At 62.0% G+C, this 54,550-nt stretch carries 58 protein-coding genes and 1 other RNA gene (1 of these 59 running past the window's edge); 6 read left to right on the top strand and 53 right to left on the bottom strand.

The features are described 5' to 3' along the window. The first annotated feature begins 42 nt into the window (after positions 1-42). Positions 43-415, top strand: a transfer-messenger RNA (tmRNA) gene (gene ssrA / locus Q5H92_RS09005). Between the two features lie 69 nt (positions 416-484). Beyond that, positions 485-763, top strand: a complete 279-nt coding sequence (locus Q5H92_RS09000) for a hypothetical protein (RefSeq protein WP_305011183.1) — start codon at positions 485-487, stop codon at positions 761-763. A 47-nt stretch (positions 764-810) separates the two neighbouring features. On the opposite strand, the gene Q5H92_RS08995 is transcribed toward Q5H92_RS09000, so the two are convergent. The 13 genes from Q5H92_RS08995 to Q5H92_RS08935 form a co-directional block, all read right to left on the bottom strand. After that, positions 811-990 carry a SymE family type I addiction module toxin gene (locus tag Q5H92_RS08995; RefSeq protein WP_305011182.1) on the bottom strand — a complete coding sequence of 60 codons (180 nt, stop codon included), beginning with the start codon at positions 988-990 and terminating at the stop codon, positions 811-813. A gap of 174 nt (positions 991-1,164) precedes the next feature. After that, positions 1,165-1,374, bottom strand: a complete 210-nt coding sequence (locus tag Q5H92_RS08990) for a hypothetical protein (protein WP_305011181.1) — start codon at positions 1,372-1,374, stop codon at positions 1,165-1,167. A gap of 2 nt (positions 1,375-1,376) precedes the next feature. Then, positions 1,377-1,928, bottom strand: coding sequence for a TIGR02594 family protein (locus tag Q5H92_RS08985; RefSeq protein ID WP_305011180.1), 552 nt, complete (start codon positions 1,926-1,928; stop codon positions 1,377-1,379). Next, a complete protein-coding gene (locus tag Q5H92_RS08980) occupies positions 1,928-2,338 on the bottom strand; it encodes a hypothetical protein (RefSeq protein ID WP_305011179.1) in 411 nt (136 codons plus the stop codon). The genes Q5H92_RS08985 and Q5H92_RS08980 overlap by 1 nt, the downstream gene beginning before the upstream one ends. Before the next feature lies 1 nt (position 2,339). Next, entirely contained in the window at positions 2,340-2,609 is a 270-nt protein-coding gene (locus Q5H92_RS08975) for a hypothetical protein (RefSeq protein ID WP_305011178.1), read from the bottom strand. 3 nt (positions 2,610-2,612) lie between these two features. Continuing rightward, positions 2,613-3,116, bottom strand: coding sequence for a DUF6712 family protein (locus tag Q5H92_RS08970; protein ID WP_305011177.1), 504 nt, complete (start codon positions 3,114-3,116; stop codon positions 2,613-2,615). Between the two features lie 2 nt (positions 3,117-3,118). Next, entirely contained in the window at positions 3,119-3,634 is a 516-nt protein-coding gene (locus Q5H92_RS08965) for a hypothetical protein (protein WP_305011176.1), read from the bottom strand. A gap of 3 nt (positions 3,635-3,637) precedes the next feature. Then, positions 3,638-5,128, bottom strand: a complete 1,491-nt coding sequence (locus Q5H92_RS08960) for a hypothetical protein (protein WP_305011175.1) — start codon at positions 5,126-5,128, stop codon at positions 3,638-3,640. Further along, a complete protein-coding gene (locus Q5H92_RS08955; protein ID WP_305011174.1) occupies positions 5,129-5,656 on the bottom strand; it encodes a hypothetical protein in 528 nt (175 codons plus the stop codon). It abuts the gene before it with no gap. An 11-nt stretch (positions 5,657-5,667) separates the two neighbouring features. Next, complete coding sequence (locus Q5H92_RS08950) at positions 5,668-6,204, bottom strand: hypothetical protein (protein ID WP_305011173.1); 537 nt, start codon at positions 6,202-6,204, stop codon at positions 5,668-5,670. A gap of 27 nt (positions 6,205-6,231) precedes the next feature. Further along, positions 6,232-6,753 carry a hypothetical protein gene (locus Q5H92_RS08945; RefSeq protein WP_305011172.1) on the bottom strand — a complete coding sequence of 174 codons (522 nt, stop codon included), beginning with the start codon at positions 6,751-6,753 and terminating at the stop codon, positions 6,232-6,234. Positions 6,754-6,774: 21 nt separating this feature from the next. Next, the gene (locus Q5H92_RS08940; protein WP_305011171.1) at positions 6,775-7,764 is read right to left on the bottom strand and encodes a hypothetical protein; all 990 of its coding nucleotides are present in this window, start codon (positions 7,762-7,764) and stop codon (positions 6,775-6,777) included. Positions 7,765-7,820: 56 nt separating this feature from the next. Then, positions 7,821-9,245 carry an XkdF-like putative serine protease domain-containing protein gene (locus Q5H92_RS08935; protein ID WP_305011170.1) on the bottom strand — a complete coding sequence of 475 codons (1,425 nt, stop codon included), beginning with the start codon at positions 9,243-9,245 and terminating at the stop codon, positions 7,821-7,823. Between the two features lie 71 nt (positions 9,246-9,316). On the opposite strand from Q5H92_RS08935, the gene Q5H92_RS08930 reads away from it, so the two are divergent. Next, on the top strand, positions 9,317-9,868 hold the full coding sequence (locus tag Q5H92_RS08930) for a hypothetical protein (RefSeq protein ID WP_305011169.1): 552 nt from the start codon (positions 9,317-9,319) through the stop codon (positions 9,866-9,868). A gap of 1 nt (position 9,869) precedes the next feature. Here Q5H92_RS08930 and Q5H92_RS08925 read toward each other — a convergent pair whose 3' ends face one another. From Q5H92_RS08925 to Q5H92_RS08785, 29 genes are all read right to left on the bottom strand, one after another. Then, on the bottom strand, positions 9,870-12,752 hold the full coding sequence (locus Q5H92_RS08925) for a coiled-coil domain-containing protein (RefSeq protein WP_305011168.1): 2,883 nt from the start codon (positions 12,750-12,752) through the stop codon (positions 9,870-9,872). Between the two features lies 1 nt (position 12,753). Next, positions 12,754-14,949 carry a hypothetical protein gene (locus Q5H92_RS08920; RefSeq protein WP_305011167.1) on the bottom strand — a complete coding sequence of 732 codons (2,196 nt, stop codon included), beginning with the start codon at positions 14,947-14,949 and terminating at the stop codon, positions 12,754-12,756. A 3-nt stretch (positions 14,950-14,952) separates the two neighbouring features. Beyond that, a complete protein-coding gene (locus tag Q5H92_RS08915) occupies positions 14,953-17,067 on the bottom strand; it encodes a hypothetical protein (RefSeq protein WP_305011166.1) in 2,115 nt (704 codons plus the stop codon). Between the two features lie 4 nt (positions 17,068-17,071). Continuing rightward, positions 17,072-17,662, bottom strand: a complete 591-nt coding sequence (locus Q5H92_RS08910) for a hypothetical protein (protein WP_305011165.1) — start codon at positions 17,660-17,662, stop codon at positions 17,072-17,074. A 95-nt stretch (positions 17,663-17,757) separates the two neighbouring features. Next, the gene (locus Q5H92_RS08905; protein WP_305011164.1) at positions 17,758-18,249 is read right to left on the bottom strand and encodes a hypothetical protein; all 492 of its coding nucleotides are present in this window, start codon (positions 18,247-18,249) and stop codon (positions 17,758-17,760) included. A gap of 3 nt (positions 18,250-18,252) precedes the next feature. Beyond that, entirely contained in the window at positions 18,253-20,517 is a 2,265-nt protein-coding gene (locus Q5H92_RS08900) for a hypothetical protein (RefSeq protein WP_305011163.1), read from the bottom strand. After that, the gene (locus tag Q5H92_RS08895) at positions 20,518-20,979 is read right to left on the bottom strand and encodes a hypothetical protein (RefSeq protein ID WP_305011162.1); all 462 of its coding nucleotides are present in this window, start codon (positions 20,977-20,979) and stop codon (positions 20,518-20,520) included. An 84-nt stretch (positions 20,980-21,063) separates the two neighbouring features. Continuing rightward, complete coding sequence (locus Q5H92_RS08890; RefSeq protein ID WP_305011161.1) at positions 21,064-21,768, bottom strand: hypothetical protein; 705 nt, start codon at positions 21,766-21,768, stop codon at positions 21,064-21,066. Between the two features lie 28 nt (positions 21,769-21,796). Continuing rightward, positions 21,797-23,281, bottom strand: a complete 1,485-nt coding sequence (locus Q5H92_RS08885) for a hypothetical protein (protein ID WP_305011160.1) — start codon at positions 23,279-23,281, stop codon at positions 21,797-21,799. Next, positions 23,265-23,738, bottom strand: a complete 474-nt coding sequence (locus tag Q5H92_RS08880; RefSeq protein WP_305011159.1) for a transposase — start codon at positions 23,736-23,738, stop codon at positions 23,265-23,267. Before Q5H92_RS08880 ends, Q5H92_RS08885 begins: the two co-directional genes overlap by 17 nt. Then, positions 23,735-24,133, bottom strand: coding sequence for an S-adenosylmethionine decarboxylase family protein (locus tag Q5H92_RS08875; protein ID WP_305011158.1), 399 nt, complete (start codon positions 24,131-24,133; stop codon positions 23,735-23,737). The genes Q5H92_RS08880 and Q5H92_RS08875 overlap by 4 nt, the downstream gene beginning before the upstream one ends. Beyond that, a complete protein-coding gene (locus Q5H92_RS08870) occupies positions 24,078-25,604 on the bottom strand; it encodes a ParB N-terminal domain-containing protein (protein WP_305011157.1) in 1,527 nt (508 codons plus the stop codon). Before Q5H92_RS08870 ends, Q5H92_RS08875 begins: the two co-directional genes overlap by 56 nt. After that, entirely contained in the window at positions 25,604-26,158 is a 555-nt protein-coding gene (locus tag Q5H92_RS08865; RefSeq protein WP_305011156.1) for an RNA polymerase sigma factor, read from the bottom strand. Before Q5H92_RS08865 ends, Q5H92_RS08870 begins: the two co-directional genes overlap by 1 nt. 34 nt (positions 26,159-26,192) lie before the next feature. After that, positions 26,193-26,372 carry a hypothetical protein gene (locus tag Q5H92_RS08860; protein ID WP_305011155.1) on the bottom strand — a complete coding sequence of 60 codons (180 nt, stop codon included), beginning with the start codon at positions 26,370-26,372 and terminating at the stop codon, positions 26,193-26,195. Between the two features lie 49 nt (positions 26,373-26,421). Beyond that, entirely contained in the window at positions 26,422-26,871 is a 450-nt protein-coding gene (locus tag Q5H92_RS08855) for a VRR-NUC domain-containing protein (protein ID WP_305011154.1), read from the bottom strand. Beyond that, positions 26,872-27,267, bottom strand: coding sequence for a hypothetical protein (locus Q5H92_RS08850; protein WP_305011153.1), 396 nt, complete (start codon positions 27,265-27,267; stop codon positions 26,872-26,874). Between the two features lie 2 nt (positions 27,268-27,269). After that, positions 27,270-27,554 (bottom strand): hypothetical protein, encoded by a 285-nt coding sequence (locus tag Q5H92_RS08845; RefSeq protein ID WP_305011152.1) that lies wholly within the window; start codon positions 27,552-27,554, stop codon positions 27,270-27,272. Positions 27,555-27,669: 115 nt separating this feature from the next. Then, positions 27,670-29,169: a replicative DNA helicase gene (gene dnaB / locus Q5H92_RS08840; protein WP_305011151.1), complete on the bottom strand. Its 1,500-nt coding sequence runs from the start codon at positions 29,167-29,169 to the stop codon at positions 27,670-27,672. Beyond that, positions 29,169-30,092: a hypothetical protein gene (locus tag Q5H92_RS08835; RefSeq protein WP_305011150.1), complete on the bottom strand. Its 924-nt coding sequence runs from the start codon at positions 30,090-30,092 to the stop codon at positions 29,169-29,171. Before Q5H92_RS08835 ends, dnaB begins: the two co-directional genes overlap by 1 nt. Before the next feature lie 65 nt (positions 30,093-30,157). Continuing rightward, entirely contained in the window at positions 30,158-31,225 is a 1,068-nt protein-coding gene (locus tag Q5H92_RS08830) for a 3'-5' exonuclease (protein ID WP_305011149.1), read from the bottom strand. Then, positions 31,218-31,457 carry a hypothetical protein gene (locus Q5H92_RS08825; protein WP_305011148.1) on the bottom strand — a complete coding sequence of 80 codons (240 nt, stop codon included), beginning with the start codon at positions 31,455-31,457 and terminating at the stop codon, positions 31,218-31,220. The genes Q5H92_RS08830 and Q5H92_RS08825 overlap by 8 nt, the downstream gene beginning before the upstream one ends. After that, positions 31,450-32,493: a hypothetical protein gene (locus tag Q5H92_RS08820; protein ID WP_305011147.1), complete on the bottom strand. Its 1,044-nt coding sequence runs from the start codon at positions 32,491-32,493 to the stop codon at positions 31,450-31,452. Before Q5H92_RS08820 ends, Q5H92_RS08825 begins: the two co-directional genes overlap by 8 nt. A gap of 69 nt (positions 32,494-32,562) precedes the next feature. Next, complete coding sequence (locus Q5H92_RS08815; RefSeq protein ID WP_305011146.1) at positions 32,563-32,982, bottom strand: hypothetical protein; 420 nt, start codon at positions 32,980-32,982, stop codon at positions 32,563-32,565. Between the two features lie 5 nt (positions 32,983-32,987). After that, complete coding sequence (locus Q5H92_RS08810) at positions 32,988-34,121, bottom strand: hypothetical protein (RefSeq protein WP_305011145.1); 1,134 nt, start codon at positions 34,119-34,121, stop codon at positions 32,988-32,990. Positions 34,122-34,197: 76 nt separating this feature from the next. Next, positions 34,198-34,536, bottom strand: a complete 339-nt coding sequence (locus Q5H92_RS08805) for a hypothetical protein (protein WP_305011144.1) — start codon at positions 34,534-34,536, stop codon at positions 34,198-34,200. Next, complete coding sequence (locus tag Q5H92_RS08800) at positions 34,529-34,933, bottom strand: hypothetical protein (RefSeq protein WP_305011143.1); 405 nt, start codon at positions 34,931-34,933, stop codon at positions 34,529-34,531. Before Q5H92_RS08800 ends, Q5H92_RS08805 begins: the two co-directional genes overlap by 8 nt. Positions 34,934-34,965: 32 nt before the next feature. Continuing rightward, positions 34,966-35,262, bottom strand: coding sequence for an endonuclease (locus Q5H92_RS08795; protein ID WP_305011142.1), 297 nt, complete (start codon positions 35,260-35,262; stop codon positions 34,966-34,968). A gap of 4 nt (positions 35,263-35,266) precedes the next feature. After that, positions 35,267-35,623, bottom strand: a complete 357-nt coding sequence (locus Q5H92_RS08790) for a hypothetical protein (protein ID WP_305011141.1) — start codon at positions 35,621-35,623, stop codon at positions 35,267-35,269. Between the two features lie 75 nt (positions 35,624-35,698). After that, the gene (locus Q5H92_RS08785; RefSeq protein WP_305011140.1) at positions 35,699-35,896 is read right to left on the bottom strand and encodes a hypothetical protein; all 198 of its coding nucleotides are present in this window, start codon (positions 35,894-35,896) and stop codon (positions 35,699-35,701) included. A 167-nt stretch (positions 35,897-36,063) separates the two neighbouring features. Between Q5H92_RS08785 and Q5H92_RS08780 the strand changes: the two genes are divergently transcribed. Both Q5H92_RS08780 and Q5H92_RS08775 read left to right on the top strand, forming a co-directional pair. After that, entirely contained in the window at positions 36,064-36,810 is a 747-nt protein-coding gene (locus Q5H92_RS08780; protein ID WP_305011139.1) for a LexA family transcriptional regulator, read from the top strand. Positions 36,811-36,820: 10 nt separating this feature from the next. Further along, on the top strand, positions 36,821-38,182 hold the full coding sequence (locus Q5H92_RS08775; protein WP_305011138.1) for a phage integrase SAM-like domain-containing protein: 1,362 nt from the start codon (positions 36,821-36,823) through the stop codon (positions 38,180-38,182). Between the two features lie 180 nt (positions 38,183-38,362). Here the strand turns inward: Q5H92_RS08775 and Q5H92_RS08770 are convergent, their stop codons facing one another. The 7 genes from Q5H92_RS08770 to Q5H92_RS08740 all read right to left on the bottom strand — a co-directional run bounded on the left by Q5H92_RS08770 (position 38,363) and on the right by Q5H92_RS08740 (position 46,819). Further along, on the bottom strand, positions 38,363-39,343 hold the full coding sequence (locus Q5H92_RS08770; protein WP_305011137.1) for an aldo/keto reductase: 981 nt from the start codon (positions 39,341-39,343) through the stop codon (positions 38,363-38,365). A gap of 84 nt (positions 39,344-39,427) precedes the next feature. Continuing rightward, positions 39,428-41,770, bottom strand: coding sequence for a xanthine dehydrogenase family protein molybdopterin-binding subunit (locus Q5H92_RS08765; RefSeq protein WP_305011136.1), 2,343 nt, complete (start codon positions 41,768-41,770; stop codon positions 39,428-39,430). A gap of 113 nt (positions 41,771-41,883) precedes the next feature. Continuing rightward, positions 41,884-42,867, bottom strand: a complete 984-nt coding sequence (locus Q5H92_RS08760) for an FAD binding domain-containing protein (protein ID WP_305011135.1) — start codon at positions 42,865-42,867, stop codon at positions 41,884-41,886. A gap of 4 nt (positions 42,868-42,871) precedes the next feature. Continuing rightward, positions 42,872-43,504, bottom strand: a complete 633-nt coding sequence (locus Q5H92_RS08755; protein WP_305011134.1) for a (2Fe-2S)-binding protein — start codon at positions 43,502-43,504, stop codon at positions 42,872-42,874. 293 nt (positions 43,505-43,797) lie between these two features. Then, the gene (locus Q5H92_RS08750) at positions 43,798-44,724 is read right to left on the bottom strand and encodes a helix-turn-helix domain-containing protein (RefSeq protein WP_305011133.1); all 927 of its coding nucleotides are present in this window, start codon (positions 44,722-44,724) and stop codon (positions 43,798-43,800) included. An 18-nt stretch (positions 44,725-44,742) separates the two neighbouring features. Beyond that, a complete protein-coding gene (locus Q5H92_RS08745; RefSeq protein WP_305011132.1) occupies positions 44,743-45,594 on the bottom strand; it encodes an aldo/keto reductase in 852 nt (283 codons plus the stop codon). Positions 45,595-46,153: 559 nt separating this feature from the next. Further along, positions 46,154-46,819, bottom strand: a complete 666-nt coding sequence (locus Q5H92_RS08740) for a response regulator (protein WP_305011131.1) — start codon at positions 46,817-46,819, stop codon at positions 46,154-46,156. 173 nt (positions 46,820-46,992) lie between these two features. Here Q5H92_RS08740 and Q5H92_RS08735 point away from each other — a divergent pair, with 173 nt between their 5' ends. Continuing rightward, entirely contained in the window at positions 46,993-49,743 is a 2,751-nt protein-coding gene (locus Q5H92_RS08735) for an alpha-L-rhamnosidase-related protein (RefSeq protein WP_305011130.1), read from the top strand. Between the two features lie 129 nt (positions 49,744-49,872). On the opposite strand, the gene Q5H92_RS08730 is transcribed toward Q5H92_RS08735, so the two are convergent. The 4 genes from Q5H92_RS08730 to Q5H92_RS08715 all read right to left on the bottom strand — a co-directional run. After that, on the bottom strand, positions 49,873-50,256 hold the full coding sequence (locus Q5H92_RS08730; RefSeq protein WP_305011129.1) for a DUF3037 domain-containing protein: 384 nt from the start codon (positions 50,254-50,256) through the stop codon (positions 49,873-49,875). After that, positions 50,234-51,028: a HipA family kinase gene (locus Q5H92_RS08725; RefSeq protein ID WP_305011128.1), complete on the bottom strand. Its 795-nt coding sequence runs from the start codon at positions 51,026-51,028 to the stop codon at positions 50,234-50,236. Before Q5H92_RS08725 ends, Q5H92_RS08730 begins: the two co-directional genes overlap by 23 nt. 146 nt (positions 51,029-51,174) lie before the next feature. Further along, a complete protein-coding gene (locus tag Q5H92_RS08720) occupies positions 51,175-53,706 on the bottom strand; it encodes a DUF5916 domain-containing protein (RefSeq protein ID WP_305011127.1) in 2,532 nt (843 codons plus the stop codon). Between the two features lie 321 nt (positions 53,707-54,027). Further along, positions 54,028-54,550 carry the 3' portion of a DUF4097 family beta strand repeat-containing protein gene (locus Q5H92_RS08715; RefSeq protein WP_305011126.1) on the bottom strand. The gene runs 203 nt beyond the window's last position, so 523 of the gene's 726 nt are visible here — the last part of the coding sequence; its start codon lies off the right edge, out of view; its stop codon occupies positions 54,028-54,030.

Here is a 54,550-nt window from a genome sequence, read left to right as displayed (position 1 = left end):
TTAGCCTTTTGAGGCGACCGCGGGACTCGTTCTTTACCATTTGGGGATGACCGGAATTGACAGCTTGCGCAAATTGCGGGTAAGCGTGCCAGGAGTTGATGGAAGCTCTCCTGTCAAAAAATCTATCAACAATCAACTGGCGACTATTCGTACGCCATGGCTGCCTAGTTCAGAATTAGGTAATTGCCATCGTGCCGCCCGGGTAAGTTTCTACACCTGGGAGTTCGGCGCGTCGTAAGTAGAAAATAGCCTTCGGGGAGCTGTGACTCGGGGGCGAAACCCAACTGCAGCTAGGGGCGGTGCAAAGGCCTGATGTGCGCCTGTACCGCCATGAAAATCCAAGCATAGATACGCACGTAGAAAGCACGTTAATTTCCTTGTCTGGACCAGGGTTCGAATCCCTGCATCTCCACCGAAATGCCCTTGGCGCTATCGCCAAGGGCATTTTCAATTTAATGCACCCACTTTTGCACCCACCAGCGGCATGTTTTACTACTATACCGACGCCCCTTTTGAGAACCGAGTTATCCGATTGATTCGCGCCGATGATGGGCAGCCCGGCCTCAGTGATGGCCTGCTGGCAGTGCTACGGCAGACGCACGAGAAGCACGCCAACGTCGTGGCCTTCATCAAGGACTACAACAATGTTTACCATGCCTTCCGAAATAATGAGGAGCGGGCGCTGTGGGAATCGTATTTGAAGCAGTATCCGTTGCTGCAGGATGATTATTATCAGTGGACGCGGGCGAATACTGAAGAATAAAAAAAGCCCCGGCCAATTGGTCGGGGCTTTTTATTTCGGCTGAGCACTTACGCCGCTGCCTTCGTGATGATGAGCCGGCCCTGCCCTACTTCAACGGAAGCAAAATCACCGGGCGCAAATCCCGCCGCTTTGAGCCAGTCGCCAGATAGGCGCAGCTTCGAAGTAACTTTCAGCTCAGGGCTAAGACGAGTGTAGAGGGGGGCGACTTTCAGGCGGCGGGGCTTCATAACTGCTTGCTTTACTTGTTGTTAAGAGTAAGGCAAGCTTAGGCAAGCATTCCGCGCAAGGCAAGCAAAAATTTGACTGTGAGAATGTTATCCGCGCCTTGGGGGTTTCTGGCGCGAATTCAATCGAAAATAAAAAGCCCCAACCGTAAGGCCGGGGCTTTTTACTTGAAATATTCACCGGGGATAAGCCCGATAATATCGCTTGTTGCGCTGGCGTGGCTCGTTGTTGTATTCCACCCATCGGCGGGCCTGCTCCAGCGTAGGGTGCCGGCGGGCTCGGGGCCGGTTGGGCAGCAGCACTGCACAGCCAAACAACGCCACGCCCCCAACAATTAGAGCGAGCAGCACGGCCAGCAGTTTCAGGAAGGTGCGCGGGAAGTCCATGGTTAGGCTTCGCTGTGGCTGACGGCTACGCTGGCAAGCTGGCGGCCGGGGAAACGCTTGCCCACGTTGTCGGGTTGGGCCACTTTCCAAGGGCAGCGGCGCACATGGGTTATCCGCAATTTTGGGAAGGCAGCAATGCACACGCAGTCGCCTTGATTGCCACCCAGGCCGTAGAAGTTGGTGTCATCCTCGCCCACGTACATCGTGACGTGGTTGCCGCCGGGCCGTTCCATTACGAGAATATCACCGAGGGCGGCATCCTCCAAATCTACATGGGTGCCGAAGGTTGCCCAGCTTTTGGCCGCAAGGGGGTCACGAGGCGGAACAAAGCCGGCGGTGAGCACCCAGCTCGTCATGGCCAGCGCGCACCACGGCGTGGCGTCACTCTTATAATAAGAGGTGGCGTGCGCCTGAAAGGCCATTTCCATGATGCGCTGGCTATTGGCAGTGCCGGCCACTTCGCGCAGGCCGAAGTCAGCCAAGGCGGCCAGCAGCACTTTCGGGCCGGGCTCGCCGCCGAGGTAAACGAAATTTTTAGGGAGAGGGCGTAACATTATAATTCAGTTTTAGAAGTGGAAATGTTGGCGTCACCGGCCACGGCCACGTCGGCTTTTTTGGCTTGGATGGTGGGCGCGGGGTCGGGCGGGCGCTTGGCAAAGCGGGAGCCGAGCACCTTCACGGTGCCGTAGAGGAGCAGCAGCTCCGTGATGGCGTTCAGCTTCACGGCCTCATCGACGGTGAGGCGGCCGGCGGCCAGCATACACATGATGAAGCCAGACCACACGGCCGCCAGGATGAGGCGGATGCTGAGCACGCTCTCGCTCTCGAAAATGGTGAGGAAGCGTTTCGGGGTCAGCTCCCCTTTGAGCCAAAGCCAAACCAGGGCGCCCAGGCTTATCCAGAGCAGCACGCGCACCACATCGACGGCGGCGGTGGGCGAGAGATAATCGGAGAAATTTGTCATGTCAGACGGAGTTAGGGTCAGGGGGCGGCAGGATGCCTTTGCTGATGAGGTAGCGCGTTACAGCGTCGTGCGAGCGGCGCAGGCTCGCGTTTTCTTTGTCGAGCCGTTCCACCAAGCCGGAAAGCTTTTGGGTTTCGGCGGCGTTGGTTTGCAGCGCCGTAGTGAGGGTCTTCACCTGGCCCACCAAGTCCTTCGCCAGGTAGAGCAGCAGGCCGAAGCCGAGCGAGAAAACAGCCCCAACTAGGAGCTTAAGTACTTCTTCAATAGTCATAAATCAGAGCAGCAGGCCGCCCAGCGCCATTTCAGTGGAAGGTGGCCCGCCGGGTGCTTCCCAGCTGGGGTATTCGGATTTGTGCTCGGTGAGCCAGCGCACCAGTTCGGCGCTTTGCAGAATGGCCGTGCGGCGCAGGGCTGCCTCCTGCCGGTCGGTGAGTTCCACGTCGGCCCGGGTGGTGCCTTCTGACTTGCCTACTTTGGTCACGAAGCCGGCGGCCTCAATATGCCCGAGCAGCGAGGGCCAGGCCTCCACCACGGCCCAGGTGCTGAGCATATCCTTCACCTGCTCAGCCAGTGCCGACAGCGGGTCGGCATCGTCGGGCGTAGCCGTCTGAATAAAGCTGAGCAGCTCCGAATAAAGGGCTTGCCCCAGCACCGGGCGCAGGTGCTGCTGCTCGGCCAGAGGAATGGCGACGGTGAATTTGTGGGCTTCACTGCCCAAGGCCACCACCGTGCGGGCGGTGATTTCGGGGAAGGTGACGAGGCGTTTAAGAGTAGCCATATTTAGCGGCGCAGGGCGCGTTTGGTGCTGGTTTGTTCGCGGCGGGTTTTGGTGGCGGTGCGGCCGGCGGTGCGTGCGGCGCGGGCGGGGTCGAGCTTGGGCTCTGTCATCGGCACGATGCCGAATGGCTTTTGGCCCTGCAGGCCGGCGGCTTCGGGGGTATCGACGTACTCGTTGCCGAACACCGACCAAAAGGCCGTCACGCTGACCACGTTGCCAGCCCGCCAACTGCGCCAGTCCTGCCGGCCCAGGTCGTAGTAGCGGGTGCTGTTGCTCTTGGTCTTGGCCTGCTTCTCGGCAGGGATGAAAGCGGGATTGCGCACGCCCTGCCGAAAACCTGAGTTGCGGCCCACGCGCCCGCTGCGGCGGTTGGCCTCGTTATCGGCCCGGCGGTAAGCGAAAATGCAGGGCACGAGGTCGAGGTACGTCCGCAGCTCGGCCTCCGAGTAGGCCCCGAGCTTCGCCAGCCGGGCCGTTTGCCCGGCGGCTTCGAGTTTGTTGGCCAGTTGCAGTAGCATGGCCTACAGAGTGCCTGGCGGCACGGTGTTGGTTTGCGTATCAGGCAGCGGCACGATGGATTCGGCTTGGTCTTTCGTGAGGCCGAAAAAGGTGACGAGGCGGGCGATGCAGCTTTCGCGGGTGGTGAGCTTCTGCGCCAGCAGATTGAGCATGGCATCAATAGAGCTTTGCCCACCCACCGAGCCGCTGAGGCTCTTTTGTGCCTCGGTTTGGGCAGGCGTATCGCCGTCGCCATCCTCCGGCTTCTTGCGGGCGGCGTAGCCCTCGGCCTGCCGGATTTCGTCATCATCGAGCACCTGGGCCAGCGTGTCGTTGTCGAAGTGGTTGCGCACCGGCAGCGTGTTCACGATGCTCAGCGGGTCGGTGTCGCCTTCGACTTCGGCCACCTCACGGCCGCCGGCCCGGTATAGCTCCAGCAGGCTGGCCACGACACGACGACGCCACGGCAGGCACACCGTATTGTCGTACATCTCATAGGCTTCGCGCAGCTCTTGCCCGCCCCCGCCTAAGCCCGCCTGCGTGGGCAGGCCCACCACAGCCGGCGAGGTGACGCCCCCGGCGCTGAGGATGGCCTGAATGGCTTGGTCGCTGATTTTCTCGTAGGTTTCAGGGCTCGCCGTGCTGAGGTTTTTCACCTCCACCATGTTTTTAGCAAACTCGTCGGTGCCGTCGCCGAACACGAAGAAGATGCTATCCGCCTCAGGGCCTTGAAATTGCGCCTTGACCGCATTTCTAAAGGCTTGCTGCTGGGTTTTTGCCGAGGTTACAATTTCCTTCGTCGGGTCGTTGGGGTCTTTTTCGCGCTTCTCCTCGGGCCCCTTCCGCACGGAAACAATGGTGTTGCCCCCGAATCGGGTATCGACGGAATTTTTGCGGTACTTACCGAGCGACGCCTCGGTGCTCATGTCGTTGAGGCCGGGCGTAATAGATAAATCCTGATAATACCGCTGGCCGGTGCTGTACTTGGCGAAAACGTAGAGCTGCGTGCCGCCGGGCTTCTTCGGATTGAAGGCCGGCATGGGCACCACCGGAAAATCGGCCGAGTCGGCTTTGTCCCAGTTGTCGCAAAGGAAGTATTGCTCTACCTCGCCCTGGGCGTTGCGCTTACCCCACACCACCGTTTCAATGCCTTGGTGGTGAATTTCGAGGATGGTGGGGTTTTTGCCTTTCGACCAAACGACCTGCCAAGCGTAGGATTCTAAATTAGCAGCATCTACACCCGTTGGCTCCAGCAGTTGCGCCGCCTTCACTTCTTCCAGCCATGCGGCCAAGTCCTTCTGCTCGGTGGCGTTGATGCTGAACCCCTCCCCTGCGATAAATTCAGCCTTGCGCTTCAGCATGGCCGAGGCGGTCGGAGAATTACGAATCAAACCCAGCACGGTGGCAGGGAAGCTGTGCTTCTCGCCCCACGGCACATAGCCCTTGCTTTTGTTCAGCTCGGGCGTGGGCACCGTGATAGAGGCCAGTTTCAGCGTGACTTTCTGGAGCTGCATTTAAGCCGGGAAGTGGAAGGTGGTCGAGGAATTGAAAAGCAGATTGATGCGGCTCACGGCCACGGTGCGGGCGGCTTCGCGCTGGGTGCCGGTGAGCGGCAGGGCCTGGCTGCCGTCGCCGCCATAAGTGCCGCTTTGGGCGTTGGCCGTGAGCAGGCGCAGGCCGGCGGTTTGGCCGTAGAGCCACCATTGGCCGTTGTAGTCTTGCAGCAGCGCCACCACCGGGCCCGCGTCGACCAAACCTTCGACGGCGGTTCGGCCGGCATCGGAGAGCTGGGCCAGCGACAGGCTCACCAGTTGGGTGTAGAGCTTGCCGTTCTTGGTGCGGTTGAGCTGCTCGCCGAACTGCGCCGCGCCGGGCACGTCGAGCGGAATCTGCTCCCAGCCGGTGATGCCGCTGAAATTGGTGATGCGCGAGCAGGCGGCCGAGGCGTAGTTATAAGAAGCTGCCCCCGACCACGGGGCCAGCAGCAGGGTTTTGAGGCCAGCCAGCCGGTAGCCCGCCGTCGAGGGCAGCGAATACAACACAGAAATAAAGCTTAGTCTTGAACGGTGGCGGCAATCGTATCGAACACCGAGGCGGGCATGATGGAGGCGTGCACGGTTTCGCCGCTGCTCAGCACGAGGTCATGGCCGGCGAGGTCGTCATTGGTGGCGCCCGCGCCGCTGTCCTGCTTCTCAGCCGTGAGGCCGTTGTTTTCGCCCAACAGCACCGCTTTGCCGTTCTTGGTTTTGAGCAGCAGCGTATGATGGCCCAACGACAGATTCATCATCTGCGCAGAGGTGGCGTTCGAGATTTCGCCGTATTTGAATGCGGCTTGGTGCTGGCGGTACTTGTTGGTGCCCGTTTTCAGGTTGTCGGCCCACGAGCAAGAAGCCTCCTCGGGGTCGATGGAGTGAAATTTGTTGGTGCCCTGCGGGGTGATGCCCGTTACCTCATTGGTGGTTTGGTCGCGCTGGACGGTAAAGCCGGGCGTCTTATCGTCCTGAAACGTGGCAATGGCTAGGATGCCCACCACGCCACCCATGCGGTATTGCGGGGCGGTGCGCAGCGATTTGGAAAGTCCTAAAGACATAGTTGCTGGGAATGCTCATCGAAGCCCCTAGGCTTCGATGACGGTGAGAGAATCAGCGTTGTCGCCGGCAGCTTTGCGGGCCGCTTTTTCATCAAAATGCACCACGCCGTCAGCATCGCGCCAGGCCCGTTTCAGGTTGAAGCGGCCGAGCAGCTCGCGCGTTTCAGCGTGCTCATCCACCGGAGCCGCTTCGGCCACGGTGTCAGCCGCCACCTCGGGCGTTTCCGGCTTTGACTCCAGCTCGTGCGGCTTATCGATGGTGAGAAGGTCGCGGCGGTAGCCCTCGCCGTACATTGCCTCAAGAGCCAACATAAAATCTTCGTCGCTCAGGCTTTCAATGGCCTCAGTGAAGCGGTCGAGCTGAAACACCCGCTCGGCGGGCTCTGCTTCCTCTTCCTCGGCTGGGCGCTCGGGTTCGGCCGGCTGCTCAGCAGGGGGCGCCACGATGGGCAGGCCAGCCTCGCCGGCGGTGGCTGCGGTCTGATTGACCACAGGGGCCGGGGCAGCGGCTACGGCTGCCCCGGCGGTTTTGCTATTTCTTCCTGACATGGGGAGGTGCTCCTTTCCAGATTAGAGGTAGAGAACTTTTTGCTGGGGCAGCAGCACCTCGGCGTCGAGCGTGGCCACGGCCTTGCCGAACATGGCATCGCCGAGGTTATTCACTTTGTCGATGGTGAACTCGTTTTCATCACCGGCCTTATCGGTGGCCAGCACGAAATCACCCGAGGAGCCGGCGCGGCCGGCGAAGCGGCCGGGCTGCGGCACGAATTCCAGCTCTAGACCCGAAAAAGTCACCGTGGCATTTTCCAGGCCGTTGCCCTGCACGGTGAAAATGTCGCGGTATTGCTGGTTGCGGTTGGCCTGCAGCACCAGCGAGAAGTCCGACTCCGGCACGAACATTCGCGTGTCCGGATTGCCGGCCACTACGCCGGGCAGGGCCGCGTAAATCTTCTCATACTCAGCCACGATGTTAGTGGCCGTCACGCTCGTACCAGCTACGGCAATCACGTTGCCGTTGGCAATCATGTTGGCGAGGATGCCGTCTACCAGTCCATCGGGCTGGGCAGCGGCCCAAGCCTTTTGCGCGGCGGTGGCGCTGCTGGCAGCGATGGCCGCTTTGGTGGTAGCCGTGACGCTGTTGTAAAACAGCCGCTCGAACGATTTGCCCAGGATGGGAATCAGGTAAGCCAACACAGCCTGCCGGAACTCGTTGCTGTCGATGTTGGCCGCGCCCTGCTTGATGTCGGCCGCAAAGCGCGTGTTGCGCAGTTGGTCCATCAAGAATTTATCCATCGCCATGATTTTCACCGGGCGCACGGTGGCGTCCGAGAATTTCAGCGTGGAATCTTGTGCAAACGTGGCGAGGTTCGCCTCGGAGATTTCCTCCTGATAGGGGCGCCACGGCACATCGCCGCTGATGGTGGTGATGTACATTTCATTCTTGACGTTATCAAGAATGCGCACCAGGTTCTTTTTGCTGGTGCGGTTGGCCGCAATCAGCAGCGAGATAATCGCTGCTGCGTGCTTGCCGAGCCACTGTTTGGGGGAATAAGTGAACATTAAGGGGTGCCCAACAGGGCGGGTTTGGGGTGAAAAAACAGAATGAAAAAGCGGGCCTATTCGGTGGGCTCGGTGGTGAGCTCCTTCGCGCGGGCCAGGGCCAGCGTCACCCAGTTGGCTGGGGCGTCGGGCGTGGGCGGGGTATTGGCTCCCGCGCCGCTCAGATGCACGCGACCACCGTCAGGCGTTTTGCTCAGCTCCAGCTGGGCGGCGGCGAGCTGGACTTCGACAGCCGAGAGCTTTTGCGCCTTGGCGTAGGTGGCCGCGTCGATTTGGTAGGTGTACTGGCTGGTGGACACTTCGAAGTAGCTGCCATCGGCGCAGGCATACACCCCGGTCATTACCATCGTGCCGTCCTCTTTGGTCAGCATCCGAGTGATGGGGTTGTAATTGAAATTGCCCAGGTCGCCAGCCATCGGCACGGCTTCGAGAAATAACTCCACTGCGGCAGCCTTCACTTCCTCGGGCGTCTTTTCAGCGGCCGGCTTCACCCCCAGCGCTTCGAGGGCCTTCTCAATGATGGACTTGGCATCGGCGGCCGACGTGTCGGCCGTGATACCTTTGAGCACCTCCTGAGCGGCGGCCACTGCTTCGTCGGCCAGCTTCGGGTCTTCTTTCGGGGCGTCCACTTTCTTGCCGTCCTTCACGGTCAGCGTGGTGCCATCTTCCAGCTCATAGGCGCCGTCCTTCGCGGGGCCGCTCACGTTGCCGTCAGCATCGAGGTCGGAAACGCTGCCGTCTTCGGCCACGTCCACTACGGTGCCATCCTTGAGGGGCGTTTTCGTGAACTTGACGCCAGCCAGCTTGGCCACGGCCGCCATCAAAGAAAAATTCCAGGGTTTTTTCATCTTGCTTGGGGTTGGGGCGGGCACGGCCGCCAAGGTGACTTCTTCGAGGTCGAACAGGCCCTCAATCGAGAAGCCGGTGACGTTGCCGGTGAGCACTTCCTTAGTCCAGAAGTCGGAATCGGCGATATAGCCCGATAGCATCCAGGTGCCGGCGGGCACATCAAGGCCCAGCACGGCGGCCGGGTCGCGCTCCGAATCGCGCACAATCCAGCTTTCTTCGAACACCACGCCGTCGAGCGGGGTGGCGTGCTCGTGATTGCTCAGTTTTTGGTAGCCGTTGAGGGCGTAGCGCCGCTTAATCAGGCTGATTTGCTCGGCTGAAAAGCTGATGTAGTAGGGGTTCCCCTCGGCATCCAGTCGCAAAATCTCCTCATCGGGCACCAGCGCCGGACCGGTGAGCACCTGCTGGGTCGGTTCGCTGCTGAAATGGAACCGTTTTGGGGCCATTTTCACGGCCGAAAGTGCCACAAAACCGCGCCCAATGGCCGGGTTTTGCACGATACTAACCAGATTTACACCCTGTTCCGGCTCATTTTCGCCCATTTTCATGCGATACCGGGGCGCGGCGGCCAAATCGGCGGCCGTGAGCGAGGCAAGAGCAAGAGAAAGAGGGGCAAGGAAAGCCTTCGACATATCCCTAAAAGCGGGATAGTCTGAAATTTGGCTAATTTGGTGGCGCTTTCCGCAACGTTTTTTCTGCCGACATGAAAAATGCCCTGTATGCCGTGGCCCTGGGACTGCTTATTTCCGCCACCAGCTACGCCCAGGCGGTGAAAGGCTACGCCTCGCTGCCCAAAGATTCACTCACGCAGAAGGTGAGCTACTCGGGCGTTGTTTCGGTGCCCGGCGCCACCCAAACGGCACTGTTCGGCCGGGCTTCTGAGTGGATTGCCCGCCAAACTGACCGGGCCCCCGGCGAGCCCACGGCCGACGCCGGCTCGGGTATGCAGTTGGTGCGCCTGCGCTACAAACAGGCCCCGCAGGGCTTCACCGACACACACGCCAACCTGTACTATTTCGCGGTTGCCATCTACACCAAGGAAGGCCGCTTCCGCTATCAGGTTGATGACGTGACTTACCAAAACGAAAACCCGGCCCTCACGTCCGAAGACGTGAAAAACCGGGTTCCGCTGGAAAAATACGCCACGGCGAAGCCGAGCAAAAACACTGTGGCCGCGATGGCTGACCTTGACAAGCACCTGCGCGAAGTGGTGGCCAGCCTCACGCAGTCCATGGGTGGCGCGAAGGCTTGGTGAGTTAGAGCATTGCCATTGCGCGGGATTGGTCCACCTCCTCGGCCATCTTGCGCAGCTCTACCGCGCCCTCCCTACCAATCGGCGGCTTGGCGAGCTGGGCGGCGGCCAAGTTCACCAGCTGCCGGTTGAGCATAATAAGCTCCTGGGTGCTGGCCACCATCGCCGCGAAGTCGTTGTTGGGCACTGCCCCGCCGGCCGCGCCGCCCATCTCGCCACCATCGGCAAACGAGCCCGAACTACGGGCCGGCGGCAGCACCCGCACGCTCGCCTCCTGGGCCATGAAGTCGGCAGCCGTGAGGGCGCGGGTTTTGCCCTCGCGGTTGATGAAGTGCAGCCAGCCCCGGTTGTTTTCGGTGGAGCGCACGTTGGTAATCATCTCCTTCCCCTCCACGCGGTAGCGGCCACCGAGTACGGGAATGTCGTTGCCGCTGGCGTGGGAGCCGCCAACAATCTCGCCGCCGTCGCCCAGCTCGCCGCCGTCGCCCAGCGATTTGGCGAGTTGCTTCGCCTGCAGCACCGCCGCCGTCACCACGGCCAGGCCTGTAACCACGGCGGCCAGGTTCGCCGGGAAGGGCAGCTTGCTGGCGCCCGAAATGACGTTCACAGCAGCCTCTACCGATTTGGCCCCGGTGGCTACCGTGCTGGCCAGCGCCGCAGCGGCCGACGCGGTGGCCGCCTCTTTGTCGAGCTGCGCTTTCACCTTCGCGGCCTGCTGCTCCTCCTTCAACGATTTAGCCTTCTCGGCCCGCAGCTTGTCTTCGGCCGCACGTTGCTTTTCGAGCTTCTGCGTGAGGTATTCGCGCCGCGCGCCGTCAGCCGATGCCAACTGCGAGGCCGTGGCGTCGGCGGCGCTTTGGGCGTCGTTCAGGGCCTGCGTTACAAACGTAAGCCGCTCCTGAGCAGCCGACAGCACGGCGTCGGCTTCCTGCTGCTCAATGCCCAGTGCCAGCTGTACCACGCTGCTCAGGGCCAGGGCAGCCTCGGCCAGCTTGGTTTTGGTGGCTTCGAGCTGAATAGGGTGTAGACCAAACAACCGAATCAATACGCTGTCGCCGAAGTCCAGCTTCGGAATGGCGGCGAGGCGCACTTTCTCGGCAGTGTCGGCCGCCACCTGCGTGGCCACGCGCTGGGCGGCGGCGTTCACCTGCGCCCTGCGGGTGGCTTCCTGTTGGTCGCGTTTGGCCTTGGCCGCCACGTCACGCTGATAGGCAAATTCGTGCAGCTCAAAAACAGCTTCGAGGTGGGCCTGCTCCTGCCGTTTTTCTTCGGCCCGGTGAATATCGGCCCGCTCCGTCTGAATGCGGAACAGCTCAGCCTGGGCCGCCACCACGGCCGCAGCGTCCACTTGAGCAGCGGCGCGCAGGGCGTTGAGGTGCTGCTGGGCGGCCTTCTCCTGCAAAGCATTTTGAGCGAGTGCGAGCTGGTATTCATCGCCGCCCTGGGCCGTGCGCCGCACCAGCTCGGCCTGTATGGTGGCGGATTCCAATGCCAGCCGCTTATCGGCCCGCTTCTTCGCTTCACCCAAAATAAGGCTGCTGATGGCGTTTTCCTGTGCCGCAATGGCCGCGAGCTGGGGGTCGGCGGCAGCTTTGAGGGCGGCGAGCTTCTGCTGCTCCAGCGCAAGCTGGGCCCTGTACGAATCACGGCCGGCGGCCTGCTCCAGCGCCAGCACCCCGCCCAGCCGGGCCTGGGTCAGTGCCTCGGCGTCGGCCCGCTCCTTCACGCCGTGGGTGGTGCGCAGTACGTCCAAGTCCTTTTGCAGGTCTAGATAATGTTTCTTCTCATCCTCAGTGCCCCGCTTCTGCTGCTTCAGCTTCGCCACGAGGTTGGCCTCCTCCAGCTGGTAGGTTTGCACGCCGCGAGCTTTCAGCACTTCAATAAGCCTGTCCTGTGCCTCAATCTGGCCCTGAATCACTTTGCGGTTGGATTCAGCTATTGATTCCTGATAGCCTTTCGAGTACGCCTCCCCTACCTTCTTGCCGCCCTCCCTGGCATCAATCACCAGTTTGCCAATGTTGCCGGTAAACAGGTCGCCCAGCAGCGTGGCGCCCAGTTTTACCTGTGCAATAAAAGCATCAAAAAGCCCGCTGGTGACTGCTTTTACTTTGGTAAAGAACGCCTCCGAGCCCTTCACGCTGGCCGTGAGCCGGTCCCAGTTAGCAATCAGCAGGCCCACCAGCACCACCAGGGCGCCCACGCCGGTAGAAATCAAAGCGGCCCGCGTCACCTTCGCCCCGGTGCTGGCGGATTCGCCGGCCGTGAGCCATGCTTTGCCGCTGGCCAGGGCTGATTTTACCACCGACAGGGTTTCCGAGTTCAGGGCCCGCGACACCTGCTCCATGCCGTCGAGCACCGCGATGCAGGAAAGGAGCCGCTGCTCGTATTCCTGCACGGTGTCGCTGCTGACGCCGAACGCAGTGGCCGCCGTAGAAGCCACGGCGTAGGCGCCAACTACCCCGTTGGCAAAATCCACGAACGCCGCCGCTTTCATTTTGGGGTCAAGAGCATCAATGGCATCCTCCACCGACTTAAGCTCGCCCTTAGCATTGCCCAGCGCCAGCAGCGCCTCATCAAATTCCTGGGTGCCGCGAACGGTTTTGTTCAGCGCCTCCTCCAGCTCCTCCACCTGGGCCCGCAGTGCCGGCAGCGTGCCCGGCTTCAATCCGTCGAGGCGGGCGTTCAGGCCGGCCAGCTCTGCCTCGGCAGCTTCGGCCTCCCTCGCCAGCTTCGACATTTCGGCCACAATGGCTTTGGCCGCGTCGGAGTTGCGGTCGAGTCCTTCTAGCTTCTTATCCAGCTCGCCCAGGCGTTTACTGGTTTCGGCCACCGCGTCTTTTGCCGCGTCGGCCTGAATTTCAATGATATAAACTTTTTTCGTGCTCATGCTACAGGTCGCGCAATAATTCGAGGGGAGCGGTGGCGGCGTCGTCGGCCAGGTCGTAACTGCTTATTTTTTCCAGGGTGTAGAGGGCGCCGCTGATGGTCACCTGCCGGCCAATGCTGAGGGCGCGGTATAGCGCCGGGGTGAGGCTGGCCGGCACCTTGCCGACGTGGCCGCGCGTCAGGCGCTGCACCGTGCGGGCGTAGTAGGTAGCCACGGCCCCGGTGGGCCCGGCCCAGCGCAGCGGCCCGTCCCACGCCGCACCCGCCAACGGCACGCGCCGCTGTTGGAATGGCACCGTAAGGGTGGCATCCGGGCCGGTGTAGCGCACGAGGCGTGGGGCTTGGCTGCTGGCGTCCCAATCGGTTTCATCCAGATTTTGCGCCAGCGCGTCCTCGGTGGCGAAGGTGGGCAGGTCTATCCGCTGGCCGTAGTTGCCCGGCTGGGGTGTTTGGTATGAGCGGAAGGCAACGGGCGCGAACAGGCTGCCCACGGCCTGCTCGTTTACGCCAGGGCCCGTTACCACCCGCACCACGTCGGCCGCCACCGGCAGCGGCTCGTCGGGGTTTTCTGCTGCCGAGAAAACCACGGCGCCCACGGTTGCGCCAGCCGCTGGCAAATACTCCATCGCTTCGGGGTCGAGCAGGCCGGTTAGGTCGAGCACCTCGCCGGCGGTGGCGCTGAGTTCGTCGCGGGTGAGCAGCCGCACCGTGCGCCGGTTGGCATCGGCCACCGGCACCGTGTCGGTTCTGAGCAGGAAATCCCGCACCACGTCGCGTTGCAGCAGAGGGGGCAGGAAGTTGGCCGGCTGCAACATCGTCGGGCCATCAAAGGCCGTGCACGCGAAAGAGGACGCCGAGAAGTTGATGACAAACTCGGCGCGGGTCAGGAAGGTGGCTTGGGTGGGTAAGTCGGTGAGGCGGCGGCGGGTGATGAGGCAGAGCTGCACGACGTCGCCAACTTCGAGGTACACCGATGCCGTGCCTACTTTGGTGCCCGGCACCACCTCGCCCCGGTTGTCGAAAGTCAGGGCATTATACGCCGGCAGCACCTGCGGGTCGATGGGCGAACCGTTCACCGGGGAGCCGTCGAAACCGCCCCCGCCCCTGCGCACGAGCAGCCCCAGCAGCACCGGGGCAAAGGCTGTATGAAAGGCCCCAGCTACGGGCACATCAACACGAATGGTCTGGTGCCCGTTCTGAATGCCCACGCTGTACGCAAACGTGTGGGTGCCCGCCTGCTGGGCCAAGTAAACCGAGTTTTCGCCGTCGAGGGCGCGCGTGCCGCCGGTTTGCACCCGCACCGGCACCGGCAGGAACATTACCTCTCCGCCCATGTCGTAGCCTAGAATATTGCCCGCAGGGGCGTTTTCATCCAGGCCGATGATGGTGTTTTCGTAGCCATTGCCGGGGCCGGCATCAACGTAACTGTACTGCCCGCCCCCGGTGCTGGCGCCGCTGGCCGGCAGCAGCGCACCCCAGGGCCATGCTTTCGACAGGTCGGCGCCGGCGCTGGTGAGCACCGTTTCGCGCCACCGCGCCTCATCCAGCACCCGGCCGGTGAGGTTCCAGCCGATATCCTTGAATATTTGGCGCAGCACGTTGGGGTAATACACGCCAGGCGCGTAGTCATCAACGGCCATCGGCCACGAAAAGAGGGCCTGCGCAGGCAGGGAAACCTCCTTCTTGCTGCCGTCCGGCTGGGTTTCTTCGGCCGGCGGGTGGAAGAAATTGCCAAACGAGCAGAGCGGAAACTGCACATCGGTAGCGTCGCAGCTCTGCCCCAAGATTGTTTCGAGCTGGGTGCCGTTGTAGCTGATGGCGTCGAACTGCAGGTCGGTAAGTTTTTTGTCGACCAACAACTGCGCCCACGAGTAGCCGGCCACCAGCAGCGTGCCGGTGTAGGCTGCGGCGCTGATGGCCGTGAGCCGGAAGGTGCCGAGCAGCACCTCCCCATCACAGCGCAGTTCGAAGGGATAATCGACCGTCCGGAACTTATCAATAGCCAGGACGTGGTTGGCATTCACGCCGAAAATGCGGAGGTTGCCGCGCGTGGCCGGCAAGCTGATGGGCAGCGAGTACTCGCCCAGGCGCACGGCCAAATCGCCGAGTGAACCTTCCTTATTGAGCCGAAATAGCCCTTTCAGGTTCGGGGGCAGGTCGGCCCGGCGGCCGTTCAGATACAGCAGAATATCGCGCATGGCTTAGTTGGTTACGCCCAGGGCGGGCTGTTCCTGAGGTTGGCAATCCACGGTGAGGAAGTACTCGGCCTTCACTTCGTCAGGGTCGGGGCTGAAGGCGGTGATGTTCACGGCCTGCGGGCCGCTGGGCTTTTCATACCACACGGCCGAGGTGTTGCCCAGCTCTTGCCGCAGCCACAAATACTCCTCGCGGGTGAGCGGGCCGCTGTTGAGGCGGAAGGCCTGCGGCGTGGTGGCCGAGCGCGTGGCCGTGCCGGTGCCGGTGCTGAAGGTGGAGGGGGTGTACTTCGTCAGCTCCTCCCGCTCGCCTTCGAAGGGCACCGAATCGCACCCACCTTGTCCGTTGGCGAAGGTGAGCACATGGGCCGGGCCATGCACCACCTGGGCCAGCGGGGTGGTGATGCCGCCGCCGAGGCCGTCCACAATGCCCACGTAGGTTTTCAGGTAATCGGGCCCGAGCGCGTTGGCTAAGTAGTCAATGCGAAGCACCACCCCATCAAGCGGCGTAGGCAGCGAAAACTCCTGCGTTTGGCCGTCATAGCGCACACGGCCCGCGATGGCGAGCAGTTGGGCATCTTTGGGCACTAGCACGGTAGGCCCTCGCCCGGTGGTGCGCCAGGGGGCCGGCCGCGAGCTAAGCAAGCGAATACCGAGCGACTGCGCAGCTGGCACCTCTACCGCGTCCAGCGTCCACGAAACGCCAGAAATGTAGGCGTTTCGCTGCCGGCGGATGCTGTCGGCCGTTGCGTACACCTCGCCGAATTTGAGAAAAAAAGAACACAGTCGGTCGGGGCAGGAGCCATCCGGTTGCGGGTAGGCGTGCCCGGTGAACTTTTGCAGCGCAGCCGAAATATCGAAGCGGTAGGCGTTATCGGCTCTATATGGCAATTCGAGCCGCTGGGCCAGCACCGGCCGCACCGCGCCGCCGGGGGGCGTGACAATTTCGCCGTAGGTGTCGCGGTACACGTCGCTGTATAAGTCGGCAAACGTGCTCGGGGTCGATTGCGGGGAGCCCGTCCATACTTCGAGGTAGCAGCCCCACTGCTCACGCCGCTGGGAGTGGAAGCGGTTCACGCCGTCCACGGCCACTACCGAAACCTTGGCGGCGTCGCTGGTGGTCAAATCGAGGTTGAAGCGGGTGCCCTCGGCCCAAGCCGTGAGGCGCACCTCGTCGTCTTGGTTCTGGTGAATGTCGTAGGCAGCCGCCAGCGGGCCGATGGCGTTCAGCGCCTCCACGAGCGAGGGCGCGTCGATGAAGTTTGTAGCCAGCAGCACCGGCCCACTTTCGAGGCGGTAGCCGTTCACCTCCAGCACCACGCCAGCCGTGCCGGCCAAAAACTCCAAGTTGATGAAGGCATCGGCTTTGGCGGGCGTGGCGTTGGCAATCTCGGGGCTGCTGAGCGAAACCCATACCGGCCGGCCGTTGGGTACGAGAGCGGGCAATGTCGTGTCGAGCACGAGGCGCGGGGCAATCACGCAGCTGCCGTCGTTGTAGGTGGCGGCCGGGTTGTAGTTGTCGGATTCGGGGTCGGTGCAGCCGCCTACCAGGGCCAGAATCTCGAAAGGCACTTCCAGCGTGTTGCTGAGATTGGAGCCATCGGTAATGGTAGCTACATGCCGGCCCACGGCGATGCCGGCCCGGTCGTAGATGTAGCTGACGGCTACCGAGGACATGGCCACGGTGCCGGCCGTTACGCCTGGAATGTTGATGTAGAGCTGGGTGAGGGCCGGGCTGCCGCCCTGGGCTTCAATGACCACGCGGCCAGTGGGCACGCTAGGCGTGGGCTGCGTGATGTTGCGGGCCACCAGCGTAATCGGGGCTACGGAACACGCAATCGTGAAGCCTGCCGTATCGGTGGCCTCGCCGTTGTCGGCCGTCAGGGTATAGTCGCCGTTAGCCGTGCCGGTGATGGTGAACGACTTTGAATTAAGAACGGTGGTCATGCCACCAGTCCAGACAATATCGCCTGCGGCGTTGGTGAGCACCACGGCGCAAGGCACGCCCGCAATGCCTTTGTTCACGGTGAACGTGACAAGGCTTGCGCCGCCGGCTGCGTCGCAGGTGTTAGCTAAATTGTTAATGCTGGGCGGCGAGCCGCTCCCGGGTGCTGCTGGCATGGTGCTATTTGCTGCTGGTGAAAATCAAGTCGAGCTGCTGCTCCAGGTCGTAGGTCAGACCATCCAAAAACTGGCTGTCGAGGTACAGCTCCACGAGGTGGGCGCCGAGGTCGAAGGCCGGGCCGATGACAGGCCGCGCCCGAATGCCCCGGCGGTAAATGGCGTTTTGAATCATAAAAGCCAGCCGGTTTACCGACTGCGCCGGGCTGCCGTCGCGGCCCTTGAGCCGCACCCGCGAGCGGGCAAAGCGGCCGGTGGTCTTGTCGCGGTATTGCAGGCCACGGTCTTTTATGAATTTCAGAATGGCCGACAGAGGCACTTTCTTGCCGCCGGGCCGCCGCCCGCTGTCCACCCATTGCAGATAGTCGAGGGCGTACAGTTCAATGCTGGCGTTGGCCGTGAAGCCTTCGAAGCGGCCCGAGCTGCCCCGGCCCTGCTTCACCTTCACGGCCTCGCCGCTCAGCAGTTGGCGTTTCAGCGTTGAATTGGCCCGCAACGGGTAGCGGCCCGTTTCATCCAGCAGCCGCACCATCTCGCGGCAGATGGCCAGGCCAATGGCTTCGAGAATGTCACGAATGGGCGAAGGGGCGGGCATGGGCAACTAGCGACGGAAGCGGCGGTTGAGCCAGTTGAGGGCGGGCACGGCCAGCATGAGGGCCGGCAGGACGAAAAGCCAGGCTGCGGAAATCATCAGGCGGCGGGCTCCTCGTCACGGCCGAACCGATACCAGGGCGGGCCGTCGGCTGCATCCATTGCGGCCTCAATCTGGGCAGCCTGGGTTATCTCGGGCTTCTGCTGCATCTGCCAGCCAAAGGCGTTGCCGCGCTCAGCCAGGGGGCGCGGGTCGGCCGCCAGCAGTGCCGCCCATGTTTCGTCGTTCTCCTTGTCGCGGGTGTAGAGAATCGCGCCGGAGCTGAGGTCGATGATTTCTTTGTTGTTGGCCTCGTAAGTGATTTGATAGTTGGCCACGGTTTCGCTGGCGTCGGCCCCTGGGCTACCGTCTGGGTTGGTGAAAAAGTGCATCACCCACGCACTCAGAAACAGCACCACATTGCCCGTTATAGGGTCTTGCTTCGGGTAGTGGGTGAGGTAGCGTTGCACACGCTGGTAAGTAATCGGGCCCTTGACCAAAGGGCGCACCGGGCGGTCGATGAAGGGCGGGGCGGTGAGTTCGAGGGGCATGGTTTACCAGCGTTGAATTTCGGTGAGGGAAAAAAATGGGTGAATGGCGCCTTGGTTGTAGATGACCAACCCGGCATCGGAATACACCCGCACGTTCACGTAATCGTCTTTCTCCAAGTCGTAGGGGTTTTCGGAGGCGCGCAGCTGCGCCCAGTACTGGCCGTTGCCGGATGCGGCGATGTTCGAGGCGGTGTTCACCGATTTGATGTGCCCATAATCGCCGTTCACTGACACAATGGATTCAACCGGGCGGGCCAAGCCGCCGGCCTCGCAGTAGGCCGTCAGAGCCGCCGCGTACAGTCCTTTGCGCAGCGCACGAATGCCGTTAGCGGCGGCGTAGAACGCGCGGGCTGGCGCGTTCCCGCTCACCCGCTGGGTAAAGTTCAGGGTGGTGATTTGGTAGCCGCTCAAGGTCTGCCCGCCGCTCATGCCCAGCGTGATGGTGAGGGGGATAAAGCGCCCGCCCTGCTTGTGCCACGAGCTGCCGTCGCTGGTGAGGAATGCCACCTCGCCGGCCCACATCAGCCGCTCGGGCTCGCCGTCAATATCGGCCGCCGTGAAGGCCCACATACCACTCGCACCGTTCGCCACGCGCACGCTGATTTGTTTGCCAGCGGCGGCGGCGGGGTCGGGCAGTTGCACCGTCCACAGGTCTTGCCCGGTGCCGGTGAAAACGTGGTGCCTGCCGCAGTCGCCCACAGCCAGCGCCACGCCCGCGCTGTGCAGTACGGGCGTGGCGTAGTCGATGCCGCCGGTGCTCGTGCCGCTGGCGTTGAGCTTGGTGCGCACCGCCGGGGCCAGCATCGCCTCAGTTACGCTGTTAGCCGCCGGGGTGCCGGTGCCGGCGCCCGCCAGTACGCGGGCCATGCCGGGGCGCAGTTCCCAGGACAAGCCGTTGCTGAAGAGTCGGTCGCCAATGTAGAAGCTGGTAAAGCCGGCGAAAGTGGGCGTAAAGGTCAGGGCCGTGCCAGCGGTCACGCTCACGTTCTTCGAGAGTTGAAACTCCACGTATGGGCTGCCGCCGGAGTAACTGCCCCCTACCACGACGGTGCCGGCCGGGATGCCGGTGCCGGTAACGGTGCTGCCGTTGGGTATGGTGCCGAACCCATCGGCAGAGGGCACGCGAATAAAACCAGGGTCGTTGCTGAGCGTGTCAGCATAGGCCACCGTGTTCACCGGCAAACAGTTCTTCGACACCACGTAGTATTTGCCCTTGGGCGTGGCCGGGCCTGGGCTGATGGCGTAGGGCAGCGGATTCAGCGTCGGATTGTTAGCCACCGGGTCCCAGCCGCCATACGCTTCCGTATCGGCCCCGGTGGTCGCGTTGTTCTCTAAAATCTGAACGCGGGTGGTGAGGTTCGACACCAGCACCTGCACGTCCTGCGTGGGCAGGAAGCGAAAATCGGCCACCCGGTAGTAGTAGGCCGGGCTCACGCTGCCGCTGTTGAGGTAGTCGGCTTTGGGCTGATAGAGGCCGGTGCCGATGCCGCCCAGCAGCAGGTACACGCGGGCGGCGTACACCGGGCCCGGCTGCCACAGTTCGATTTTGCCGTTTTGCAGCAGTTCCACCGCGTCCTCCGTACTGGCCACGCGGCTTTGCAGCGCGTAGAACTGAGCGGTGGTGACGCCCACCGGGGGCATGTCCGTCAGGCTGGCCAGCACCCAAATGCCGGCGTCGGCGGCGGTGCCGGTGGGGGCCGGGGCCACGGCATCGTCGGGGCCCACGTAGCGGAAGAACTGCTCGCTGCTTTGGGCGGCGATGTAGGCGCTGGCGAACTGGCCCACGCGCCAACGGTAGGTGCTGCCGTTGATGGTGGCGTAAGCCACGAAGTCGCGGGCGTCGGCCAGCGGTATCAGCTTCGCGGGCAGCAGCTCACCATCTACCATGTCGGCCGTGCGGTACACGCGCAGGCCTGGGAAGGCGGCACCGGTGCGGGGCACGCCGTCGTACTCCACTCGGTAGAAGTTCCAGCGCGTGCCGCTGCCGTCGAACTCTACCAGGATAGAGCAGCCCAGGTAGAACAGCGGCGCGCGCTCACGCAGCAGGGTTTCGGCCGTGATGCCGTCGCTGGCGTTGGGGCCGCGCAGGGCATCGGTGAGGAAGCGGGCCTGAAACGGGCCGCCGGGCTGCTGATTGGGGGCCGTCAGCAGGTTATTGATGTACTCGGTGAGTTCCTGAATCTGGCGGTGGCCGGCATTGACGTTATCCGTCAGCCCACGGCTGCCAATGACTTTGCCCACCGGGGCGGTGTATGCGGTAACTTTCATTTATTCAGCGGGGGCGAATAGGTCAGCGTTGGCGCGACGGTCGATGTTTTGGGCCACCTGCAGGCGGAACTCCACCCGCCAGCCGGTGGCTAGGTCGGTGCCGTGCTGCGTCAGGGCCGCGCGGTTGTAGGTGCCTTTAGCGAGGTCGCCGGGGTTTTCGTGGCGCAGCATCTCAATGAGTTCGTCGCACCACTGCCCGGTCTGAGCCAGCAGGGCGGGCTCCTGGGCGGGGTCGCGGCGCTGATATACCCCGTTTTCGTCGGCCTCGCGGTTGAGCACGAGGAAGGCAAAATCGTAGTTCATCAGCCCCGGCGAGCTTTCGCCGCAGAAAGGGTCGGGCTCCACCACTAACACCGGGTATTGGCCGCTGCCCTCGTAGCCCAGGGCCGCGCGGCTGATGGCGGTGCGCCGCCGGCCGAGGCCTTGTAGGTAGTTGAGCACTTCATCAAAAGACTTCTGCATATACCCAAAAGCGGAAACCTTCAGAATTTGGCTAGGGCTTCGTCTTTTGGGCTGCCTGCATGGCCCGGTAGTATTCCTCCTCCTCTAAAATTTCGAGAGCGTTTTCTTTGCGTTTCTGAGCCACAGTCGTACTAGCCCGCCGCGCGCACGCTGCCATAATGTGGTAGAAGCCGTAGTCGGGGGCATTGCTGCCTCCAAGGTTTCCAGAATCGTCCGAAGTTCTTTTTCGAGTGCCAAGGCTGTGCGGATGCTCCAGGCGGCACGACCTGAGCTCCGCAAAAAAACCGCTAGGGCGGGCCACGCCTGCGCCATGTCGAGGGTTTCAAAGGCGCGGGCAGCGGCGGCCACCACGTCGGCCGTCTGCTTCGTCTTGGCCGGGCAGTAGAGCACGGCCAGCAGCGCCGGAGACGAGGCCAGCGGGTTGGCCTCGTGGTCGCGCAGGAAGTTCAGCAGCGCCTCCATCTGCTCGCCGTTTATCCGGTCTAGATGCCCTACGTGGTTGTAGCGTTTGCCCTCGTGGTAAATGGTGGGCACTAGCTCGGTGGCATCGGGCAGCGTGCCATCGAACAGCCAGGGGGCCGCGCGCTGGATGGGCACGAGGTGCGACACGTCCGAGAGAAACACCTCCTCGGGCACGCCCAGCATTTGGGCAACGGCCACGCACCGCTCGGGCATCGTCTTGGCCGTGGCGAGGGCTAGGAACGGCGCCAGCGGCGTGCTGCCCCAGCTGGTGGGGAGGGTGCCGAACAACTCAGCACCCTCAGAATCCTTGATTTTGATACGAACCATTTGCAATAAGTCGGTGAGGAAATGAATGTTACCAGTCGTAGCCCGAGCCGGCAGGCTTCAGCTCGAACCAAAAGCGCATCATCAGCATATCGCTGGTGTCGGGTGAGCGGCCGAGGGCCTGTTTCACCACGTCTTTGGGCACAATGCGGAGCTTGCCGTCCTTATCGGCATCCTTGCGCTTCACCTGCTCCAGCTCCTCGGTGATGAACTGCTGCTCCTCCTCGGTGGCGTCCATAATCCAGACCTCGGCGGCGTTCACCTTCCCGGCCAGGCCATAGGTGCATTGCGCCTTGAGGTGCTCGAAGTTTTCGGCCCGCTTGCGCTCCTCGAAGGTTTTGGCATGGGGGTTGGGCAGTGGGCGGCTGCCGTTGAGGAAGCCTTTGGCGCCGGGCAGTTGGTCGAGCACGCCGCCGCCCACGCCGTCCTCGTCCACCAGCACCTGGCTCATGGGCACGCGGTACTCAGTGGCCAGGGCCCGAATGTCGGCGGCGGTTTGGGTGGTGCTCTGCTTCGCCTTCTTCACCCGCTTGACGCAGCGCCAACCGTCCCACACCCCCAGCCGGATGGTATCGCCGCCGAAGCGGGACACGTCGGCCGTGATATATCGTTTGCCGGTGGCGGGAACGTGCTGGTTTTGGAATAGGTCGTTGATGGCATCGAAGTGCATCAGCGCGTCGGGGTCGTCGTCGTACTCCCAATTACCCAGCAGCAGGCGCTGCAAGCTGGCTTTGTCGAGGTCGAGCAGCGACTGGCGATAGTGGGCCGAAACGTGCGGGTTGTCGCTGAGCAGCGAAGGCACGAATGCTTTGTGAGCTGGGAGCGTGCCCTCTTTGTTGGGTTTGTAGAAGTAGCGATAAACCCACGTCTTCGACGGGTTGCAGCTGCCGAGCAGCTTCGGGCGCAGGCCGGACGTAATCGTACCACACTGGCGGCAACGCCAAAGCACCGGCTTGCCGGTGTCGTCATGCCGCAGCACCTCGTTGCCGGGGTGGTCGGGCTGGCCCCTCTTGCCTTTGGCTGGGTGGTTGAGCCGACCGCAGCGGTGGCACCAGTGGTCGAGCTTGTAGCGGATGCGGCTTTTCACCACCTGCCAAGCCTTCTGCACAATGCGCGGAATCTCATCAATGAAGCCGCCAGTTACTTCCAGCGAGCCCAAGCTGTCGAAGTCCTTATCGCTGGGCTCGTACTTCAATTCACGCAGCAGGATGGCCGAGCCATTCTTAAAATCAATCCGCTTCTTCTGCTCATAGTAGCGGTAGGCAGTGGCTGGGACGTTCTGCATCCGGAGAATATCCCACAGCGTGACGAGGGTTGTTTCCTTCAAGTTTTGCAGCTCCTCACGGCCCATCAGCCAGCGGGAACCGGGGTACTTGATGGCGTTTTTCACCAGATGATAGCAGCCCAAGCCACTCTTGCCCCCGCCGGCCCCGCCGCCGAACAGCACCTCCGTAACCTCGCTCTCGTGGTCTTCGAGCAGGTCGAGGGCAGTGGTTTGCTTAAGCGTGAGAATCATCAGCGGGCGCGGCGTAGGTCTTGGTTTCGTTCCAGGTCACGCCCATCTCGCCGCTGTGCTCCACCTCGTGCTTATCCTTGAAATTGTCAGCGTCGAGGTTTTTGAGGGCGAAGATTACGGCGGTGGCGTTGGGCATAACCACACGCTTCGTCACCTTTTGGAGCTTGACAGTTCGCTTGGCCTTGTCCTTCTTGTCGGGAATAAACTCAATGGTCGTTTCCTCTACCTCCTGCTTGCCGAGCAGCAGGGCCAGCCCACTGCGTGCCATCTCGCCCAGGGCTTGGCGCCGAAGCTCCTCAGCCTTTTTAAGCAACTCCGAAAACTCCGGATTATCTGCCTTCCAAGCGTAGAAAGTGGATTCCGAGATTTCAAACTGCTTGCACACGTCAGCCACTTTGTGCTCGGCCGTGGCGAAGGCATCGGCTATCGCGCGGGCTTTCTTGAGAGAGTACTTCATGCCGTAACGGAGAGGGGTAAATCGGGCTGGGTGTAGGGCCGTGAATAGGAGGCCATCGACTCCGGAGCGGGCAGCGTCACGCAAGGCAGTAAGGGCTCGGCCGGCGGCTGAGCACTCACCCACTGCTCCAAAGCCGTGACGAAGTGAACGTACTTATCCAGCATACACGACGACAGCTCCACGTAGGCCGTGCCGTAGTCGGGGAAGGTGTGAATGGCGAGGTGGCTCTCGCCCAGCAGCCACAGGGCCGTCCATCCGTAGGGGCGGAAGTGGTATTCTGTAAAGTTGAGCACCGAGAAGGTGGCCCCAGCGAGCAGGGCATCGAACAGCGGGCGGAGCTTACTCGGACTCGCCTGGGGTATCCACAGCGAATGATTCCAAATCTTCGGCGTCATATTCTATCTCGGGAAAGTGGGTTTTGATGGCGCGCGGGTCGCCTTTGTAGAAAACGAGGACTTGCTGGTGGGTCTTGACCGGCTTGCGGTGCTTCATCTGCTGGCCGGCCCGAATTGCGGCGTTGCCGGCCATCTCCACTAGGATAAGCTCGTTGTAGTAGTGCAGGCCCGCCGCCCGCATGATGGCAGTGATGTCGGCGGGAAAGCCGTAGTAGCCGCTGCTTTTCTTCTCTCTCACGTCGCCCACCGTGATAACAGCGAAGCGGTTTTCTTTCAGGCAGCCCACCGACGAAGTGAGGGCGTCGCGCAGGATTGCCAAAAATTCGGCGTAGGTGCCCTGATTGCTCGCGTCGTTGGCTTTGTCGCTGTAAACCTCCAGGTCGAAGTAGGGCGGGCAACTGAACAGCAAATCCTGGCTTTCGAGGGCCAGGTGCTCGCCCACGTTGCGGCCGTCGTCGCAGATATAGCGGGCGGGCAGCTCCTCGCTGTCGGTGCGGCTTTGGTTGAGGTCGGCCTGCTCTTGGCGCAGCTCTATGCCGGTGAAGCTCATGCCCGAGGCAGCGGCCACGAAACCGAACACACTATCACCCGCGAAGCAGTCAAAGGCCGCGCCGCCTTCCAAACCGAACCAACGCACCACCAGCTCGGCCAGCACCGGGTCGAGCAGCGAAACGCCCTGCGCCAGCTTGGTGGTACGCTTGTAGTGGTCGGCTTCGAACTCCTCCTTCGTCAGCTCACGGCCCAACTGCTTTTCGGCCTTTGATTTTTGCCGGTAATAACTCGGGTCGTCGCCACTGGCCGAGCGGCGCAGCGTGCCGTTGCGGCTTTCGCCGTTGTCGCCGATGCGTTCTTTCCAGACGTTCTTGCGCTCTTGCCAGTAGCCCTGGCGCGTGTCGAGCACCGAGAAAGGCGGCACGATGAAGCGTTCAGCGAGCGAGCCAGCGGGGCTATCCGAGGGCGCCGCGTCGTCATCGCCCCAGCCCGGCGGTATGTCCATCCCCCACCCTTCCAAGATGGCGGCGTTGGGCCAGTCACCGTTGGCCAGCATATCGAAATCCCACTCGCCGAAGGAGGTATTGTCCTTGATGATGAACTGCTGCTTCAGCTCGGGCGTGAGGCCGAGGGCCCGCACCACCGGCACCTCCTCGCCAAACAGCAGCAGCCGCAGCTCGTTGGTGTAGTCCTGAGCGGCGGCCGAGTCTCCCTCGGGAATGTTGCGGGCCGCGACGGCGCGTTCGATGCGGTGCTCTTTCTCCCCTTCGGGCAGGCTGAGCAAGTGCTGCTTGGCCCGGGTGCGCATATTGCCCCCGAGCACCACGCCATCCTCATCGACCACAGTCGGGCGCAGGCGCATCATCTCGGGGAAGTCGATAAGCGACTGCACCAACTGAGTAAAGCGCTTCTCTTTGAGAATGCGCGGGTTTGCATCGTTCAGCCGCAGGGCCGAAATGTTCAGGGCTTCGTAGCTCATCAGGCTTCCAGGTTGGCCCACGCCCGCCCGAAGGCCGCGCGCAGGTGGTTTTTCATTTTATTGACGCGGCGGCGTATCCAGCTCTGGTCGCCGCCGGTTGTCATCTCGCTAATCTGCTGGAAGGAGTAGCCCTCGGCGTGTAGCCGCAGCGCCACCCGGTCAGCCATGCCGAAGCGGGCCTGCGCCTCGGCGCTTACCTGCTCGGCGAGGTGCGCGACTGCATCCGTGGCCGGCGCCTCGGTGGCGGGCGTGCTCAGCTCCAGCGTTGGCGAAAGGGGGACGGTGCGCAGCTGGGCTTTCTGCTGCGAGGGGAAGGCCAGGTTCCGAATCGTTTTGAGGAGGTAAAACTCAAAATGGTCGCCGTGAAAACCCTTCGACTGTATCATGTCGTGGCAGCGCAGCACGGCCTCTTGATACAGCTCCATCCCGCCCTCGGGCGTGCCGGCGAGCCGTTCGGCCACGGAGAGCAGGCGCTCCTGGTGAGCCTCCGCCGCAGCGAGGCACGCAGTAGCTTGTAATTCGTAAGCGGCGGCGGGGTCTTGGTTGTCGAGCACAGATTAAAATTCCGAACCCAACGGAAGCCTTTGGCTAATTTTTCCCCTTTGTTTTTAGGATTCTTTCCCGTTCAGCCAACTTGTAAAGCTTTTTGGTAGAGATGCCCAACTCAACCGATAACTCCTTCATCGGACGCCCCAGGCGCATATAGTTGGTTTTAAGAAAAGTGATGGTGGTTGTGGAGTGGTGAATGTAGGCGCGCGGAGCGGGCATAGGGATAGCAGAAAAACGTTTCGGGTTGAAGTATCGTAGGGCCGCCACCCTACGAGCGCAGGGCCTGGGCCCAGGCGTTGAATTCCGCGCGTATTTGGTCGAGGCTGCGCCCCTCGCAGGCGAAGCCGCCGGCCCGGCGCACCTCGTCTAAAAAGCTGGTTTGTTCAGGGCTGAGCTTATCCGAGCCCGTTTTTATTTCGACGGCGACGAACCGGCCCGTTGCCCGATGGTAGCCGAGCACATCCGAGATGCCGGGCGTGGCCGAGCCCGCGCGAAACACCTCGCGGGTGGGGTCGTACACCGCGCCATTGTTTTGGCGCCATGCTTTGCAGCCGCCCAGCGTGAGCATCTTCACCACGGCCTTGGTGAGCTCATTGGTCGGGCTGGCCTTCTTCTTGGTTGGGGCGCGTGCCTTGGCCACGCCCACCGAGGCGGCGGGCGTGGCGTAACGGGCGCGGAATTGCTCCGAGGTGAGCTGCTCAGGCTTGCGAGGGGGCATTTACAGATAGGGCAGTTTCAGCGCGGCCTGGCACAAGGCCAGCGGCAAATCATTCACGGTGCCGAGCCAGCGGGCCGAAACACCATCTACACCCCCACGGCCACGGTCACGGAATTGCAGCCGCACCTCGCCGGCGTTGCTGCTGATATCCACGACAATTTTCTTGGCCAGCAGCAGCCCCAGCAGCTCCAGCATGGCCGGGCCATCTACTGAGTAGCGGGGCAGCCAAGCCCAGCCGCCGGAGCCCTTGCGCTGGTAGCCGGGCACGTTAATGCCTGAATTAGTTGGCCGGTAGGGTTGCAGGCGAAACAGGTGCCGGCCTACTAGCATATCCGTATCGGGGCCCGGCGTGAGGGCGTCGATTTGCTCGGTAGTGAGGTGGGTGTTGATTTCCATTTTTACAGCACTGAGCAAGGTTCGTGAGCAGCGCAGGCGCCGCACTGCCCGCAGGGGATATAATTGTTTTGCCGGGCCGCAGCACCGGGAAGCATGGCGTTGGGAACAATGGAGTAGCCGGCGGTGCCCAGCATCATAAACAGGGCCGCCGCCTGCTCCTCAGTTACCATGCGGGAGGAAATGCCTTCTTCCAAAAGCCAATCGCTGACCACCTCGGCAACGATAGCCAGCGGATTTTCGAGGGGCTCGGCTCCGGCCGCCAGCTGGGGGGTTTTTGTATTACACATTGGGTTGGGTGACCACTCGGGCCGTTAAGGGTTGGAGCCAGGGAAGGCAAATGCAGCGGTTGCGCGGCTGCCCGCAGTCGGGGCAGGCCGGCGGAAAAAACAGGGATTTCATAGGCTAGAAAGGCAGGTCGTTATCGTCATCATCTTCGCGCGTGTGCTCGGTCGAATTGGGCAGCCCGCCGAGCTTCACCACGGCCGCGCCCACCTGCAGGTCGGCAAAGGCCCCCTCCTGTTTCAAGTCGAAGAAGCGGCCCTCGCTGATATGGCAGCCGGTGATGATTTCGCCCAGCGCCCCGTTGCGGTGCTTGGCCAGGTCGAATAGCAGCGTGTCCTTCGTGGCCGTGCCGTCCTGGTATTCTTCGATTTCGTAGTATTCGCCGCGCCACAGAAACACGATGGCGTCGGCGTCCTGCTCGATGCTGCCCGACTCGCGCAGGTCGCTGAGCTGGGGCCGCCGTTCGCCGCCGCGCTTCTCCACGTCGCGGCTGAGCTGCGAGAGGGCAATCACTGGCACGTTCAACTCCTTGGCCAGCTCTTTAAGCCCGCGCGTGATGCTGCCGATTTCCTGCTCACGGTTGCCCTTCTGGCTGCCCTTCATCAACTGGATATAATCCACGAGCACGAGCTTAATGTCGTGCTCGGCTTTCAGGCGCACGGCCTTGGCCCGTAGCTGCTGGATGCTGAGGCCGCTGGTGTCATCAATGCGCAGCTTGGGGGTTTTGAGCCGAGCAGCCGCTTTATAAATCCGGTTGAACTCTTCCTCGCTGGCCACACGGCCGGCCCGCAAGTCGGAATTAGCATAGCCCTCCAACTCGCTGGCAATCATGCGTTGCATGAGTTGCAGCTTGGGCATCTCCAGCGAGAAGATGGCGCAGGCCTCGCCCAGGTCGAGGGCACAGGTGCGGGCGAAATGCAGCATTGCAGCGGTCTTGCCCATCCCCGGCCGCGCCGCCAGCACAATCAAATCCGAGGGTTGCCAGCCGTTGGTGGCGCGGTTCAGCTCCCGAATACCGGTATCTACACCCGTCATGCCTTCCTGCTGCATGGCCTGGGCCAGCGCGCGGAAAGCAGCATCATACACCTCCTCGCCCCCGGCCACCTGCTTGGTTTCCATCGTACCATGCAGGTTGATGAGCCGGGTTTGGGCCTCGGTCACCAAGTCGAGCGGGTCGGCGCCGTCGTCGTAGCCATGCTGGGCCATGCGGGTGCCGGCTTCGATGATTTCGCGGCGGGCGTAAAACTCCTGCACGAGGCGGCAGTGCGTTTCCAGGTGGGCCGAGGAATTGACTTTGGTTGTCAGGTCAGCCACGGCGAAAGGCCCGCCGGCCCGTTCCAATACCCCGAGCTTGCGAAGCTGGGTTACCACCGTGATTTGGTCAACGCCCTCGCCCGCCTCAAAAAGCGCGCGGATAGCTTTGAAAATGAATTGGTGGGCAATGCCATAGAAAACGGCCTCGGTGGTGATGATGCCGAGCACCGTGGCCAGGGCCGGGGCTTCGAGCATCATCGCGCCGAGGATAGCCCGCTCAGTGGCCAGGTCGTGCGGGGGGAGGTAGCCAAGCTCCGGCTTGGGGCTGGCTACCGTCGAAATGGGTTTAGTGGGTGCGGCAGTCATTAGCGCCAGGATGGTTTAGGTTTGGATGGGGAGGCTGAGGAGCGCTCGGCTTTCTCGGGCGGGCCTTGGGGTTGGACAGGCTTGCGGTCGGCTGCTTTGGCGGGCCAGTCGCACTCGCACCAAGTGCCCAGCGAGTAAGGCGGGGCCTGGCCTTCGTGCCCGGTGAACTTGTCGAGGTTGTGGGGCGTGAGGCTGGCCCCGGTGAAGAAGTCGCGGAAGCCGGCGAATTGCTCCCGCAGCTCCGCGAGCTTGCCCTGCGCCGCCAGGGCCAGGGCAAAGCGGGTGAGCTTGGCCCAGCTCTGGAAGTTCTTGGCCTCGCTCACTTTCCAGAGTGGCGCCATCTGCTTCACGAAGGCGCGGGCCTCGTCGGCATCGTCGGCCGCCGGGGCGGGGGGCGCCGCAACGGGGGTGGGGGCAGTAATTAAGCTTTCAGCAGGGGAAGAAGAATTTTGAGAAAAATCCGCGCCCGCACCTGTTTTGCTTTGGTTTGTTTTTCCCTCCCTATTTAACTTACTATTTAAGGTTGCAGATTCTGCAATAGCCTCTTGCGAATCCTGCAATAGACCTGTTGCAGATTCTGCAAGAGGTTCTTGCGGATTCTGCAATAGGTCGGGCCTCTTACCTGTTGCAGATTCTGCAACAGGTAGGCCGTCGAGCGAGGGCGTGAGGATGCGCTTATGCCGGCGGTTCTGCTTCGTGTCACGATGCAGCAGCCGGGCGTCGGCCAGCTCCTTAATGGCCTGGCCTACGATGCGCTTCGAGAGGTCGAGGCGGTCAACGAAATAATCATCTTCCGCCCACACCTGCCCCTTCACCTTATACAGGTTCAGCACTTCGGAAAGCACCAGCCGAGCCGCCCAGGTTATTTTCTGGGTCAAGACCCATTCTGGAATGGTGAGGCCGTGGGCAATCGAAATAGACATACGAGGAGGCGAGGATGGGGCAGCACCGCCAGCGGCGGCGTTCATCAGGACGGCTTGGGCGGCACTCATGCGGCTTCGACAAAAAGGCCGGGGCCGGCCGGTACAGTGTTTTTCTTGCCCTTGCTGGGCTTGGGTGCGCCGAATAGCTCGCCGCGCGTGATGGGCTGCAGCTCGTGGAGTTTGCGCAGCACCTGAAAAGTCATGAGCACGTCGGCCTTTGCCCGGTGCTCACCACGGCGCCGGATGCTGAAATGCTGGCACAGGTCGGCCAAGCCCACCCCTTGGCCTTTGGGCAGCCGTTTGCGGGCCAGCGCCATTGTGCAGAGCCAGGGGTTGGGCAGTTCGTCGGTGGCGCCGAGGCGGGCCCGGGTGGCGTCGATGATGCGCTTATCGGCCGGCACGTTGTGGCAGACAATGAGCGAGTCGCCCACGTACTGGCGCAGCAGGCCCAGCACCTTTTTCTCGGAGGGGGCGCCGTGCAGGTGTAGCGCGGTGATGCCCGTTAGCTCAGTCACGAAGCGGGGCAGGAAACCGCCGTAGGCTACGAAGGACACGAAGGCTTCGCGGGGCTCCAGGTTGATGTAGCGAATGGCGGCCACTTCCAGCAGGTGAGCACCCTCGGGCACAAACTCGGTATCGATTACCGTGAAGTCATCGAGTAGCTGCGGCCCGGTAGCCAGCGGCAGAGCTGCCACGGCTGCCGGCGCCGGTTGTTCGATTACTGCCTCCGGTTCAGCGGCCACGGGCTGCGGTAGAGATGCTTCGCTGCGCACTGGCGCGGGCTTTGAAAGCGAGCCCAGGGCCGCGCGCATCTCGGCCAGCTTCTTTTTAGCAGCCCTGTCGGTGTCGGCCTGAGCTTTCTTTTTGGCCGCCACTACTTCATAACGAGCCAGGGCAGCCGCATACACCTTGGCGGTGCTGGGCTGGGCCCGCTGCGGCACAGGGAACGGCATGGGCTTGGAAAACCACATCGTTTTATCCTCGCACTCATTCACCGAGCAGAGCAGCCACGCGCCTTCCTTATCGGTGTAGTATTTGAAATACTCGGTGTGCCAAGTGCATTTCTTCTTTTCGGCGCTCTCCTGGCCACGGCCTACGGAGGTGGTGCGCTGGAAGTATTGAGCCTCACTCATTGGGCACCTCCCCCAGCTTTCGCTGCTCGGCCACAATGATGTTCAGATGCTGGCGCAGGGACTCGCCCAGCGTGCCGCGCGGGTGCTCCTCTACCACGGCCAACCCCTTCGCCACGTTGCTGTGGGCCGTGGCCCGCTGCTCAGGTGAGCAGCGGGCGTAATATTCGGCCAGCACTTGGTCGGGGTTGTCGCTGTCGAGCAGCGCCCTAATGGAGAGCTGCGGGCTATTCATCGTCCTCGTCCTCGTTATTGCGGCCGGCCTGGAAATCGGTGATGATGTCGTAGAGCCCGATTTCTTTCAGTCGCTCGTTATACTCATCCTTCCGTGCCTGCATTTTTTCCTCGAAACGCTGCTCGGCACCTTCGCCCAGGTACTTCTCAATGGCTTGGCGTACCATCGCCCGAGCTACGCGCGGCAGCGTTACAATGGCGTTGGCCTCGCACTTGCGCTCCCCGATGGTGCGGAGGTATTCCTGCACGTAGGGCAAACTATGGTTGGGGTGCCTCGGGCTGGCGAGGTTGCCGCCCGAGCCCGTAATGAGGTTGTCAATCCAGGTAAAGCCGTTGGCCTTGATGAAATCGTAATTCAGGCCGAAGCGGTCAATAATGAGGTCGGCGGGGTCGTAGCCGTCCGTCCCATCGCCCCAGGTTACCTCACTCACCTGTTCCAGATTGTTGCGCAGCGTTTCGCTGATGCGCTTCCCGTCGGGGTCGTGGTCGCCGCAGTAGAGCAGCACACACTTCAGCCCTTTATCCTCGGCCTCTTTGAAGCGGCGGGCATACTCGGCCCGCTGGAGAATAGATGACCAACCTTTGCTGTTAGCAATCGGAATTTTGAACTTCTCGCAAACAGGTGCAAAGAGGGTCACGAGGTCGATTTTTTCGACTACGCACTGGATATAATATTCTTCATCCTCCCACCAGTCGGGGGTGAAGTACTTGCCGCCGTTGAGCACGTCGCGCGTCATCCATCCGATGACGTCATCAACGTCGCCATCGTATTCCTCCTCTACACCCTGAAACTGGCGGGCCGATTCCTCAGCTACAAAATCCACCGGAATCATGCCCTGGCGGCGCAGGTCGTTGATGGCGTCGGCCACCCGGTCGAATTGGTCCTTATTAATAAGGCCCTTCTGCTCCATGATGTAGCACCAGCCGCGCGAGCTGACCTTGAAGCCAATTTGGCGCGAGATGCTTTTGAGCAGTTGGGCGAATTCAAGCTTCCGCTTGGGGGTGAAACGTTTGGAAAAATCAAAAGTGGATTCCATTATCTTTGTCTAAGAAGTAGTTAAAGAATGGGAGGGGCCGCGTTCGAGCGCGGCCCCTCCTTCGTTTTTCTAGCTGAGCACCGGCTCAGCGCGGGCCGCGAGCACGGCCTCCACTCGGTCGGCCAGCCAGCGCAGCTCATAGGGCGCCAGGTGGTAGGCGCGGGCGAAGCTGCGCACTTGGTCACGCTCGCTTTTGTCCTCAATGCGGTGCATCACGTCGCGGAATTCGTCCCAGCTCAGCGAGGGCAGGCCCTCAGGTTTGGGGTTCCTGTAGAGCCAGCAGTGGAATTGCATTTGCCGCAGCGCCCAGGTCTTGGCCAGCTTGTCGGCATTGTCCGTCAGCGTCGCGGCCAGGGCCTCGGTAGCGGCCATTTTCTTCGCGTAGAAGTGGCGCAGCAACGGGTTCCGGAGCCAGAAATCCAGCGCCTCCGAGGCGTCGAACGGGGCCCAGGCGCGCGGAATAAATTCGGATTGAGCAGTTACCAGCATGGCGACTAGGCAGCTTTAGGGCCGCCGTTCTCGCGGTCATCGATTGCCCTTTGCAGCTTGGCAATGGCTTGGTTGGCCCGCTCCTCGTCCAGTCGGTTGATGTTGAGCAGCATCTTCGTCTTCTCGGGGCGGGTAATCACCGGATGATTCAGCATCCGAATGATTTGCTCCTTTTGGGCGGCCGTAGCGTACTGCACAGGCTTGGAGGGCTCGTGCGCTTCGTCGGTGCCTACTACCCGCATCTCGGGCGCCTGAATGTTGCGCTGGGCCGTGTCTACAATAGTGCTGGCCGTTACCCAGGGCAGGCCCGCATCTACCAGCAGTTGCAGGGCGTCGGCGCGGTAGCCGTCGTTTTTGCTGGAGGCAAGCAGCTTGTGCGCCAAGTCGCGCTGTGCCTTGCTGGCCACGGCATTCTCAGCCGAGGGGCTGTTATGTTCGGGGGCGTCCCAGCGCACTTTCGTAGCGTTGCAAGCCAAATCAAAAAGCTCGTGGCCCTTGTGCTCTTTCAGGTTGGGCCAGAGGGTGCGTAGGTCGGCGCTGGTGTTCACAGCCAGCACAGCTTTCACGGCTTCGTCAGCGGTGTACCCTACCTCTGTAGGTACAACGGGGGCGGCGAGCACCGTGGCGCTGGTGTTATAGTCCATCTCCTCGGCGGGCGTGGGCTCGTAGCCGGCGGCGCGGATAATCCAGGCCAAGCAGTTGCGGTAAGCCTTGCCGATGGCCCTCGTTTGGCTCATCGACATAATGGCAAATTCCTGATAGAATTTTTTGCCGGCTTCCTTATTCGAGCACACGGCGAAGCCGGCCCCTACGGTGGCGTTGTGGCGCAGGTCAAAGAGCGTCACTTTGGCCTGATATTTCAGCTCGTGCTCATTGCTCACGTTGATGACGTGCTCAATGATGGGCACGATGCCCAGGCGGGAGCCGGCGTATTGCCAGCCCTCCACGTTCACGAACTCTTTGCCCTGCACGTTCGTAGTGAGCTTGTTTTCCAAGATGAACTTGGCGAGGTCTTTCGCCAAGTCGAGGGTTTCATCGGAGCGGGAAATGTCGAAGCTCTCGGCTTTGACTTTCTTGGTGCCGCTGGCTTTGGTGCTCAGGGCCTTGCTGGCGCTGGTGTTATTATCGGCGGTTGCCATATATTTGCAGGAAATGAGGGGTTTGACTTCGGTTGAATCCTGCCCGCCCAGGTGCTACTGGGCGGGCTTTTTTATGCTATTCTTCGAGGGTATCGACTTCGTGCCAGCCGCGCACATTCACCGGGGCGGCGTGCTCGGCCGTGGTGGCGTGGGCCTCGGCCGGCGCCGTGGCCCGAGTCGTCGAGCATTGGGTGAGGCCGGCCAGCACCAGCACCAGCAGCAGCAGGGCCGGGATGGAATCGGCGCGGCGGCTGGCCGTGGCCGCCGCCTCGGTGAGGGTGCGCTGGTGGGCTTTGTCGAGGGCGCTTTCGGTGGCCTTCTTGGCTGCCTCGCGCAGTTGGCCGGCGCAGCAGCGGCCGGAAACCATGCGCGTGGTGGTGCCCGGCGAGGGGGGCAGGATTTGAAGGCTAAGCACTGGCGAGGCTCCCTTCCATCTTTTGCACAGCCGGCAGCAGCTTAGTGTCGCGGGCCCAGGCGCCCAGCTTTTTGGAGAAAACGGCCAGCACTTCTTCGGGCGAGTTGGCGGCGAATGCGCTCACGGCGATGGTGAGGAAAACAGGCTCGTAAGCAAAGAGCTGATAATCGGCATGGTCGTCGCGGCCGAGGCTCTGGTGAACCGCTACCTCCATCTTGGGCAGGCCGGCGTCGGCGATGATGCCCAGGGCCTGCGCCTTGATTTCGGCCAAGCTCATCTGTTCAATCTGCGGCACGTAGGTAGCGCCGGCCGCGAGGGATTGGGAAATGTCCGGCAGGTCGCACTCGCTGACGTGGTGCCGGCTTGGGGTTGTGGGGATTGTTGAGGGGTTTGCCATCGTGCTAAATGGTTTGGGGTGAATGGATTGGATTAGGCCCGCCAGCGGCGGTATTTAAATTTTTTGAGGTCGGGGCGGCAGAGGGGGCAGAAGCAGCGGCAGCCGTTGCGGTTCTTGAGCTGGCGCTCGAAGGCGCGGGAGGCGTTGCGCCAGATGCGGGCCACTCGGTAGGTGATTCCTTCGATGTTGAGCACCTGCGTAAGCCGGGCGCCCTGGCCGGCCCGATGCACTTTCAGGCGCCGCAGCGGGCTTTCGCGCTTGGTAAATCCGACGTAGTGCTGCGCGTGAGCCAGTGGCTTATCGAAGTGCAGGAGATAGACCGTGCCCATTGCGCTACTGCTTTTTGGGGTCGGCTTCGGGCGTCATGTCGCCCATGAATTCGCGGCAGGCTATTTCGCTCACCACGTACTTGTTGCCGTTGCGGCGGTGGCGCAGGCCGCCATCCTTCACCGGCAGGCTCAGGTAGCGGTAGAGCGTATCGGCGCTCATTTTGAGCCGCACGGTTAATCGGTCGTCGTAGTCGCAGCCTTGCGTAATGTTGGCGCCCATGTGGTAGGCACGGCTGAGCTCCTGCTGCTTGGCTTTTTCGCTGGCGAACTGGCCGGCGGCCTGAGCCATTACCTCGGCCTGGGCAGGGTCCGAAAGCATCACGGCCAGGTTCTGGCCGGGAGCAATTTGAAGCGTGAGCATTGGAGTTATCATTTGGCTACAATTAACGGCAAGCAGATACAAAAAACGTTAAGAGCGGGGCAAAAAAAGGGGGTGCTACTCGGCAGGCTGAGTAAGTGCTTTTTTACCTGCCTCCAAAACTGTAATGAGCGTATCCTCAAAGTTTTGGCGCTTTCCACTATCGACAAAAGCCTGAGCTTGCAGCTTTTGAAGGGCAGTGTGCAGCGGCTCGGGTATTTGGGCTCGAATCCAGACGAGCGCGGTTTCCGGAGGGGGCGTGAGGGTATCTGGCATGGGTTTATGTGGTTGGTTGGAAGACAAATATAGGGAGTATTTGTAGCAAAACGATAATTCACGCTAAATAGTTTTCCTCTGCGCTACTTGTCGCTACAATTCCCTACACGTTGTAGCAAGTTGTAGGAATAGGAGTTAAAATTGCACCTCCATCCTTCGACACCGCCATGACACCGAACCCCAACCAAGCCACACGACTAGCTGAACTGCGCCGAAAAAGCGGCCTTACCCTCAAGGAAGTAGAAGAAGCCTTGCGGAAAGCCGACCCCAAAGCGGCCCGAAGTTTTGCGGCGCTGGGTCGTTACGAAAAGGATGGAACAATTCGCATCAGCATTGAAACCCTGCACTGCTTGGCTAAACTCTACAAAACCACACCAGAATATATAGAGCACGGCATCGGCGGCGTTAATGCCGGCGATGCAACAACAAAGCAAAAAGATACTATTTCCAATGCTCGGATTCGGCCTGCGCGCCCCACCGATGACGAGCCGTTATATCTGCCCCGCGTCCCCGTGCGGGCCCGCGCCTCCTTCGCCGAATCGTTCGCGTCGGATGCCGGATTCGAGGACTATGAGCTTTCACTTATCCAAAATCCTACCCCTGAAATGCGAAAAAACGGCAGTATCGAGATGGAAATCGACGGGGACAGCATGGAGCCCACGCTGCTAAGCGGCTGGTTCGTGGCCTGCACGTTGGTAGATAAATCAAATTTCAAGTATATGACCTCAGGAGTTTACGCCATTGTGTTCGGTAACCACTTCGTGGTAAAGCGCATCAAGGACAACGACCTGAGCCGCAACGGCACCCTCACGCTGCATTCGGATAACGAGCGCGCGGGCAGCCTGACGATTAACGAGGAGGACATCGTGAGCATCTGGAAGGTGCAACGGGTGACGGAAGGAAAAATTATGTAACTCCCCTACTATGCCAGGCTTTACTTTTCGACAGCTCACCAGCCGGCCGCTGGCGGATGGGCGGTGCCGGGTGGTGCTTGATGTTGCTTGGAGCGAGCAGAAGAAGAAGCTGCGGGCCAAGCTGCCCACCGGCGTCCGGACGTTACCTGTTCACTTCAACGCAGCCGCCAAGCCGGGAAGAATCATTTCCACCCGCGACCCCAATAGCTCGGCCCTGAACGAACGCCTTACCTCCCTCCTCTCCGACGTACAGAAAACCTTCACCCTGGCCGAAACGCTGGGCCAGCCGGTCACGCCCGAGCAGCTGCACGCCCTGGGCAACAAAAAGGAGGAAGCGGCCACCTCAGCGGCGGAAGTGGCACCCTCGGCCGAGCCGACCTTTGCCCAGCTCTACCAGCAGTGGAAAGATGAACACCCGCACTCGACGCCCGACGCCCTGCGCCGGTATCAGCAGGTAGTCGACCATTTGGAACGGTACCACCACGGCATTAAGCTGGCCCAGGTGACGCGCGCCGTGTTCATCAAGTACACCGGCCACCTGCAGGGCTTGGGCCTCAGCGATACAACCGTGGTTCAGCACGTTCGATTTTTGCGAAACTGCTTTCGCATCAGCGAGCTGCATATACCTAGCTGGCTGACTATGCGGGTGCGCTTCGGGCGTGCCGTCACGCTGCAACAGGACGAGCTGGGCGCCCTGCGCCGGGTAGAGCTCGACCCCGTAAGGCAGGGCTACCTTATCCGCGAGCGGGAGCGGCTGCTGTTTCAAACGCAAATGCTGGTGCGCGATTCCGACCTGCGGCGCATCCAACCGCACCACGTCACGGCTGAGCAGTGGCCGGGCCGGGGCACGGTGCTGGTGCTTTCGTTTCACCAAAAGAAAACGGGCGACCAAGTGCGCTTCCCCATGCCGCCACTGGCCGCCAGCATCTGGCAGCGGTGGGAGGGCAAGGTGCCACTCATCAGCCAGCAGAAGCGCAACGAGTACATGAAGGAGCTGGCGCAGCTCGCGGGGCTGGAGCGTGTTTTCGTGCGGGTGCGCTTCAAAAAGGGCGTGCCGGTGGAGGAGCCGCTGCCGTTGTGGCGCGTCATCTCTACCCACACCCCGCGCCACACCGGGGCCGACATGGTGCTGTGGGGCTCCTACGGCGACCAAAACCTAAAGGAGGTGGCGCTGGGCCACTTGGCCGGGGCCAGCGTGTACGGCTACGACACCCTGACGCGATACGGGCCGCTGCTGCTCGACGCCTGGGCCCGGGTGGGTGCAACGGCTGAAAATGCACCCACCGCCGCGCCGGTTCTACCGGGTGTAGTCGGCAACTGCGTGGTGCCACCAATGGCCGTGCGGCCAGTGCTTACCCGATTCGTCGGGTAGGGCTGGCATAGTTCGGCATCCTGCATCTCCACTTTAAACCCCGTTTGCGACAAGCAGGCGGGTTTTTCGGTTTTACCGGCTCAGTAGAAGAGACGGTGCGAGTAGCCCCAAACAGACACGCCCCCGGCTAACGTAGCAGCCAGGGGGCGTGTCTGTTTGGGGCTGAGTGGCGATGCCTGGCTAGCGGTTGATAGCTTGCTGCGACTTCTCGTTGTAGCGGGCGCCCTGGATTTCCACATGGGCCAGGGCCTGCTCAATTCGCTGCAAATCTGCGGGCGTCAGGTGCACCTGGGCCGCGCCGAGGTTTTCTTCGAGGCGGTGCAGCTTGGTGGTGCCGGGAATAGGGGCAATCCAGGGCTTTTGGGCCAGCAGCCAAGCTAGGGCGATTTGCGCGGGCGTGGCCTGCTTGTCGGTGGCAATGGTGCCCAATAGATTCACCAGCGCCTGGTTGGCCTGGCGGGCTTCGGGCGAGAAGCGGGGCACGGTGTTGCGGAAGTCGTTCTTATCGAACTCGGTGTTCTCGTCAATCTTGCCCGTTAAAAAGCCCTTGCCCAGCGGGCTGAAGGGCACGAAGCCGATGCCCAGCTCTTCGAGCGTGGGCAGCACGCTCTGTTCCGGCTCGCGCCACCACAGGGAATACTCGCTCTGCAAGGCCGACAGGGGCTGCACCGCGTGCGCCTGGCGAATGGCGGCCGCGCCCGCTTCCGAGAGCCCGAAGTACTTCACCTTGCCTTCCTGAATGAGGTCTTTCACGGCACCGGCCACGTCGGCCATGGGCACGTTGGGGTCGACGCGGTGCTGGTACAGCAGGTCGATGTAGTCGGTCTTCATACGCCGGAGCGACTGCTCTACGACCTGCCGGATGCGTTCCGGCCGGCTGTCCATGCCTTCGGGCGGGGCGCCGTTTTTGAAGCCGAACTTGGTGGCAATCACCACCTGGCCGCGCACCGATGCCAAGGCCTGGCCCACCATCGTCTCATTGAGCTCGCCATAGGCTTCGGCCGTGTCGAAGAAAGTCACGCCCTGGTCAAAGGCCGCACGGATGAGCTTGATTCCCTCGTCGGGGGCTACCCCGGGGCCCAGGCCGAAGCTCAGGCCCATACAACCCAGGCCAAGGGCCGATACTTCCAGGCCACTAGTGCCTAATTTTCGCTTTTCCATGGTGTGTAATAAAAATGGCTATTGCCTAATCGGCAGAAATAAGACGGCCAGGGCCGTTGTTTAAAAGGAAATTATTGCAGGAAATCAGGCGGGTTGGCGCATGGCGGCCAGCACCTTGTCGGGCGTCATGGGCAGGGAGCGCAGGCGCCGGCCGGTGGCATGGAACACGGCGTTGGCCACGGCGGCCGTCACGCCCACGATGGAGATTTCGCCGATGCCTTTCACGCCCATGGCGTTGACGTGGGGGTCGTGCTCGTCGATGAAATCCACCCGCATGTCCGGGATGTCGGCGTTGACGGGCACGTGGTAGCTGGCCAGGTCGGCGTTGGTGTAGCGGGCCAGGTTGGGGTCGCGCACCGTCTGTTCCATCAGGGCCGCGCCGATACCGAAGATGCTGCCCCCGATGACCTGCGAACGGGCCGTTTTGGGATTCAGAATGCGGCCGGCGCTCATCACACTCACCCAGCGCGCCACGCGCACGGTGCCCAGCTCGGGGTCGACGTGTACTTCGCAGAAGTGCGCGCCGAAGGCGTGCATGGAGTAGCCGGCGGCGGCGTCTTTTTCCTCCTTGTTCATGTTGGCATCGGCGGCCGCGCCGGGCTCTTTGTAGATGCTGCCGTAGCGCCCTTGAGCGGTGCCTTCCACGTCGCTCAGGCTGGCGCGCTTCATCACCTCACCGAAGGCCTCGCCCTTCCCCGGGTCGGCTTTCAGCTGCAGGCGGCCTTTCTCCATCACCACGTCGGCAGCCTTGGCTCCATACAGCGGCGACTTCCGGTCGATAACAGCCATTTTGATGAGTTTCTGCCATACTTCCTGGGCCGCCAGGTACACCGACGAGGAAACGCGCCCCGCTGCCGTGGAGCCACCCGACCACTGCGTGGTGGGCAGGATGGTATCGCCCAGTTCGAAGCGAATGTTCTGGGGCGGCACGCCCAGCGCATCGGCCGCTACCTGGGTGATGATGGTGTAGGTGCCGGTGCCCAGGTCGGTGGCGCCGGCCTGCACCACGGCGCGGCCGTCGGCGTAGAGACGCACCCGGGCGTTGCCCTGCGAGTTGTGTACGGGATAAGAGGCCGTGGCCATGCCGTAGCCCACCAGCAGCTTGCCGTTGCGCGTCTGCCCGTTCCTGGGGTTGCGCTGGCTCCAGCCAAACAGCTCGGCGCCGCGAGCGTAGCACTGCTTCAGACTTTTGCTGGACCACGGATGGCCGTTGGTCGGGTCCTTTTCGGCGTAATTCAGCAGCCGGACCTGAATGGGGTCCAGGCCCAGCTGGTAGGCCAAATCGTCCATGCTGCACTCGATGGCGAACGAGCCGGGCATGTCGCCCGGCGCGCGGGTCGAGGTCGAAGTCATTACGCTGGCCTTGGCCAAGTGGTAGGTCGACTCGAACGCGGGCAGCGCATACAGCATATTGATGATGCGGCTGTTGGTTTCGGCGTAGTCGTCCCACGGCGAAGTGGTGGACGTTTTCTCGTGCACGATGCCCAGCAGCTTGCCCTCTTTAGTGGCGCCGAGGCGCAGGGTTTGCTCCTGCTCCTCGCGGTGGCCCATGCCGGTGAACTGCTGCGGGCGCGTGAGCACCAGCTTCACCGGCCGGCCCACGGCCTTGGCGGCCAGCGGAGCCAATACCACATGGGGCCACACCCAGGCCTTGCAGCCGAAGCCGCCGCCGAGGTACTTGGTCACGACGCGCACCTGCTCGGTGGCCAGGCCCAGCATGGCGGCCAGCGTCTTCTGCGTTTCCGACACGCCCTGCGTGGTGTCGTACACGGTCAGGCGGTCGGGCGCTTCCCAGTGGGCGGTGGTGGCACCCGGCTCCATGGGGTTGTGGTGGTTGGTGGCGTGGTGGTAAGTGGCCGTGAGCTGCACCGGGGCATTGCGGAAGGCCGCCTGAGCGTCGCCGCGCTTGGTGACGCCCTCCGTGCCTTTCACGCTTTTCGGCACGTAGCTCGTCGCCTTGGGGTCCAGGTAGGAGGCGGTGGGCACCTCCGCAGCAATATTCACTTTGAGCAGCGCGGCGGCGTACTGGGCGTGCTCCAGCGTATCGGCCACCACCATGGCTAAGGGTTGCCCAGCGTAGTGCACCTGGTCCGAGGCCATTGGAAAGAAGCTCATCGGCGAGGATGCGAAGGCTTTTTGGTCCTCGGGGTTGTTCGGCGTTTTGGCCAGCTTGGGCAGGTTTTCGTGCGTAAAGATGGCCAGCACGCCCGGCTGCCGCTGGGCCGCGCTGGCATCGATACTGGTCACGCGGCCCTTGGCTACGTCACTGGTGCGAAGCACAGCGTGCACCAGGCCGGGCAGTTGGTTGTACTCGGCTGAGTACTTGGCACGGCCCGTCACTTTTGCCCAGCCGTCGACGCGGCTCAATGGCTGCCCCACCACGCCCGGCGCGGCGTTGGTTTCAAAGAATTGCGGTTCAGTATCCATAAATGAACGTCATGCAGAGCGCAGCGAAGCATCTCGCGTGCAGCAGTAAATCAATCGTTTAACGAGCCGAGCGAGATGCTTCGCTGCGCTCTGCATGACGTTTCACTTGTAGGCTAACCAGCCACTTGCTGCAGGGCGCGCACAAGCGTGTTCTGAGCCAGCTCCACCTTGTAGCGGTTGTGCTCCCGCGGCCGGGCGCCCTGCAGGGCAGCCGCCGCCGCGGCGCGGAAAGTGGCTTCCGTGGCCGGCTGGCCGGTCAGGACTCGTTCGGCCTCGCGGGAACGCCAGGGCTGGGCCCCCACCCCGCCCAGCGCCACGCGGGCCGCGCGAATGGTGCCGCCCTGCACATCCAGCCCCACCGCGGCCGAGGCCAGGGCGTAGGCGTAGCTGCTGCGCTCGCGCACCTTCAGGTAGGTCGAGCGCTGGGCATGCGTGGCCGCGGGAATGGTGATGGCCACAATCAGCTCGCCGGGCTCCAGCACGGTTTCCCGCTGGAGCGTATTTCCGGGCAGCAGGTAGAACTCGGTGAGGGGCACCTGCCGCTGCTTGCCTTTGGCTTTTTCCAGGGTCAGCACCGCATCAAAGGCGGTCAGGGCCACCGACAAGTCGCCCGGGTAGGAGTTGGCAATGCACGAATCACTCACCCCCAAAATGGCCAGGTTGTGGTGGTCGCCGTCCAGGGCGGGGCAGCCGGAGCCGGGCACGCGCTTGTTGCACGGGAAAGCGGCATCGCGGAAATAGCCGCAGCGGGTGCGCTGCAGGATATTGCCCCCGAGGCTGGCCATGTTGCGCAGCTGCGGCGAGGCCGCCAGCAGCAGCGCCTGCGACACGGCCGGGTACTGCTGCACCACCAGCGGATGCTCGCCCACGTCGCTCATGGTTTCCAGTGCCCCGATGCGCAGCCCATCTTTGGTTTGCTCGATGCCTTTGAGGGGCAGCTGGTTGATGTCGACCAGCTGCGGGTGCTCCGCCAGGTGGGCCTTCATCAAATCGAGCAGCGTGGTGCCGCCGGCAATGTAGGCTCCCGCGGGCGTGGCCTTGCGCAGGTCCGTGGCCTCCTTGGCCGTGGCGGCCTGGGTGTAGCTGAAGTCATTCATCGGGTTAGCCTTTGGAGGATTGGCTGGCTACCTCACGCACGGCGGCCAGAATATTGGGGTAGGCGCCGCAGCGGCACAGGTTGCCGCTCATCCATTCGCGGCATTGCGCGTCGGTGGTGGCGTGGCCTTCCTGCACGCAGGCCACGCCCGACATAATCTGGCCGGGCGTGCAGTAGCCGCACTGCAAGCCGTCGTGCTTGATGAAGGCCGCCTGCATGGGGTGTAGCTCGTCGCCCTTGGCCAGGCCTTCGATGGTGGTGATTTCCTTGCCCTGCTGCATCACGGCCAGCGTCAGGCACGAGAGGGTGCGTTTGCCGTTGATGTGCACCGTGCAGGCTCCGCACTGGCCGTGGTCGCAGCCTTTCTTGGTGCCGGTCAAATCCAGCCGCTCCCGGAGCGTGTCGAGCAGCGTCACCCGCGGCTCGACGCGCACGGTGTGGGCCTGGCTATTCACGCGCAGCGTGATGTCGGTGGCCCCCTGGATGACCTTGGAATAAGCCGTGAGCCGCTCGGCTTGGCTCGCCAGCGGCGGGGCCAGGGCCAGGCCCAGAATGCCGCCGCTTTGCTTCAGGAACGAGCGCCGCGAGTTGTCGGCAAGCGGCGGAGTATCGGCGTTGGGGAACAGGTCAGACGACATAGCGAAGGAAATAAAAAGACGAACGTGAACCCACGAAAAGAGAAGCCGGCTACTGGCCACCGTAGGCCGCAGGCATACCGGGTGTGGCTTCGAAAAAGGTGCCTGGAACCCCTGCTAATCCGATAGCAGCCACGGCCCGGCAGGGTATATACTGGCTGGCTGCGTGGTGGTTGCCCCCGCTGCCAGCATTGTTTGAAACCCTAACTAATTGGTTTGAAAAGTATAGCAAGCAGCCCTGCCAATGGCCGGCGCCGGCGGTGCGCGGGGCACCAGGAAGTGAAACACCGCACCCTTTACATGGCTTTGCGGAAAGCCTGCGGGGTGGTGCTCGTGTGCTTTTTGAACAAGCTGTTGAAGTAAGTGGGGTACTCGAAGCCCAGGCTGTAGGCAATTTCGGCCGTGCTCCAGGCGGTGTGGTGCAGCAGGGCCTTGGCTTCGCCGATGATGCGCTCGGCGATGTGCGTAGTGGTAGACTTGCCAGTCACTTCCTTCACCGACCGGTTGAGGTGGTTGACGTGCACGGCCAGCTGCTGGGCAAAGTCCTGGGCCGATTTCAGCGGCAGCGCCTGCTCCGGGCTTTCAATGGGAAACATCCGCTCCAGCAACTCCAGAAACAGGGCCGTGATGCGCGATGACGCATTCTGGTGCTGCACAAAACTGCTCGTCGGCTGCATGCGCAACGCTTCATGAATGAGCAGCTGCAGATAGGTGCGAATCAGGTCGCCCTTGTACAGATAATCGGTGCTCTGCTCGGCCAGAATTTTCTGGAAAATACCCTCGGCGTAGGTCACCTGCTCGGGGCTGAGGTGAAAAATGGGTGTGCCCCCCACCTTGAACAGCGGCGACTGGTTTAGGCTTTCCGACCGGTCGTTCTCCTTCATATACGCCTCGGTGAACAGGCAGGAGTAGCCCTTCAGCCGCGGCTCGTGCAGCTCGATGGAATAGGGAATGTGCGGGTTGGCGAACATCAGGCACGTGCCCTTCAGCTCGATGCTGCGGTCGGCGTAGTGCACGGTGCAGTGGCTGGTCACCAGCGCCACCTTGTAGAAGTCGCGCCGCCGATACGCCAGCCCCGGGTTCACGGCCGTGTCTACCTCGTAGGCCTTGAAGCCTTTGAGCTTCAGCTCCTGGGCACTCACCTTGGCATGGCTATTTACCACCTGGGGCGTCGTAGAAATTGCTTCCGGGTTCATCATCAGGAGGAATAAAGGGCGGGACAAGCGGGCAAAGCGCCGCGACTAATCGTGAATCTTGCGCTCGCCAATCCACTTCACCATGGCGGGGTCGCGGTGGTCGAAGAAGAGGCTGGCCTTGGTGTCGAGCGTTTTAATGGATTCTATGTCCTCCGGGCTCAGCTCGAAATCAAAGATGTTGAAATTTTCGGCCATGCGCTCGGGGCGCACCGACTTCGGGATGGCCACCACGCCGCGCTGCGTGAGCCAGCGCAGCACCACCTGCGCCACCGACTTCTGATACTTGCCGGCGATGCCCTGCAGCAACTCGTTGTGGAACAAGTTGTTCTTGCCCTCGGCAAATGGCCCCCAAGACTCAATCTGCACGTTATTATCCACCATAAACTGCTGCTCCGCCAGCTGCTGGTGGAAGGGGTGGGTTTCTACCTGGTTCACCGCGGGCGCCACCTCGTGGTGCACCATCAGGTCCATCAGGCGGTCGGGGGCAAAGTTGCTCACGCCGATGGCTTTGATGCGGCCTTCCTGATAGAATTCCTCCATGGCCCGCCATGCGCCGTGCACGTCGCCAAAAGGCTGGTGGATAAGATAGAGGTCGAGATAATCGAGCCCCAGCTTCTGCATCGACGTTTCAAACGCCTGCTTGGCGCCCTCGTAGCTGGCGTCCTGCACCCACAGCTTGGTGGTGATGAACAGCTCCTCGCGCGGCACACCGCTGCGCCGGATGGCCTTGCCCACGGCCTCCTCGTTCATGTACGCGGCGGCCGTGTCAATCAGCCGGTAGCCGGCTTTAATGGCTTCAAAAACACTGTTTTCGCATTCGATGGGGTCGGGCACCTGGAAGACGCCAAAACCCAGCAGGGGCATTTTCACCCCATTGTTCAGTTCAACGGTTTGCATGATTTCGTAGGAAGAAAGTTGATTCAACGGACGGTTCCGGCAGCGGCCAATTAGGGTGCGCCGGCCCTTTTACGGCTTGGGTGGCGGCCGCGGCCCTGCCGCTCCGCAATTGCCTGGCAAAGGTCCGGCAGTCAGGATAGGTCAAAAAACGGGAATCAAACGAAAGACTATAAATTTCAAACAGGTTTTAGCGCTGCCCTCGCCATCGGAGCCCACGCAAAACTGCCATTACGGGTCACCCCAGCTCATCCAGGCCCTTCTCTTATTTGGTTGCAAATGCGAAACCAACACCTTGAAGCCAAGCAGAAGCATATCAAGCCAGCTCCTCGCTGAATGGCAAGCCAATACCTCTGCTCATACGCTTGTGATGATGACGATGAGTGCCTCTTGTTTTTTGCACGTGGAGGCGCACCCGGAAGACCAGCGACGGCATTTCCAGCAGCGCACCAAGCAGCTGGACCGGCGGCTTCAGTGGCTTTACTGACTGATGACGCGGCTCATTGGAAAGGCGGGCATGTGCTGGCAGAAGGTCGGTGCAGAGCCCAGGCTTTTTCGTCGGCTATCCGGGCTGGGCCTGCAGAAGCAATCCGTTCTGCACAGCAAATTTGATAAGGGCAGCCGTGTTTTTGGTTTGGGTTTTGGCGATGATGTTCTGGCGGTGGGTTTCCACGGTGCGCTTGCTCATGAACAGCTTATCGGCGATTTTGACATTGGTCAGGCCATCGGCTACGCATTGCAGCACCTGCTGCTCGCGGCTAGTCAGCGCCTCGGTCGCATTGGCGGAGGGCGCCGGCACCGAGGAACCGGAATGAGTCACTTTGTGCAGCATGGCCAGGCCTATTTCGGTGGATAGAAAGCGCCGACCGGCCGCCACGGCGCGCAGGGACGCCACGACCTCGCTGGCGGCGGCATTTTTAAGAATGTAGCCGCGCGCCCCCGCGGCAAACGCCTGGGCCACTGTACACTCGTGCGCCAGCGAGGAAATTACCAGAATGGCCACTGCCGGGAAATCCTCCCGCAGGCGGCAGGCCGTGGCCATGCCATCCAGGCCAGGCATGCTGAGGTCGAGCAGGACAATGTCGGCGGGGGTGGCAGGAAGCTGGTGGAGCAAGGCGTGACCGTCGGCGGCTTCGCCTATCACCTGCAGGTCGGGCTCGGCCGCCAGCACGGCGCGCAGGCCGTTCCGGACCAAAGCGTGGTCATCTACGATGAATAAGCGAGTCATAATTCTGAAATTTAATTAAACATAGTTAATATTTAATCAGTGGAGCCAACATTTTCAGAAGCTTCTGGGCTAAGTGAAAATCTCCGCATTCCGAGCCAAATCCCCGCCCTACTTTCAAGGTGGCCGTTTGTTCCTTTGTACCCACCCTCCCACCCTGTTCGCCCTGATTGCCCGTGAAACTATTTCTCCTATCGGCCAGCCTGTTGGCCTTCCTGCCAATGCTTTCCTGCCAAGCCCCAAAGCCCGCCGCGGGCACTACTGCCAACCAAGTGGCCACACCGGCCCGGCCCGCCAGCGCGGCGCCCGTCTGGCAATCCGATGCTTACACGCTTTACCCCGACCGGGTAGTGCAAGGCCCGTTTGAGGCGCGGGCACTATCGGCTACCGAACTGGTATCGAACTACCACAGCCCGGCCAATGCGTTTCTGAGCCCGCAGGTGGCGTTCAAGTTCAGCATCAACGGCAAGGACAACGAGATGCCTTCCGGCCAGGACCATCAGCTGCTGGCCGTGGCCCGGCCGGGCGGCGAGGCCATCGAAACGCCGCCCATCGTCTTCGGCCAGCGCTACGTGGATGCCACGCCCCGGCCGGCCGATGCCTACCTGGCGCCGAATACGCCGGTCCGCATCCGGCTGGATATGAGGCAGGTGCTAGCGGCCTTCAAAAAGCAGGGCTACTACACCAATTTCAAGGGCGAGAAGCTGTACCAGCAGGATTTTAAGCACGTGTTCGTGGCCGGCTCGGCCGCGCCGCTGAGCTGGGATTTCGACAACCTGGTGAACAAGCCCGACTTGGAAATGAAGGACCCGGACGGCAACGGCATTTACGAAGCCACCCTGACGCTGAACCAGCCGGCCGCCGCCAAAACCACTGCTGGACAGTGGAAACAAAGCATTGACACGGCCGATTTTCCGCAATATTCGTCCGATTACCCGCTGGCCGACGCGCTCTACAACTTAGCGCTGGAAGAGGCCCGCCGCGCCGTGGAACCCGACAGCACTTTCCGCACCGGCAAGGAGTGGGCGGGCGTGTGGACGCGCGACATCAGCTACAGCATCATTCTGGCGCAGGCCGCCTTGCAGCCCAAGGTGGCCATGAACAGCCTGTTGCGCAAGGTGAGCCCGCAGGGTCGCATTATTCAGGACACCGGCACGGGCGGGGCCTACCCGTGCTCGACAGACCGCATCATCTGGGCCACGGCGGCCTGGGAGATTTATAAGGTGACGGGCGACGAGGCCTGGCTGCGGCGCGTGTACCCAATTATCAAAAACTCGATTGCCGACGACGTGCAGAACGCCTACGACCCGGCCACCGGCCTGGTGCGCGGCGAGTCGTCGTTTCTGGACTGGCGTGAGCAAACCTACCCGCGCTGGATGCAGCCGGTGGACATTTACCAATCGGAAAACCTGGGCACCAACGCCGTGCATTACCAAGCCAACGTGGTGCTTTCCTTCATGGCCCAACTCCTGGGCGAGCCGGCCGTGGCCGCGCAACACGAGCAGCGCGCCGAAACCATCAGGCGCGGCATCAACCAACACCTGTGGCAGGCCGAGAAAGGCTACTACGGGCAGTTCCTGCACGGCCGCACGGCGCTGGTGCTTTCGCCCCGCGCCGAGGCCCTGGGCGAAGCCCTGAGCGTATTTTTTGGCGTGGCAGATGCCAAACGGGCGCAGGAAGTGGTGCGCAAAACTCCCACCACGCCCTTCGGCATTCCCTGCATCTACCCGCAGATTCCGGGCATCCCGCCCTACCACAATAACGCCGTGTGGCCGTTCGTGCAGAGTTTTTGGGCGCTGGCTGGCGCCCGGGCCGGCAATGAGCAGTCGGTGCTGGAAAGCATGGCGGCCATCTACCGGCCGGCGGCGCTGTTCCTGACGAACAAGGAAAATTTCGTGGCCGAAAACGGGGACTTTGCCGGCACGCAAATCAATTCCAGCAACATGCTTTGGAGCCTCTCGGGCAGCCTGAGCTTGGTGTATAAAGTGCTTTTTGGAATGCAATGGGGGGCCGACCGGCTGAGGTTCCGGCCCTTCGTGCCGCAGGCATTTCAGGGGAAACGCCGGCTGAGCGGTTTCCGCTACCGCAAGGCGGTGCTGGACATTGAGATGGATGGCTTTGGCAACGAAATCAGCAGCATCACGCTCGACGGGCAGCCGCTGCCCGATGCGTCGGTGCCGGACCGCCTCACGGGCCGCCATACAGTGCGCATTGTGCTGAAGAGCCAGGCGCTGGCCAGCCAGTTCACGCATCCGGCGCGTGTCCATTTTGCGCCTGAAACACCCGTCACCAGCTTTGAAAAGGGTCAGCTCCGCTGGACCAATATCAGCGAGGTGACGGAATACCGGGTGCTGAAAAACGGAGTTTTAGTTGCTACTGCCGATGACCATTTTTATGCTGTGCCGCCTGAGCCGATGGCCGTTTATCAAGTCATCGCCGTCGACAAATACGGGCATGAATCCTTCGCCAGCGAACCTGTCGACGCTGGGACGGCAACTGCTAATCAGCAGGTACAACTCGAAACCACAGTGCCCAAATCATCTCTACCCTACAAAGGCTTCACTGGCAAAGGATTCGTTGAAATTAGCAAAAGCAAAAACACCACCCTCACCATCCCCGTCACCGTGCCCGAAACCGGACTATACGCCGTGGATTTCCGCTACGCCAACGGCAACGGCCCCATCAACACTGAAAACAAGTGCGCCATCCGCACCCTGCGGCGCGGCGCCGAGCAGCTGGGCACGGTGGTGCTGCCGCAGCGCGGCACCGGCGAGTGGAGCAACTGGGGCTTCTCAAACCCTATTCTGGTGCGGCTGGCCAAAGGGACGCACAAGCTTACCCTGGCCTTTGAGCCGGCCAATGAGAACATGAACGGGGCGGTGAACCAAGCCATGCTGGATTATCTGCGGCTGCGGCGGGTGGACTAGGAACTGTACGCTTTGTGTCATCCTGAGCATTCTGCGATTAAAGCAGAATGCTCAGGATGACAGACACTTGAATTACCACCCCACGCGAGATGTCTCGACTGCGCTCGGCATGACGTGCTGGTTGCTCCCTCAGCGCACCAGTTGCTCCAGCAGCCGCTCCAGTGTCTCGGCGGCTTCGGTGCAGCGGCCGGGGTGCACGGGCGAGCACTGCACCACGGTGCTGCGCGTGGCCGTGAGCCAGCGAAACCGCTCGGCAACGGGCAGTTGGCCGATGGTGCCGCCGGTAGCCCGGCCCTCGCAGATGCGCTCGAAGGCGTGCAGGCGGGCGGCCACTTCGGCCAGGTCGAGGTCAGGGGCGAAGGCGCGCAGGCGGGCTTCGGGCACGGCGCACTGCACCTGTAGGAAGCGCTGGTCTTTGCAGTAGAGAATAACGCCCACGTTCAGGAATTCTTCGCGCTCCACGCGGGGCACCACGCGCAGCACGGCGTACTCAAACAAGTGCATGGCGGGCATTTTCAACTTCCTGAACAAAGGTTTTGGACTGCGCCAGGCGGGCTTCGAGGAAGCCAGCGTAGGCGGCGCGTTCCTCGGCGGGCGTGCCGGCGGCGTGCGCCAGCCACTCGTCGGGCACCAGCGCCACAATGCCGCGAATGACCTCGGGCGTGAGGCGGGCGCGGCCCAAGGCGTCGGCGGCGGCCAGCTCGGTGGCCTGGGGCAGCAGCACGTGGGTTTTGATTTGGGGGAAGGGGCGCGGGCGCGGCGCGGCCCACTCGGGGCCGGCATGGTGCACGTAGAGGGCCGCGCCGTGGTCGATGAGCCAGAGCTCCTTGTGCCACATCAGCATATTGGTGTTGCGGGCGGTGCGGTCCACGTTCAGCGTGAGGCAGTCGAGCCACACGATTTGGGAGGCTAAGTGCGGCGCTATGGTGGTCACCAGCGCATCGTAGGTGATGGCGCCGGAGAGGTAGTGCAGAGCCAGGTTGCGGCCGGTGCTGGCTTGCAGCAGGTCCTGGATTTCCTCGTCGGGCTCGGTGCGGCCAAAGCTTTCGTCCAGCTCGCAAAACACCAGCTCCGGCACGCGCAAGCCCAGCGCGCGGGCCAGCTCGCCCACAATCAGCTCGGCAATGAGGGCTTTCACCCCCTGCCCCGCCCCGCGGAACTTCACCACGTAGAGGAAGTTGTCGTCGGCTTCCATCAGGGCGGGCAGGGAGCCGCCCTCGCGGAGCGGCGTCACGTAGCGCGTGAGCACGACGGTGCGGAGTTCTAGGGCAGCGGGGGGCGGCATACGTTTTTCAGAGCAGGGAAAAAGCACTGCAAAGAACGTCATGCAGAGCGCAGCGAAGCATCTTGCCCGCCACGGGTAATTATTCCGATTGAATTACTTGTGGCGGGCAAGATGCTTCACTGCGCTCTGCATGACGTTCCTAGTAGTTACTTACCGGCCCGTCCCTTCCGCAGCGCCAGATAATCCAGGTAGTACAGCACCTTCACCGACACCGAGTTATTGTGCGGCGTGTTGATGGTATCGTTAAAATTATCGAAGAACTGCGGCGTGGCCCGCTCGGCTAGCAGGGTGGTGGCGCCGGCGTTTTTCCAAACGATGCTCAGCTGCGAGCCGGGCGCGAACCACCACGAATACACGGCGTCGATGTTGAAGGCGTTGTAGGTGTTGTCGCGGTTGCGCTGGTAGGCGGCGGGCGTTTCGACGCCGTCTTTGCCTAGGGTGGCGAAATCGAGGTAGCGCACGTTGCTGGTGTAGTGGCGCAGGCGCAGCGTGAACGACATGCGGTTGGTGAAGGTGTAGGCCACCGAGGCCACGTTGGCGATGGTGGCCACGTCGCGGCGGCCCAGCAGGGTTTGGCCCATGAAATTCTGGTCGAGGATTTCGCGGGCCGAGAGGCCGCCGTTCACGTAGCCAATCTGGTTTTGGCGCAGGCTCCAGTCCACGCTGTAGCGGAAGGTGAGGTGGTCGTTCACGCGGTAGCGCGGGTAGAAGCCCAGGCTGTAGCCGGTGCGACGCGGGCGGTTGCTCAGGCGGTCGTCCTGGGCGTATTGCTGGGTGCCGGCGTTCCAGCTCAGGGCAAATTTCTTGCGCGAGTCAGAGTTGAAGAAGAACACGAAGCGGGAGTTGGCCGGCACGCGCACGTAATAGTCACCCAGCGGCGCGGTACGCGGCTCGAAGAAGTCGTGCGTCACGGGGTCCACGTTCAGGTCGAAGCCCAGCTGCCAGAAGCTCTTGGTGAAGGTGGTATTGGCGCCGAGGTAGAAGTTCAGGCCCTGATACAAGGTCGGCTTGTAGAGCAGCGAATGGTTCACACTGCCAAACACGTAGAGGTTGTTCACCTTCCAGAACTGCTTGTAGCGGCGGTAAGCCAGGTCGAGCGAGTTGCTGATGTTGTTGTTGCCAAACAGGATGCCGAGGTCGTTCGGGTTGTAGGTATCCGATTCGATGCCATGATTGTAGCTCCAGGTGAAATTGCCCGAGATTTTGCTCAAGCCCACCTGGTACTTGTAGCCGTCGCGGTCCGATACCTCCTCGGTGGAGCCGAAGTTGGTACCCCGGCGGCGCGAGTACACCACGCGGCCGTCCACGGCGTAGGTGTTTTTGGGGTTGGCGAAGCGGAAGAGGCCGCCGGTCACGTTGGCGTCGTAGGTGGCGCCGGCGCGCGTCACGTTGGTGTTGATGAGTGAGACGTAGGAATTGTGCTTGAGGCTTTGGTCGAGCACCGCGATGTTGTAGTTGGCAAACGGCTGGGTGAGCACCTCGCGCTCCTGCCCGGTTTCGGTGTTGCGGATGGTGGCGTACATGTCGTTGCTCAAGGCGTTGAACACGCCGATGCCCAGGCCCTTGCTGGTGCGGCCCGACACTTTGGTGGCATTCAGCAACCGCGTTTCCGAAGGGTTGCGCACGATGCGCTCATTCGTACCAGCCGTCACGCCATAAAAGCCGATGGGCGTGGCCCCTACCCTGCGCGAATAGAACAGGTTGCCCTTGTTGAACAGCTCGGTGCCTTCGGTGAAAAACTGCCGGTTCTCGTTGAATTGCACCTCGAACGGCGAGAGGTTCAGCACCTGGTTGTCACTCTGCACCTGCCCGAAATCCGGCACCAGCGTGGCATCCAGCGTGAAGCTTTCGTTGATGCCCCACTTCACGTCGGCCCCGCCGTTGAAGCTGGTGGTGGTGCGCTTGGTGCCGGCGGCGTTCAGCGGGTTGTCGTTCACGTAGCCCGACACGTAGGGCGTGAGCGAGAGGCGCAGCGGCGGCTTCACGCCCTGCACGCCGGTCAGTTCACCCCACTGGTTCACGAAGCCGTCGACCTGCGGCTTCACTTCGTTCCAGAAATAAGCGGCGTTTTCGCGCTTGCGCTGGCGCATGAAATTCAGGCCCCAGTGCTGCACATCGGCCGTGCTGAAACGGATGGCGGAGTACGGAATCCGCATTTCCACCACCCAATCGGTGCCTTGCAGGGCGGCGCGGCTTTCCCACACGGCGTTCCAGTTGAAGTCTTCGCCGCCGGCCGGCGAGTAGCGCGAGTCGAGCTGCACGCCGCTGCTGGTCACGATGAAGCCGTAGCCGTTGAGGTGGTCATTATAAGTATCGAGAAAAAAGCCGAAGAAGTCGGAGTTTCCGGTGTTGTCGCGCGCCGTCAGCTCGCGTGGAATGGAATCCAGCGAAATATCGTGCATCACCGCGCCCACGTAGAGCGCCGCGTCGTCGTAGAGCACCCGCACTTCGGTGGGCTGCTTTTCGGGCTGGCCGGGCTTGGGGCGCTGCTGCGTGAACTGGCCCGTGACGGCCGCCTCGCGCCACGCGGCTTCGTCGAGCACGCCGTCGAGCTTCACGGGCTGGGCAATGCGCAGGGCCGCCAGCTGGCGCCGGGGCGCGGCCGTGGCGGCGGCGGCAGGAGCTGCCGATGCCGTCTGAGCCCGGGCCGTCAGGCAGCCCAGGCTCAGGAGCAGCATTAATCCAAAAAATTGCAGAGAAAAGGGGGAGGGCATGGGGTGTCGGGGGTTAAGAATGAGCAGCAGAAATCCGACGGAAGCGGGGCCGGGCAGGCCCGGAAAAGCAAAAAGATGGGGCGGGCTATTCGGCGTCGTTTCACTCACCAAAACCACTTCGGAACCACTACCGCGGGCGGGCCAGCTTGCAGACCAGTACCACCCGCAGCGCCCCTATCCTTTCACTCAAAAACCAGATTATCAGTCTGATTTTTAGACAATAACATTCCATCAAGGAGCCAAACCGGCGTCCTTTTGCGGGGAAACTGTCCTTCTTGGGAATGGTTACTTCCGCTTGCGGAAATACACGTCGTTGCTGATGGATTCGAGCTTGACGAGCGGGCCGCTGCCCTTGAGCGTGCCGCGCAGCTGGTAGCCCACGATGGGGTTTTTCTTCGGCTCCGAGGTGAAGGCGATTTCCTGGTCGGTATACACCTCGCCGGTGATGGTTTTCAGGGCCAGTTCGGCGCCCTGCGTGGCGGGCCAGGCCACGTCCACAAAGCCACTCAGCGACTTGGCTTCCAGGGGGCCGGTAAGGCCGGCCACGTCGATGTTGCCGCTCAGCGTGCTCACGCGCAGGTCGGTACCAGCCGGCACGGTGATTTCGTAGTCGATGACGGCGCACAAACGGGAAGCGCTGGCATCACGTTTCCCGTTTTTGCCATAGCTGATGTACGTATCTCCGTAGTAAATGCTTTCAGGGCAATCGCCGGGCGGCGCCGCCCGAATCATGTCGTAATCAAGATTCGAAGACAGCTTCACGCCATCAGCCGCCTGCTCCACCTCAAGCAGCAGCGCATCGTTTAGC

This window comes from Hymenobacter mellowenesis, from assembly GCF_030581005.1.
Lineage (GTDB): Bacteria > Bacteroidota > Bacteroidia > Cytophagales > Hymenobacteraceae > Hymenobacter > Hymenobacter mellowenesis.
This window is presented reverse-complemented; position numbering and strand designations above follow the sequence as displayed.

Bases quoted from the DNA above. Each gene is read 5' to 3' on its own strand.
- Q5H92_RS08935 (WP_305011170.1), bottom strand. From the start codon at position 9,245: ATGTCGAAGGCTTTCCTTGCCCCTCTTTCTCTTGCTCTTGCCTCGCTC.
- Q5H92_RS08835 (WP_305011150.1), bottom strand. From the start codon at position 30,092: ATGTCTATTTCGATTGCCCACGGCCTCACCATTCCAGAATGGGTCTTG.
- Q5H92_RS08850 (WP_305011153.1), bottom strand. From the start codon at position 27,267: ATGGAAATCAACACCCACCTCACTACCGAGCAAATCGACGCCCTCACG.
- Q5H92_RS08795 (WP_305011142.1), bottom strand. From the start codon at position 35,262: ATGGGCACGGTCTATCTCCTGCACTTCGATAAGCCACTGGCTCACGCG.
- Q5H92_RS08930 (WP_305011169.1), top strand. From the start codon at position 9,317: ATGAAAAATGCCCTGTATGCCGTGGCCCTGGGACTGCTTATTTCCGCC.
- Q5H92_RS08855 (WP_305011154.1), bottom strand. From the start codon at position 26,871: ATGCCCCCTCGCAAGCCTGAGCAGCTCACCTCGGAGCAATTCCGCGCC.
- Q5H92_RS08895 (WP_305011162.1), bottom strand. From the start codon at position 20,979: ATGCAGAAGTCTTTTGATGAAGTGCTCAACTACCTACAAGGCCTCGGC.
- Q5H92_RS08765 (WP_305011136.1), bottom strand. From the start codon at position 41,770: ATGGATACTGAACCGCAATTCTTTGAAACCAACGCCGCGCCGGGCGTG.
- Q5H92_RS08810 (WP_305011145.1), bottom strand. From the start codon at position 34,121: ATGGCAACCGCCGATAATAACACCAGCGCCAGCAAGGCCCTGAGCACC.
- Q5H92_RS08730 (WP_305011129.1), bottom strand. From the start codon at position 50,256: ATGCCCGCCATGCACTTGTTTGAGTACGCCGTGCTGCGCGTGGTGCCC.
- Q5H92_RS08885 (WP_305011160.1), bottom strand. From the start codon at position 23,281: ATGATTCTCACGCTTAAGCAAACCACTGCCCTCGACCTGCTCGAAGAC.
- Q5H92_RS08820 (WP_305011147.1), bottom strand. From the start codon at position 32,493: ATGGAATCCACTTTTGATTTTTCCAAACGTTTCACCCCCAAGCGGAAG.
- Q5H92_RS08870 (WP_305011157.1), bottom strand. From the start codon at position 25,604: ATGAGCTACGAAGCCCTGAACATTTCGGCCCTGCGGCTGAACGATGCA.
- Q5H92_RS08990 (WP_305011181.1), bottom strand. From the start codon at position 1,374: ATGGACTTCCCGCGCACCTTCCTGAAACTGCTGGCCGTGCTGCTCGCT.
- Q5H92_RS08880 (WP_305011159.1), bottom strand. From the start codon at position 23,738: ATGAAGTACTCTCTCAAGAAAGCCCGCGCGATAGCCGATGCCTTCGCC.
- Q5H92_RS09000 (WP_305011183.1), top strand. From the start codon at position 485: ATGTTTTACTACTATACCGACGCCCCTTTTGAGAACCGAGTTATCCGA.
- Q5H92_RS08905 (WP_305011164.1), bottom strand. From the start codon at position 18,249: ATGCCCCTCGAACTCACCGCCCCGCCCTTCATCGACCGCCCGGTGCGC.
- Q5H92_RS08830 (WP_305011149.1), bottom strand. From the start codon at position 31,225: ATGAGTGAGGCTCAATACTTCCAGCGCACCACCTCCGTAGGCCGTGGC.
- Q5H92_RS08825 (WP_305011148.1), bottom strand. From the start codon at position 31,457: ATGAATAGCCCGCAGCTCTCCATTAGGGCGCTGCTCGACAGCGACAAC.
- Q5H92_RS08970 (WP_305011177.1), bottom strand. From the start codon at position 3,116: ATGGCTACTCTTAAACGCCTCGTCACCTTCCCCGAAATCACCGCCCGC.
- Q5H92_RS08985 (WP_305011180.1), bottom strand. From the start codon at position 1,928: ATGTTACGCCCTCTCCCTAAAAATTTCGTTTACCTCGGCGGCGAGCCC.
- Q5H92_RS08965 (WP_305011176.1), bottom strand. From the start codon at position 3,634: ATGCTACTGCAACTGGCCAACAAACTCGAAGCCGCCGGGCAAACGGCC.
- Q5H92_RS08760 (WP_305011135.1), bottom strand. From the start codon at position 42,867: ATGAATGACTTCAGCTACACCCAGGCCGCCACGGCCAAGGAGGCCACG.
- Q5H92_RS08755 (WP_305011134.1), bottom strand. From the start codon at position 43,504: ATGTCGTCTGACCTGTTCCCCAACGCCGATACTCCGCCGCTTGCCGAC.
- Q5H92_RS08770 (WP_305011137.1), bottom strand. From the start codon at position 39,343: ATGGAAAAGCGAAAATTAGGCACTAGTGGCCTGGAAGTATCGGCCCTT.
- Q5H92_RS08995 (WP_305011182.1), bottom strand. From the start codon at position 990: ATGAAGCCCCGCCGCCTGAAAGTCGCCCCCCTCTACACTCGTCTTAGC.
- Q5H92_RS08960 (WP_305011175.1), bottom strand. From the start codon at position 5,128: ATGCAGCTCCAGAAAGTCACGCTGAAACTGGCCTCTATCACGGTGCCC.
- Q5H92_RS08780 (WP_305011139.1), top strand. From the start codon at position 36,064: ATGACACCGAACCCCAACCAAGCCACACGACTAGCTGAACTGCGCCGA.
- Q5H92_RS08915 (WP_305011166.1), bottom strand. From the start codon at position 17,067: ATGCCAGCAGCACCCGGGAGCGGCTCGCCGCCCAGCATTAACAATTTA.
- Q5H92_RS08925 (WP_305011168.1), bottom strand. From the start codon at position 12,752: ATGAGCACGAAAAAAGTTTATATCATTGAAATTCAGGCCGACGCGGCA.
- Q5H92_RS08800 (WP_305011143.1), bottom strand. From the start codon at position 34,933: ATGGCAAACCCCTCAACAATCCCCACAACCCCAAGCCGGCACCACGTC.
- Q5H92_RS08785 (WP_305011140.1), bottom strand. From the start codon at position 35,896: ATGCCAGATACCCTCACGCCCCCTCCGGAAACCGCGCTCGTCTGGATT.
- Q5H92_RS08940 (WP_305011171.1), bottom strand. From the start codon at position 7,764: ATGTTCACTTATTCCCCCAAACAGTGGCTCGGCAAGCACGCAGCAGCG.
- Q5H92_RS08975 (WP_305011178.1), bottom strand. From the start codon at position 2,609: ATGACTATTGAAGAAGTACTTAAGCTCCTAGTTGGGGCTGTTTTCTCG.
- Q5H92_RS08875 (WP_305011158.1), bottom strand. From the start codon at position 24,133: ATGACGCCGAAGATTTGGAATCATTCGCTGTGGATACCCCAGGCGAGT.
- Q5H92_RS08720 (WP_305011127.1), bottom strand. From the start codon at position 53,706: ATGCTGCTCCTGAGCCTGGGCTGCCTGACGGCCCGGGCTCAGACGGCA.
- Q5H92_RS08815 (WP_305011146.1), bottom strand. From the start codon at position 32,982: ATGCTGGTAACTGCTCAATCCGAATTTATTCCGCGCGCCTGGGCCCCG.
- Q5H92_RS08725 (WP_305011128.1), bottom strand. From the start codon at position 51,028: ATGCCGCCCCCCGCTGCCCTAGAACTCCGCACCGTCGTGCTCACGCGC.
- dnaB (WP_305011151.1), bottom strand. From the start codon at position 29,169: ATGACTGCCGCACCCACTAAACCCATTTCGACGGTAGCCAGCCCCAAG.
- Q5H92_RS08890 (WP_305011161.1), bottom strand. From the start codon at position 21,768: ATGGTTCGTATCAAAATCAAGGATTCTGAGGGTGCTGAGTTGTTCGGC.
- Q5H92_RS08945 (WP_305011172.1), bottom strand. From the start codon at position 6,753: ATGTCAGGAAGAAATAGCAAAACCGCCGGGGCAGCCGTAGCCGCTGCC.
- Q5H92_RS08920 (WP_305011167.1), bottom strand. From the start codon at position 14,949: ATGCGCGATATTCTGCTGTATCTGAACGGCCGCCGGGCCGACCTGCCC.
- Q5H92_RS08900 (WP_305011163.1), bottom strand. From the start codon at position 20,517: ATGAAAGTTACCGCATACACCGCCCCGGTGGGCAAAGTCATTGGCAGC.
- Q5H92_RS08845 (WP_305011152.1), bottom strand. From the start codon at position 27,554: ATGTGTAATACAAAAACCCCCCAGCTGGCGGCCGGAGCCGAGCCCCTC.
- Q5H92_RS08860 (WP_305011155.1), bottom strand. From the start codon at position 26,372: ATGCCCGCTCCGCGCGCCTACATTCACCACTCCACAACCACCATCACT.
- Q5H92_RS08910 (WP_305011165.1), bottom strand. From the start codon at position 17,662: ATGCCCGCCCCTTCGCCCATTCGTGACATTCTCGAAGCCATTGGCCTG.
- Q5H92_RS08775 (WP_305011138.1), top strand. From the start codon at position 36,821: ATGCCAGGCTTTACTTTTCGACAGCTCACCAGCCGGCCGCTGGCGGAT.
- Q5H92_RS08740 (WP_305011131.1), bottom strand. From the start codon at position 46,819: ATGACTCGCTTATTCATCGTAGATGACCACGCTTTGGTCCGGAACGGC.
- Q5H92_RS08950 (WP_305011173.1), bottom strand. From the start codon at position 6,204: ATGTCTTTAGGACTTTCCAAATCGCTGCGCACCGCCCCGCAATACCGC.
- Q5H92_RS08745 (WP_305011132.1), bottom strand. From the start codon at position 45,594: ATGCAAACCGTTGAACTGAACAATGGGGTGAAAATGCCCCTGCTGGGT.
- Q5H92_RS08980 (WP_305011179.1), bottom strand. From the start codon at position 2,338: ATGACAAATTTCTCCGATTATCTCTCGCCCACCGCCGCCGTCGATGTG.
- Q5H92_RS08790 (WP_305011141.1), bottom strand. From the start codon at position 35,623: ATGCTCACGCTTCAAATTGCTCCCGGCCAGAACCTGGCCGTGATGCTT.